Here is a 57,671-nt window from a genome sequence, read left to right as displayed (position 1 = left end):
CCGCGGTCACGCCCGAGCGGTCCGTCAGCTCGCGTAGGTCAAGGATGCACTCGTGGCCCACCAGCCCATGCTCGCCGGTGTAGAGCACCGGGAAGGAATCGTGCAGCTCGTGAGCCACGTAGTTCGCCGCCAGCACCGCATGCGCAGTTGCGGACGCCAACCCCTCCGCACCGCTCATCGCGATGTAGGACCACGCGATCTGCAGCACGCCCGCCGAGCCGAACTTCGCCGCGGCAACCGGCACGCCCTCGCCAACTGGGGCAGGGTCGGCCGCATGCGTTGGGTCGACGTTCGGGTCCGTCGGCAGGAACGGAATCAGGTGCTCCGCCACACCAATCGGGCCAACGCCCGGGCCGCCACCGCCGTGCGGAATCGTAAACGTCTTATGCAGGTTCAGGTGCGATACGTCGCCACCAAAGTCACCCGGGCGCGCAAGCCCAGTCAGCGCGTTCATGTTCGCGCCATCGATGTAGACCTGACCGCCCACCGCGTGCACCTTCTCCGCGACGGCCTGCACCGTGTCCTCATACACACCGTGCGTGGACGGGTAGGTGACCATAATCGCTGCGACGTGCTCGCCGTGCTGCTCAAGCTTCGCATCCAAATCAGCCAGGTCGATCGAGCCATCCTCCGCAGTCTTTACGACGACCACCCGAAGGTTCGCCAGCGTCGCCGACGCAGCGTTCGTACCGTGCGCCGACGCCGGGATCAAGCAGATGTCACGGCCATGGTCACCACGGGAAACGTGGTAGCGGCGAATCGCCAACAGGCCAGCCAGCTCGCCCGTCGCACCCGAGTTTGGCTGCATAGATACCTCGGCGTATCCGGTGATTTCGACAAGCCAGGCGCGGAGCTCGTCGATAAGCTCCCTCCAACCAGCCGTGAAGCGATCCGGTGTGTACGGGTGCACGTTCGCGAATGCTGGCCACGTGATGGTCTCTAGGCCCGCGGTCGGGTTCAGCTTCATCGTGCAGGAACCCAGCGGGATCATCGTGCGATCCAGCGCGAGGTCCTTGTCGCCGAGCTTGCGGATGTAGCGCATCATCTGCGTCTCAGAATGCACCGAGTTGAAATTGGGGTGCGTCATGAACTCCGTTGTGCGGCGCAGCGCCTCGGGCAGCGCGGACGGCGCCTCGTGAGCAACCGTGTCGACACCGAAGCCAGCGAGCAGCGCCGCGAGGTCGTCCTCCGACGTGTCCTCACCGAAGGAGACACCCACCGTGGTCGCGTCAATCGGGCTCACCAGGTAACCGGCATCCGCCAAGCGCTCGCACACTGCCTCGGAGCTGTCCACGACGACGGCCACCGTGTCGAAGAACGCGTCGTGCTTGACCTCGATACCCGCGTCACGCAGGGACTTGGCGAAGCGCGCCGCCCAGTCATGCACCTGAGCAGCGATAGCCTCAAGACCGCGTGGGCCGTGGTACACGGCGTACATCGACGCTGTCACCGCGAGCAACGCCTGCGCGGTACAGATGTTGGAGGTCGCGCGCTCGCGACGAATATGCTGCTCACGGGTCTGCAGCGCCAGGCGGTAGGCAGGAGTGCCCTCCGCGTCCTTCGACACACCCACCAGGCGGCCCGGCAGCTGGCGCTTCATCTTCTCCTTGACCGCCATGTACGCGGCGTGCGGGCCACCGTAGAACAGCGGAACGCCGAAGCGCTGCGTGGACCCGATCGCGATATCCGCGCCAAGCTCACCAGGGGACTCCAGCAGCGTCAGCGCAAGAATATCCGCATCCACCGCGACCAAGCCCCCGCGCTCGTGCACCGCCTCGACCACCGCGCGAGGATCAACCACGTCGCCCTCGGTGCCGGGGTAGGCCACGATGGCACCCACGAGGCCCTCTCCCACGACCCCCTCACGCAGGTCAACGACCTCCACCTCGAGGTCAAGCGTGCGAGCACGCTCCGACGCGACCCGCAACACCTGCGGGTGCAGGCGCGCATCCAGCAGCACCGTCCGACCCTTGCGCACTGCGCGAGCCATCAAGCCGACAGCCTCCGCAGCCGCCGAAGCCTCATCCAGCAGGGAAGCGTTCGCAATGTCCAGGCCGGTCAGGTCCTGCACCATAGTTTGGAAGTTCAGCAGTGCCTCAAGGCGACCCTGCGAAATCTCAGGCTGATACGGCGTATAGGCCGTGTACCACCCAGCATCCTCGACCACACCGCGCCGAATTACCGGCGGCGTCAACGTCGACGAGTACCCCTGACCGTAGAACGCCTTGAGTACCTCATTTTTCGACGCCAGCTCCCGCAACCGATCCTGCGCTTGGTATTCCGTGAGCGGGGCAGGAAGGTCGAGCGGCCGTTGAAGTAGCAGATCGGCGGGGATTGCGGCGGCGGTCAGCGCCTCGAGTGAGTCGTAGCCGACTTTCGCGAGCATCGCCTCCGTTTCCTGCGTGTCCGGACCGATATGGCGGGTGATGTAATCCAAGATCTACTCCTTTGGTAGTTCTGAACCTGATGTCGTGAATAGTCTACGGGGCAAAACTGGCCTGGGTCGGCCAGTCAGCTGAAAATATGCGGAGGTGAAAACAGCGGTGGCCCCAACACCGTATTGGTATTGGGGCCACCGCTAAGATTCCTCATCTTGACCTGTTTTAGAGGTCCAGGTCGTCTTCAAAGTCACCGGTTTCGATGCGGTCCTTGATCGTGGTGACGAAGCGGCCTGCATCTGCGCCGTCGATCAGCTGGTGATCGTAGGTGAATGGCAGGTAGCACATCTGGCGGATCGCGATCGAGTCACTACCTTCCTCCGTGACGATGACCGGGCGCTTCTCAATCGCCGCGGTACCCAGGATGCCTGCCTGCGGCGGGGTGAGCACCGGCGTATCCAGCAGTGCACCTTCGGAACCGATGTTGGTCACCGTGAACGTTGCACCAGACAGGTCGTCCGGGCGCAGCTTCTTGTTGCGTGCGCGGGTCGCCAGGTCGTTGATAGCTTGCGCGATCTGCGCCAGGTTCAGGTCCTGTGCACGCTTGATCACCGGCACGAGCAGGCCTTGTGGTGTATCCACTGCGACACCAATATTGACGTCCTCGTGGTAGGTGATCTCCTTCTTCTCCGCATCGTAGGACGCGTTGACGTTCGGGTGGGAGACCAGGGCCTCGGCCGTCGCCTTGATGAAGAACGCGAGGTAGGTGATGTTGGCGTCGTGCTTCTTGATGAACTCCGGCTTCACGCGCTTGCGCAGCTCTGCGATGCGGGTGACGTCGACTTCCTGAACGTGCGTCAGCTGAGCCGTGGTCTGCAGCGACTCGACCATCTTCGCAGCGGTGATCTCGCGGATGCGGTTGACCTTCTGGGTGGTGCCGATCAGTGACTGCTTCTCCGGATCCACGGACTTGGTGGACCAGTTGGAGCGTGCGCCCTTCTTTTCCTCGGACTTCGGAGCCGATGCCTCGGCCTTGTCGTCGGATCCACCCTTCGCTGCAGCGATCACGTCCTGCTTGCGGATTCGGCCACCAACGCCGGTGCCCTCAACCGTGGACAGGTCAACGCCGTGCTTTTCTGCCAGCTTGCGCACGAGCGGGGTGACGTACGGGAGGGAACCGTCGGACTTGTTCACCTTGGTCGAAGCCTGCTGTGCTGGCTTGTCTTCCTTCGGCTTCTCCTCCTTTGGCTCTTCAGCCTTCGGGGCTTCCTTCTTTTCTTCCTTGGGTTCTTCCTTTGGCTCTTCGGCCTTTGGAGCTTCCTTTTCAGCTGGCTTGGCGTCAGCGTCGCCGATGCGGGCGATGACTTCGCCGACCTCGACGGTGTCGTCTTCCTCAGCGAGAATCTCTACGAGCGTGCCTGCGACAGGGGAAGGAATCTCGGTATCGACCTTGTCGGTGGAGACCTCGAGCAGTGGCTCGTCGACCTCGACGGTGTCGCCGACTTCCTTCAGCCAGGTGGTGATGGTGCCTTCGGTGACGGATTCGCCGAGCTCAGGCATGGAGACGTCGGTAGCGTCGCCGGAGGCTGGCTTGTCAGCCTTCTCTTCCTCCGGAGCTTCCTTCTTTTCTTCCTTTGGCTCTTCGGCCTTTGGAGCTTCCTTTTCAGCTGGCTTGGCGTCAGCGTCGCCAATGCGGGCGATGACTTCGCCGACCTCGACGGTGTCGTCTTCCTCAGCGAGGATCTCTACGAGGGTGCCTGCGACAGGGGAAGGAATCTCGGTATCGACCTTGTCGGTGGAGACCTCGAGCAGTGGCTCGTCGACCTCGACGGTGTCGCCGACTTCCTTCAGCCAGGTGGTGATAGTGCCTTCCGTGACGGATTCGCCCAGCTCAGGCATGGAGACATCGGTGGCGTCGCCGGAGGAAGGCTTGTCAGCCTTCTCTTCCTCCGGAGCTTCCTTTGGCTCCTCTTCTTCCTGAGGCTCCTCGTCCTTTGCCGAGTCCGATGCCGGGGCTTCGCCTTCTTCGCCGATAATCACAATCACGTCACCGACATCAACGGTGTCGTCTTCCTCGGCCTTAATCTCGAGGATTACACCGGCGACAGGGGAAGGAATCTCCGTGTCGACCTTATCGGTGGAAACCTCCAGCAATGGTTCGTCGACCTCTACCTTGTCGCCGACTTCCTTCAGCCAGGTGGTGATAGTGCCTTCCGTGACGGATTCGCCCAGCTCAGGCATCTCGACAGAGTGCGCCATAATTTAGTCTCCTCGCAGATACATTTTCGTAGAAGCTATACAGGTCAATAGCGTACCTGTCACCGAAGACTTTCGTGCCTTTCGGGGGCAACTAATTTGTTGAAGGCCACCAAACGCAGAATTGGGGCGTCGAGAAATATCCGTATGATGAGAGAAGTGTTTAACCTGTTCGGCAAGCGGAAGAAGCAGACCACCTTCAAACCCCCACGCGCACCCGGCGAAACCATCCGGCCGGAAGACGCTGCCTACCTCCAGGAATGGGTTGCGAAGCGTGCCTTCGTTGAGGGGTTTGTTGAGCCGGAAACGATGGTCAACGAGATGTCCGTCGTGCTTGTCGATGAAGAGGGCAACTACACCCGCCGACGCATCGGAGGTCCCAAAGGTATCGACGCCGTCGCTACGCTGCTGAATATATCTCTTTATGACGTCGAAGAGACCGGATACCCGGACCGGATGCGTCGCAAAATGGAGCAAGAACGCATCCTGCGAAAGCGAGCGGAACAGAAAGAACGCCGCGCCAAGTTTGAGCGCGGCGAACATCCCTTTTCCTAAGTCCGGAGACTAGTTGGCCTCAGCGATGCTGCGAAGCGTTGCAACGATCGTGCGCAGCGGGGCGCCGGTCGCGCGCTTCGGCGTGTAGCCGCGTGGCGAGCCACCGTTCCACGCCGGGCCGGCGACGTCGATGTGCACCCACTCGGTGTCCTCGCCGACGAAGCGAGACAGGTACAGGCCAGCGAACAGCATGCCGCCGGTACGGGCATTGTGGACGTTGCGGATATCGGCGACGGGGGACTTCAGCTCTTCTTCCTGTTCCTCCAGCAGCGGCATCGCCCAGGCCTGCTCGCCGACCTCGCGGCCCAGCGCAGCGACGCGGTCGCGGAACTCATCAGAGCCCATGACGCCGGCAGTGCGGTTGCCGAGGGCGACGAGCTGAGCGCCGGTCAGCGTGGACGTCTCAATCATGAAGTCAGGGTTATCTTCAGCCGCGCGTGCCATCGCGTCCGCCAGCACGAGGCGGCCTTCAGCATCGGTGTTGAGTACCTCGCTGGTGATGCCGCCGTAGTGGCGAATCACGTCGCCCGGGCGGGTAGCGGTGCCGGACGGCATGTTCTCCGCGAGTGGCAGCCAGGCGTCGACCGCAACATCCAGGTTGAGGCGGGCAGCTGCAACAATTGCGCCGAACTGAGCAGCAGAGCCGCCCATGTCGGAAATCATGTCCTCCATCTTTGCACCCGGCTTGAGGGAGATGCCGCCGGTATCGAAGGTGATGCCCTTGCCAACCAACGCGACAGAGGACTTCGACGCGGAAGGCGTCCACTTCAGGTGCACCAGGCGCGGCGCGCGGGCGGAGCCTTTGCCGACCGCGAGGATGCCGCCGAAGCCCTGCTCCTCAAGCTGCTTCTCGTCGAACACCTCGACCTCGAGTCCAACCTGCTTGCCGACGTTCTCGATGAGCTCCGCGTACACAGCAGGGTAGAGGTGGTTCGACGGCGTGTTCACGAGATCGCGCGCCAGCATGACCGACTCGGCGAGGATCACTGCCTGGTCGAATGCTTCCTTTTCGTCTTCCTTGCCTACAACGGTGACGTCGGTAAGTCCGTGCTCGCCGTCGCAGCCACACTGGCACGGGGCTTTGAAGCCCTTGTACTTGTACGCGCCGAGCAGCAGGCCTTCCACGACGGGGGTGACACCGAACTCAGTCGAAATCACCGCAGACTCCGTGCCATACAGTGTGCGAGCCAGGGAACCGACAGCGCGACGGACAGTCTCGTCATCAATCTCATCGGCGTTGCCCAGGCCAAAGGCGATGACCAACTTCCCATCAACGACCACGCGGGTGATCTCGCCGGCGGTGCCCTTCGCGCCGACTGTCTCCAGCGCCTCGAGTGCACCCTTCGGTGCCAGTGAGGTCACTGGGACCTCAACCTTCGAGTCATCCGAGGTCACGGGTAGCAAGAGGGCAGCGGTGTCGCTCGGAGCGGACGTCGAAAAGTTGAGGGAGACGGAGTCGCCCCGGACCGGGAGCAGCGATTCAGGAACCGAAAAAGTCATGAGTACATGCGCCTTTCTTAAGATTATTGAACATCGCCAAGGGTACCTGGAATAAGGGACGCGTGGCGCGGGGCAAGCTATTTGTGCGTGGAAGAAAATATGGAATTCCGGTTCCAAAGAGTGGAATCGGGGAGTAGGGTGGTCTGCATGACTCAAGGCACACCATTTGAAACTATCCCGAATCCGAACAAGGCAACTGACGAAGAGCGCAATGCAGTGCTCGCAAACCCAGCCTTCGGGCAAGAGTTTACTGACCACATGGTCTCCATCGACTGGGACGAGGCCAACGGCTGGCATAACGCGCAGGTCCGCCCGTACGGGCCGATCTCGCTGGACCCGGCGACTAACGTCTTCCACTACGGGCAGGCGATCTTCGAAGGCCTGAAGGCATACCGCCACCACGACGGCTCGATCACGACGTTCCGCCCCGAGCAGAATGCGACGCGTTTTGCCCATTCCGCGCATCGCCTGGCAATGCCTGAGTTGCCGGAGGATCTGTTCATCGAGTCGCTGCAGCAGCTGGTGACGATTGATAAGGACTGGGTCCCCGAAGCTGGTGGGGAAGCGGCGCTGTACCTGCGTCCATTTATGATTGGCACCGAGAAGACGCTCGGGGTGAAGCCCTCGAGCACCTACACCTATTACCTCATTGCATCCCCAGCTGGCGCCTACTTCTCCGGCGGCGTCAAGCCCGTCAGCGTGTGGATCTCCGAGGAATACGTCCGCGCGGCGCCCGGCGGCACCGGTGACGCCAAGTTCGCTGGCAACTACGCGGGTTCCCTGCTCGCGCAGGCCGAGGCAGAAGAAAAGGGCTGCGACCAGGTTGTCTGGCTCGACGCCATTGAGCGCAAGTACATCGAAGAGATGGGCGGCATGAACCTCATGTTCGTCGAGGGCAGCGGGAAGGACGCGAAGTTGATCACCCCAGCACTGTCCGGTTCCCTCCTGGCTGGCATCACCCGCAAATCGCTGCTGCAGGTTGCGGAAGACCTCGGCTACAGCACCGAGGAGCGCAAGATCACGGTGGAGCAGTGGCACAAGGGCGCTGAAAACGGCACCATCAGTGAGACGCTTGCATGCGGTACCGCAGCGGTGATCACTCCGGTCGGGCGCGTGCTGAGCCGCCACGGTGAGTTCACCGTAAACAACAATGAGGCCGGCACCATCACCATGCAGCTGCGCGAGCGCCTGCGCGGTATCCAGGACGGCTCGGTCGAAGACGTCCACGGCTGGAACCACACGCTCGTCCCAGCCGAGAACTAGAGGGATTCAGGCCGGGGCGCCCTCTGGGGCCTCCGGCCCGAGCACTGTAGTAACGAGCTCAGAAGCCAGGTTGATTTGCGGCAGCGCTGCGAGCGCGCCCACTCCCTGGTTGAGCGACAAGTCCAGTGCCAGCACCGGAATGATATCGAGGGCCTGGAGCGCCAGCATCTGGGCGGGTTCCGGACTGAGCTGGCCCGCCATGATCCACTGCTTCGTGCCGGGTGCGAGGCGCTCGGCGGCGTAGGCGGCGACGGTGGCGTAGAGGCCGTCGAAAAGTACGGGGGTTCGACGAACCGCGGCCTGCGCGAACATACCGACAAGGAACGCGAAATCTGGCCCCGAAAGCTCGGCAAGGACGCGGGGGACGTCGTCACTAAAGGTGCGCACCCGGAACATGGCGTCCCGAATTGCCGCAACTTTCACTTTCCAGACGTTGTCGTCGATGCCCGAGCCGCGCCCGATGACCTTGACCGGCTCGGTGCGCGACAGTGCGCCATAGACGGCGGCGGCGACCGTCGAATTGCCGACGCCAATGTCTCCAGGAATGAACAGGTCAACTCCACTGTCTACGCCCTGGTCAACGACGCGAGCACCGTGCGCGACTGCCTGCTCGAACGCCTCGGGCGTCATGGCGGCTTGCCGGTCTATCGCGCCTGTCGGCAGCGTTAAGTAGTCATTAATCTGAATAATCGACGCGCCCGCGGCTTCCGCTGCAACACGAGCGACACCGCCACCTGCCGCAATCTGCTTTACGGCGGTCCAGGCGGCGTCGTGTGGTTGCGCGGAAATACCGCGTGCTGCGACACCGTGGTTACCGGCGACAAGCACGCACTGCGGCTGACGGAACGCAACCGGGCGCGTACGGTTTTGCACCGAGGCAGTCCACTCCGCAATCGTTCCCACGCGACCGAGACCGCGCCCCTCCGGGCTGCGCAGTAGTTCGCGGGCAAGCTCGCGGCGCAGGGTTTCGCTTGGATGCTCAATCGGGTCGAATGCAACAGCCATGAAACGTCCTTTACCCAGTTAGTTCACGGTCTCGCCGATGCGCACCTGTGGCTTCGGCGAGCGCCACTTCCGCGGCTGCGACGCGCGAGAGAACGCGTACATACCAAGGCCGAAGCCGGTATCAGCCGTACCAGGGAACTTCGCGCGCACAGCGTTGTTCGCACGCTTGCCGATCAGGAATGCCTCACCAAGAATCAGCACGATAAACACCATCGGCAAAATAGCGATGGCGCCGGCGATCTCCGGGTACCAGGAGCCGATGAAGAGAATGAGGAACAGCAGGATCGCCAGCGGCATCGCGTAGTTGTTCATGAAGCGGCGCGAATCTACCCAGTCGCGGACGAAGCGGCGGGTTTCGCCACGGTCGCGGTCCATGAGGTAGCGCTCGTCGCCGGCGTCCATCTTGGCTTGGACCTCACGGTTGTGCTTCTTCGCCTCTTCGCGCTGCTGCTTCTTATAGGCTTTCCACTCCTCCTTCGACATCGACTTCTTTAACTCTTTGTTCTTCTGGTACTGCTGAGCAGGAGTCGTCGCGTTGGGGTCGCGCACTACGCCGCGCTTGATCTCCTGATCGATGCGCTTCGGCGTCGGCCGCCCCTTTGGAGGGGTGTAGCCCTTCGGGTACTTTTTCGCGGGTTCCGCGTCGGTTTCGGGAGTCTCCGCTCGATTCGCTGCGGCAGCAGCGGCGGCTGGAGCCTCATCAGATTTCTGCCAAGGAAGTTTCACGCTATACAGGCTACAAGGCCGTCCCCGAAAGTGGGGAATAAGCGCCCGCTCCCATACGCTGTAGACGATGACGGTGTGATGCGAGTACGCTAGTGCCACACTCCGAAGCACGCATCTTGCGTGAAGATATTCGCTAAGCAAGGAGAAAGAATGACTGCACCTACCTCTGCCACGGGCGTGACCCTTACTGAAGCAGCGGCTGCAAAGGCGAAGGCTCTGCTCGACCAGGAAGGCCGCGACGACCTTTCGCTTCGCATTGCTGTTCAGCCAGGTGGCTGCGCTGGCCTGCGCTACCAGCTGTACTTTGACGACCGCGAGCTCGACGGCGACAAGGCTGACGTTGTCGGGGGTGTGCGCCTCGTCGTGGACAAGATGAGCGTGCCGTACCTCACCGGTGCAACGATCGATTTCGCTGACACCATCGAGCAGCAGGGCTTCACCATCGATAACCCGAACGCTGGCTCGGCCTGCGCGTGCGGCGATAGCTTCAACTAAGCAGTAGCTTTTCGACGCCAACACCCCGCGCCCACCTCATGATTGAGGGGAGCGCGGGGTGTTTCGTCTGCGCGGACTATTTACAGCCGTACTCGGTGTCGAGCCACTGCTTGGCCTCCTCGAACGGCACATCGGTTTCGACGTCGGGCTGCACCGGATCTTCGGCGAACTCCTCGCCAGTGCGTGCCTTGTCCTTCGCGATAGTCAGCATCAGCAGGCTGCCGTCCGGGAAGTCGTACACCATGTTTGCCGACGCGTAGCCCGCAGTAGGGGACCCGAAACTGCGGGAGTGCTCGAGCCCCCGGAACGACAGCATCGTGGCCTCGCCCGACGAAGCAGTGTCGCCATCGACTAAGACCGCCACCGGCGCATCCCACTTCCCGCCAGAAGTCGTGATCGGGGTGCCGCCGCCGGTCACCGAGTTCCCCTCAACCGTGACCTGGGTAGTGTTCGTCCGAGAGACGAATTCGAGCACCGCGCCATCCGGCAACAGTGAGGAGAGGCCTGAGACCATTGGACCCATGTCGCCTCCGTCGTTGCCACGCAGGTCAACGACCGCCCCGCATGCCCCGGCATCACGTGCGGAAGCCAGACCTGTTGCGAGCGTGTCTGCGTAGCCCTGCACATCATCGTGCTGATCGACGCCAGGCACGGTTGCCACCGCAACGCGGCCCTCAACGCTGACTGCGGCTTCCGACTTCTCTTCCATAGTCCAGCCGAGGTTAGGGTTACCAGGTTCAATCAGACGGGAGTGCTTCCCGCCAGCAGCTTTGACTGCGTCCTCGAGGGCGGGGTAAACGTCGTGAAGCGTATCAGCCTGCTTTGCGGCCTCCTTTGCGCGGGCCTTCGCCTCCTCGAACTCTGTCGAGTCGGCGTAGATGCCCTGCTCGGCGAGCGCGAGCACCGTCGCGCTATACCGCTTCGGCGTCTGTGTCCCCGCGAAACGAGCGGTGCCCGTCAGCATCGCGGTGAGCGTCGGACCGTAGACGAACGCCACGGCGCCAACTGCAAGCAGTAACGCGCTGAGCATCGCAACGATGGTGGTCAGTACTCGTTTCTTGGTCCACATGAGCAGGTCCTCCTTAAAGCTGAACCGGGTATTCCTTGTGCTCGATGCCCGGATCAATGCGATGCTCGACAAAAATGCCGTGCCAGATCATAAACGCAAGCACCGTCCAAAGGCGACGCGAATGATCGGAAACACCGTCACGGTGCTCCTTGAGCATCTCCAGCACCTGGTCCTTGGCGAAGATATGGTCGGTCTGCGAATCACGGATCGTGTCCTGCGCCCAACCAAAGAGCTCATCGCCGGCCAGCCAGTGGCGCATCGGAACAGGGAATCCCAGCTTCTTGCGGTGGAGAACATGCGGCGGAACGATCTGCTCCATCGCCTTACGCAACGCGTACTTGGTGGTGCCGTGCGCGATCTTCTGGTCGTACGGAATCGTCTGTGCGACCTCAAAGACCTCCTTATCCAGGAACGGCACGCGCAACTCCAGCGAGTTCGCCATGTTCATCTTGTCCGCCTTGACCAGATATCGCCGCGCATCCAGGTAAACAGGTCCAAGTTTTGCATCCGGGCAACTGGATCCATCTCTGTCGATGTGGCGTAAATCGGCGCGGTGACCTCGCGGTGGTCCCACTCATGCTTCGCCCAAGGCAGCACACGCTGTAGTTGCTCGAAGTTAAAGGAACGAGCGTTACCGTAGTAACGGTCCTCCATTGGGGTCGTACCGCGTTCGAGTAAGCTTTTGCCCTTCATGCCTTCCGGCAGCACACGGCTTAGCCTGTTCAGTCCCCGTAGAAGAGGCGTCGGCAACTTCTCGAACGGCGCGAGCGACAGCGGTTCCTTATAGATGGTGTACCCGCCAAACAGCTCGTCGGCACCCTCACCCGAGAGCACCACCTTGACGTGCTTGCGGGCCTCCTGTGCGACGAAGAACAGCGGGACAAGCGAAGGGTCCGCGACCGGATCATCGAGGTACCACATGATCTTCGGCACCGCGTCCGCGTACTCTTCAGGCGAGACAATCTTCACGATGTGCTCAACACCAATCGCCTCAGCGGACTCCGCAGCCACGTCTACCTCGGAGTAGCCCTCGCGCTCGAAGCCGGTGGTGAACGTCAGCAAGTTTGGATTGTGCCTCTTCGCCAGGGCCGCAATCGCTGTCGAATCAATGCCGCCCGAGAGGAAAGAACCGACGGTGACGTCCGCTCGCATATGCTTCTCGACGGAGTCTTCGAGCGCCTGAGCGATCCTGTCGTAAAGCTTCTGCTCTTGACCTTGTGGGATTTGCTGGGGCTTGAAGTGTGGTTTGAAGTAGCGCTCCGATGTGACTTCACCGCCAGGCGTCAGTGACACCGTGCAGCCAGACTCCACGCGTCGAATGCTCTCGTGCAACGTTTCTGGTTCGGGAACATACTGCAGGTCAACGTAGTGCTCGATAGCTCGCCGATCTAACTCGAGACCAATCTCCAGCTCTGGAGCCATTTCTAGGATGGACTTCTTCTCGGAGGCGAACACGGTACCGACCGGGGTAGTGGCGTAAAACAAGGGCTTAATGCCGAATTGATCACGTGCCGCGAACATACGCTGTGTCTCGGTATCCCAAATGACAAACGCGAACATGCCACGCAGGTGTTCGACAACCTTCTCTCCCCAGTGGTGGAAGCCAACAACGATTGGCTCACCGTCGCCCGAGGTATTGAAATCGTAGCCTGCCTCCTGCAGTTCCTCGCGAAGCTCGATGTAGTTATAAATCTCGCCGTTGAACGTCAGCGCGTAGCGCTCCGGATTCTCCTTCGGGCCCCAGCGTAGGGGTTGGTGAGAATGCTCGAGATCGATAATGGCAAGGCGGTTGAAACCAAAAACGGCGTGGTCGTCGTTCCAGGTGCCGGCGGCATCAGGGCCACGGTGATACATGCAGGGCAACGCACGTTCCGCGGCTTCCACGAAGCTTGCGGCATTGCTGTTTGTGGTGAGTAGAGCCAACAGGCCACACATAGACTTGAAAACCTCTCCTATATATAAGGTGTACGCAGCCGTGCGGAGTGCTGGGCCACGAAGCATTTCTTCCAATCAACAATAGGGTTTTCTGTAGGAGATGCGCGAACCAACGAAACCAGCGCCAAAATGCGGAAATTCTTCATCCTTTATTCGGTCCCCAAAAGGGGGCCAACTTATGGTTGAGCAATTTGAGTGAAAAATAAAGCTCTTACCAGGACGTTTGTACCGTTTTATGCAAAACCCGTTGAGTGCACGGCTTTTGCATACACGGTAAAAGACGTCAGCTGACTACGAATGCTTACCTCGACTCAAAATCTAAAGAATTCAGAGGCGCTGCGCCTTATCCACTATTCTGACGGAGTAACAATGCTTGGGCGCACCTGTTTGTGCGTCCTGCCGTAAACAGCGAGTGTGGACAGGAAGGCAGACACACGTGGAAAAGGTAAAGGACCGCAACTTCGCGAAGAAAATCGCAGTTGCCGGATCGCTCCTGCTGGGCGGTCTCGCGCTGACGGGCTGTGAGGTTGCACCGCCAGAGGCGCTCTCGAAGGTGCTGGATATGGGTTGGCCAGATCCTGTTACCCCTGAGGGTGAGCAGATGTACAACTTCTGGGTATGGACCTGGGTTGCAGCATGGATTATCGGCATCATCATGTGGGGCTTGTTCCTCACTGCGATCTTCAAGTGGAACGCGAAGAGCCAGGAGAAGCGCGGCAAGTCTGAGTTCCCGAAGCAGCTCCAGTACAACGTGCCGCTGGAACTTGTGCTGACGATCATTCCGATCGTCATTGTTATGGTGCTCTTCTTCTTCACCGTCCAGGCGCAGACGAAGACTACAGCCCTCGGCAAGGACCCGAAGGTGACGGTTGACGTAACCGCATACCAGTGGAACTGGAAGTTTGGCTACGCAAACGTTGACGGCGAGTTCACCTCTAACGGTCAGGCATATGACGGTGTTGACACCGAGCGTCAGGCCAAGGCCGAGGCAACGAAGTACGACGACGAGAATATTAAGAACCCGAACCCGATCCACGGCACTTCTACCGGTGACCTCTCGTACCTCAATTTCAATGAGATTGAGACTCTCGGTACTACCGAAGAGGTTCCGGTGCTCGTCCTGCCAACCGATCGTGCGATTGAGTTCCGCCTCGCGTCCGGTGACGTGAACCACGCATTCTGGGTTCCTGAATTCCTCTTCAAGCGTGATACCTACGCTCACCCAGAGGTGAACCAGCAGCAGCGTGCATTCCAGATTGAGAAGATCGATAAGACTGGCGCATTCGTTGGTCGCTGTGCCGAGATGTGCGGTACTTACCACTCGATGATGAACTTCGAGGTTCGTGCCGTGACCCCAGAAAAGTTTGCTCAGTACATTCAGTTCCGTATTGACAACCCTGAGGCGCCAAACTCCGATGCGCTCGCATCCATCGGCGAAGCGCCGTACGCCACCTCCACACGTCCGTTCGTGTCTGACCGCCACGGCACCCGCGACGGCAACAACACCAACGACCCTAACGCGACGGTATAGAAAGAGAAGGCAGAGAAATGGCAACTGGTTCAAAAGTTTTCTACGCAATCGGTACCTTCCTGGCGCTGATGGCAGTCTTCTACATGATCAGCACAGCGTGGATTGGCGAAGATGCTTACCTCTACGGGCTCGAATGGGTCGGTGGCGTTGGCTTAGTTCTCGCTACTGCGCTCTGCTTCATGCTCGCCGTCTACCTCGACATCACCGAGCGTCGCATGGACGTTGTTCCGGAAGACTGGGAAGAGGCAGAGGTTGAAGATGGCGCAGGCGTGCTCGGCTTCTTCTCGCCAAGCTCCATCTGGCCGTTCGCAATGTCTGGTGCGGTTATGTTCCTCGGACTCGGAATTGCATTCTGGCAGCTGTGGCTCGTCGTGTTTGGCGCAGTATTCCTCGTGTGGACCACTACGCAGCTGAATCTCCAGTACGGTATCCCGCGCGAGAAGCACTAAAGATTCGCTGACCTCCCCGCCTTCGGGAGGTGTCGGCGAAAACTGATCCCCTTCAGCTAAGGCTGAAGGGGATTTTTGCTTGCTATTTTCATCCTTTCGGTTGAACTCATTCGTAACACTTGGGGGTCATACGAAAGTAGGTCTGCAGTCGGAAACGGCAGCGGTGGAATGTGAGTCCCATCACTATTGGGAACTTTTGAAACACCGCAAAGAGTCGATGAAAAAGAATCCTGGATTGCCTAAAAATCAGCCGAAAGTGAGCTGAATGAAGTCGAGAAAGTTGTGACCTGCATTGATGTAGTCGGATGAGTGGCTAGAAAAGTTCCCGGTATCGCAGAAAGTTATTTCCTTCGAGCGCTATTAGGCCAGAAAAGGCAGGTTAGCGCGAAATCTGCCGAAAAGTTTGTGGGTGAAAGGAGATGACTTTGACCCAAAAACAGGGGATAATCACATGCGTGACGACCGCAATTTCTAACCAAGGTATGGCGACACCGCAGAATCGTGTCCCGGCGCTGAACCGACCAAACATGGTCAGCGTTGGCACGATCGCGTTCCTCGCCCAAGAGTTGATGTTCTTTGCCGGTTTGTTCGCGATGTATTTCACCTCGCGTGCAAACGGTATGACCGCAGGCGACTGGGATAACCAGACGGCACACCTGAACGTGATGTTCGGCTTGATCATCACGATCGTGCTTGTGTCTTCTTCCGTGACTTCTCAGTTCGGCGTATTTGCAGCAGAAAGGGGTGACGTTTTTGGGCTCCGCAAATGGTTCACGGTAACTATCGCGCTTGGCGTTGTCTTCCTCGGACTCGTGGCTTTCGAGTGGGGAGAAATGATCATGCACGGCGTGACCATTCAGGCGAGTGTCTTCGGGTCAGTGTTCTTCATCATCACTGGCTTCCACATGGCGCACGTGACCGCCGGCATTATTGCCTTCGTGGTTGTGCTGCTCCGCGTATCTAAGTCGAAGTTCACTCCGGCACAAGCTACTGCAGCAATGGTGACCTCTTACTACTGGCACTTTGTTGACGTAATTTGGGTCGGCGTCTTCATTACTCTGTATATCGTTCAATAGGTATCTGATACGTAGAGTCGCCGTCGAAATGACGGAAGGCCATTTATCTGTATTAGACACTGACGCTCAAAGGGAACAAGATGGAAAAATCACCTAAGAAAAAGCGCAGTCGGCGCAAGGCGCAGCGCACCTTTGCTGGTGCAGCAGCCTTGACGCTCGGCCTCACGGGTGCGGGTTTCCTCGCATCGGCGCTTGCCCCGAACGCGCAGGTCGCTACTGCGCAAAAAGATGACCAGGCAATGATTCAAGAAGGCAAGGACATTTACGACGTCGCTTGCATCACTTGCCATGGCGCAAACCTCCAGGGTGTTGAAGGCCGCGGCCCGTCCCTGATCGGCACCGGCGAAGGTGCTGTGTACTTCCAGGTCAACTCCGGACGTATGCCGATGATGTCGAATGACGCTCAGGCTGAACGCAAGCGTCCTCGTTACACCGAGTCTCAAGCACTGGCACTGGCTGCCTATGTTGCTGCCAACGGTGGGGGACCGGAGCTGGTGTACAACCCAGACGGATCACTCGCGAAAGAAGAGCTTCGCGGTAAGAACTACGATGGCCAGATTCAGGCTGGCGACGTCGCACGTGGCGGCGAGCTCTTCCGCTTGAACTGCGCGTCTTGCCACAACTTCACCGGCCGCGGTGGCGCACTGTCTTCTGGTAAGTACGCGCCGGAGTTGGACCCTGCGAATGAGCAGGAGATCTACCAGGCGATGCTGACCGGCCCGCAGAACATGCCAAAGTTCTCGGACCGCCAGCTCAGTGCCGACGAGAAGCGCGACATCATTGCGTTTATTAAGTCCTCGAAAGAAACCCCAAGCCCTGGCGGTTACGCCCTTGGTGGCCTTGGCCCAGTTTCTGAAGGTATGGCTATGTGGATGATCGGCGTAACGCTCGTTGCTGCCGCAGCTATCTGGATTGGATCGCGCTCATGAGTGAAGTAAACAAGAACTACACATCCCAAGATTTGGACCGCATGAATAATGCGGAGCTCGCTGCTCTGGGCACGGAACTCGACGACGTCACCGTTGCGTACCGCAAGGAGCGGTTCCCAGTTGATGGCGACCCACGCGAGAAGTCTTCCGAGCTCGGAATCAACATTTGGTTGATTATTTCGGTGCTCTGCGGAATCGCGTTCCTCGGTGTCTATCTCTTCTGGCCATGGGAGCCACGCTTCCATGGCGATGAAGGACTCTGGGTTTACACGCTTTACACGCCACTGCTCGGCCTTACCTCTGGTGTCGGTTTTGCCGCCCTGGGTATCGCGATCGTCCAGTACGTGAAGAAGTTCATCCCTGAGGAGATCTCCGTACAGCGTCGTCACGACGGCCGCTCTTCCGAATTGGACCGTCGCACGACGACCGCTCTTCTGAATGATGCCTGGGAGACTTCCACCCTTGGTCGTCGTAAGGCAATGAAGGGTCTGCTTGGCACCGCTGGTGTTCTCGCCGGCCTCATGGTCGTTGCACCCCTCGGTGGCATGATCAAAAACCCGTGGAAGAAGCGCCACGACCTTAACTACTTAGGTGATGGCACGCTTTGGACACACGGGTGGACCATGCAGGAGAAGGGCGTCAAGGTTTACCTCGGTCGCGACACTGGCGCGATCGCCGAGCTGCACGAAGGCGTAGCTGGCTCGCACTACTCCACGGCAGGTGTTTCCCGCCTGGTGCGTATGCGTCCAGAAGACCTCGCTGCTGCTTCCATGGAGACGGTATTCCCGCTCTACCCGGAGGATGTCAACGATGGTGACATTTACGACCCAGAGCGAGACGTATACGAACATCACATGCACTCGCTGCATGGCCCTCGTAATGCAGTTATGCTGATCCGCCTCCGCTCGGAAGACGCACGCCGCGTCGTTGAGCGTGAAGGTCAGGAAGATTTCCACTACGGGGATTACTACGCATACTCCAAGATTTGTACGCACATTGGTTGCCCGACCTCGCTTTACGAAGCGCAGACGAACCGCATCCTTTGTCCGTGCCACCAGTCGCAGTTCGACGCACTGCAGTACGGCAAACCGATCTTCGGACCGGCTGCCCGTGCTCTGCCTCAGCTTCCTGTGACTGTTGACGAAGACGGTTACCTCATCGCCAACGGAAACTTCATCGAGCCCGTCGGCCCGGCATTCTGGGAGCGTAAATCCTAATGAGTACTAAACTTGCACAAGCCGCGGATAACGTTGATTCGCGGTACACGGTAGCCGGTTTCCTCCGGCCACAGTTGAATAAGGTCTTCCCGAGCCACTGGTCTTTCATGCTCGGTGAGATGGCGCTGTACAGCTTCATTATCTTGCTGCTGACAGGTATTTACCTCGCGCTGTTCTTTGACCCTTCCATTACGAAGGTGATCTACGACGGCGGGTACCTACCGCTCAACGGCGTGGAAATGTCACGCGCGTACGCCACGGCTCTGAATATTTCATTCGAGGTCCGCGGTGGCCTGTTCGTTCGTCAGATGCACCACTGGGCTGCGCTGATGTTCATGATGGCGATGTTCGCCCACATGATGCGTATCTTCTTCACCGGTGCGTTCCGCCGCCCACGTGAGGCTAACTGGGTCATCGGCGTTACCCTGATTCTCATCGGCATGGCCGAAGGCTTCATGGGTTACTCCCTGCCAGACGACCTGCTCTCTGGTGTTGGCCTCCGTATTATGTCCGCCATCATTGTTGGTATCCCGATCATCGGCACCTGGATGCACTGGGCAATCTTCGGCGGCGACTTCCCGTCTGACCTGATGCTGGATCGCTTCTACATCCTGCACGTTCTGATCCTTCCGGGCGTGATCCTGGCTCTGATCGCAGCGCACCTGCTGCTCGTCTGGTTCCAGAAGCACACCCAGTTCCCAGGCCCTGGTCGTACGGAGAACAACGTTGTTGGCATCCGCATTATGCCGGTCTTCGCAGTCAAGGCGATCGGTTTCATGATGGTTGTCTTCGGTGCCCTCGCTGCTATGGCTGGTCTGACCACCATCAACGGCATTTGGAACATCGGCCCATACAACCCGTCGCAGGTCTCTGCCGGTTCGCAGCCTGACGTTTACATGCTGTGGACTGACGGCGCAGCTCGTGTCATGCCAGCGTGGGAGCTCTACCTCGGCCCGTACACCATTCCGGGTGCCTTCTGGGTTGCCCTCATGTGTGGCGTGATGGTCGTCCTGCTGATCAGCTACCCGTTCATCGAAGCGAAGGTGACCGGTGACACGGCGCACCACAACCTGCTGCAGCGCCCTCGTGACGTTCCAGTGCGTACCGGCCTCGGTGTGATGGCACTCGTGTTCTTCCTGTTGCTGACCGTTTCCGGTGGCAACGACCACGTTGCTCACTTCTTCCAGATCTCGCTGAATGCGATGACCTGGTTCGGTCGCATCGGTCTCATTGTCTTGCCGCCGTTCGCATACTGGCTGACCTACCGTATTTGTGTTGGTCTGCAGCGTTCCGACCGTGAGGTTCTGGAGCACGGTATCGAAACGGGCATCATCAAGAAGCTGCCTAACGGTGCGTTTGTGGAGATCCACCAGCCGCTTGGCCCAGTCGACGAGCATGGACACCCAGTGCCGCTCGATTACGCTGGTGCTCCGGTTCCGAAGCGCCTCAACCAGCTCGGCTTCGCTGACTCCGAGACCATCGGTAAATTCAAGCCTGCTGAGCTTGGCGTTTCCGAGCGCGTCCGGGCCGCGCAGCGCGAGAACCACCATGAGGAGATCGAGACGTTGCGCAAGCTCGAGGAAACCAAACACCTCGATGACCGCAATGCTTCTGAATAGGCTCTAACACACTAGCGGTCGCTCAAGGCGCCCTGGTTGGTTGTACGAGAGTACAGCTGGCCAGGGCGTTTTTGTATGTCTGGTCAGTTCACTTTTGGAACTCAGCACCTTTATCTCGCCCGTGCTATGACACGAGCCCACTTCTGACTTCGTTCTGTTACGGCACTTGGTATAAATGCGGAGCAATGGCTCACCGCTTCACGTCTGAAGGCGGAGGAATTTGAAGCCATTTCGAAGCGTTATGGAAGCGTTACACAGCGGAAGTGAGTAATGTCACATAAGAGTGATTTAGTGCATTCTTACCAAATTGGCGCTCTGGGCACAGGTGGGGAAGGCTGGTAAAAGTGCAGGTAGGAAGTCGTTTGTTTGGTTTGGTACGTTGTGGCGCTCTGCTTGTAGTTCTCAGGAAAATTCGCGCGGAATGAGGGAAGGGAAAAATAACGGAACGATAACGGCCGTGTCGTTGGACAAAGATGTTTCCGTTTCGTAACCTAATCGAGACATTGCAGCAACAGCCGTTGAAAGCAAACAGTAAGTACATATAGCGCCTAATTCCCTGAGCCTTAGTGGCTTCGGGAAGCCGGGGACCCAAGCAGGATTTTCCCTCTGGGGTGAATGCGAACGAGAGCGGAGTTTTCCGTGGAAGTCGTAAGGCTGGTTCTCTAGCCCAACCCGTCAGCTAACTCGGTCGGCAAAAGAGAAGATATGGAGTTTTACAATTATGGCTAAGCACCGTCGTCAGGCACACAGCACTGCACGTAACGTCGCGGTAGTGACCGCAGCAGCTGCAGGTGCCTCGCTGCTCTCGCCAATCTCTGCAGAGGCGGCTGAGGTTCGCGTCCCGAACTCGCCGGTAGCTGTTCAGGTTCCAGGTATTGAGAACGTGCCGGGCATCGCTGCGATTCCTGGCATCGAGGCTTGGATCCCATCCCTGGCAGGTCAGAAGTCCAATGCTGATGTCCCTACGGCAATTGCACAGGTTCGTGCGGTTCCTGGCGTTAACAACGTACCTTCGTTTGGTGCATGGCTGGCAAACGTCGAGGCTCAGTTCAAGGCGCCAGTCGCGAAGGCATACTCCGCAAACGTTGCTGCGCCGGCAGTTGCTCCAGCGCCGCAGGTCTCCGCAGGTCAGCGCCTGGTCGATATTGCACGTACAAAGATTGGTGCTGCATACGTATACGGCGCTGCAGGCCCGAACGTGTTCGACTGCTCCGGTTTCACCTCCTGGGTATATGCGCAGGCTGGTAAGTCCATCCCTCGTACCTCGCAGGCGCAGGCGGCTGCGGGTACTCCGGTTCCGCTTGATCAGCTTCAGCCTGGTGACATCGTGGCTTACTACGGTGGCGCTTCCCACGTTGGTATCTACACCGGCAACGGCACTATCATTGATGCACTGAACACCAACGCTCCGGTCGCTGAGCGTCCGCTGCACATGATGCCAGTGCACTCCGCTGTGCGCTTCTAAGCACGGTATTTATCGGCCGATCCAAACGATTGTGGTGGGGGTCGGCAGAAGAATTACAGGATTGTAACTTTAAGCCCCTCTCGCTATATTGGTGATAGTTTTTCTTGCCAGCGAAGGGGCTTTAAGTGGCTAAACACTCTTTACATGCGCGTCATGTTGCAAATGGGCGTTCCTGGGGGAAGCGCGTGGCGCTGGGTGCATCGCTCTCTGTCGTTGTGGGCAGTAGCGTTGCTGCTCCGTCCGCAGTAGCGGATGATGTCGAGGAACTGATTCATCAGGTTGATGAGCTTTCGCATGAGGTCACCGCAAAGGTAGAAGAGCTCAAGGGCGTTGAGGATGATATTGCCGCGAAGTCGGAGGAACTTGAGCGCCTGCAGTCTGAGGCGGCGGATGCACGTACCCAAGTCCAAGCTGCGAAAATCGCTCGTGATGATCTCCAAAGGGAAGTAGACCGCCTCGCTGCGTCCCGGTACCGCAACGTCCAGGCCGATGTGATCCTTACAACGCTGGACTCTGGTAGTCCCCAGACTGCTATTGACCGTGCTGCGTACCTGGATTCGCTGTCCCGCAAGCAGCAAAGTGTGCTCCGCGAGTACGAAGGCGCTGCCCAGGACGCGGCAACGAAGGCGAATGCTGCAAACGTAGCCCTTGCGGAAGCGCAGTATCTCCGCAATGACCTTGATTCAAAGCGTTCGAAGCTCGAGCGTGAGCGCGAGGCGCTGCAGGGACAGATTGAGGAGATTGAGGCGCGCGTCGATAATTTGTCGCCGGAGGCGCGTTCGTTGTGGGAGGGACGTCTGCACCCCGTTGATGCTGGCTCGTTGCCTCCGGTGGGGGATGGGGTTGTCGGTGCCGCGCTCGCGCAGGTTGGCAAGCCTTATGGCTGGGGCGCGACGGGGCCGTCGGCGTTCGACTGCTCTGGGCTCATGGTGTGGGCTTACGGGCAGAACGGTAAGGCGATCCCGCGTACCTCGCAGGCTCAGCTTGCTGGTGGCATGCCGGTGAGCATGGGGGACCTGCAGCCAGGTGACATTGTCGGTTATTACCCGGGAGTGACGCACGTTGGCATGTATATCGGCGACGGCATGGTTGTGCATGCCTCTGACTACGGTATTCCGGTTCAGGTTGTCCCGTTGAATTCGATGCCGGTCCAGGGCGCTGTCCGTTATTAGGCACCATGACTGTTTTATTGGTGACGAATGATTTCCCACCGACTGTCGGTGGGATTCAGTCGTACTTGCGGGACTATGTGCAGGAAGTCGTTCACCGTCGGGGGGCGCAGAGCATCATTGTGTTTGCCTCGATGCAGGATAAGGCGGCTGCTCTCGCATGGGATGCGGAACAGCCGTACACGATTATTCGCTGGCCCTTTCCAGTAATGTTGCCTACTCCTGCTGTCCGGAGGATGATGCAGCGAATTATCAGGGAACAGCACGTCGATACGGTGTGGTTTGGTGCTGCAGCTCCTCTTGGAGCGATGGGGGGTGCTGCGAAGCGTGCGGGTGCTTCGCGGGTTGTGGCGACGACGCATGGCCATGAGGTCGGGTGGTCAATGTTTCGCGTTGGTCGTCGACTGCTGCGAACGATTGGCGGTAGTGCCGATGTAATCACGTACATTTCGGAGTACACACTGGGGCGATTCAAGGAAGCATTTGGTCCGAATCCTCAGTTCGTTGCGCTTCCCTCAGGCGTATCGACGTCCCGCTACGCGCCCGCAACGCAGCAGGAGAAGTTGGAGACCAGAGCTTCGTTCCGAATCGGCGCGGAGTCTCCGCTGATTGTGTGTGCGTCGCGTCTGGTGAAACGCAAAGGGCAAGACCGGTTGATCCGCGTCCTGCCTAGGGTGCGCGAGCAGGTGCCGGGTGCACAATTGGTGATTGTTGGGGAGGGGCCGTATGCCCGTCGGCTTCACGCGATGGCGGAGGGCGTCGACGGTGTCAGGTTCACCGGGCGGGTCAGCGACGATGACCTGTGTCGAATCGTTGCGGCTGCAGACGTGTTCGCGATGCCGGTTCGTACCCGCGGCGGAGGCCTCGACGTTGAGGGTCTCGGGATTGTGTTTCTCGAGGCCCAGGCGTGTGAGGTGCCGGTGGTCGCTGGTGATTCGGGCGGTGCGCCGGAAACGGTGACGGACCACAGCGGAGTGGTCGTCGATAAGAATGATGATGCACTTGTCGCGGCGTTGGTGCGTCTGCTGCGTGATCCCCTGCTGCGGGAATCGATGGCGGAGGCGGGTCGACGCCATGTGCAGCGGGAGTTTTCGTGGCAGGTGTTGGGGGAGCGGTGTGAGAAATTATTATTTTCTCAGGCTCTCGGCGACTAGCATGGTCATGTATGTCTACTGAATCCAAGCTGACTGTCGGTTTTGATATTGGCGGGACGAATACTCGCGCAGCAGTGGTTGATGACTCTGGGCGCATCGTTGCATCGATATCTACTGGTACTCCGCAGACTGGTGATGAGCTTATCGACGTCATCGTCGATATGGTGCGGCAGCTGCAGCGGGAGTACGTGGTTGATGCTGTCGGCTTGGCTATCGCCGGTTTTCTTGACCCGGACTGCGAGATCGTGCGGTTCGCCCCGCATTTGCCGTGGCGCAACGACCAGCCGGTTCGGGCGCAGCTTGAGGAGGCTCTGGGGCTACCAGTCCGCCTTGAGCACGACGCGAACGCGGCAGCCTGGGGTGAATACCGATTTGGCGCAGCAAAGGATGCGGATATCTGGGTGTTCTTTGCCGTCGGTACCGGTATCGGCGCAACGCTGATGATTGATGGCAAGATTTACCGCGGATCGTTCGGCACTGCCCCCGAGTTCGGGCACTTGACTGTTGTGCCAGATGGGCGCGTGTGTTCCTGCGGTAAGCAGGGCTGCTTGGAGCGGTACGCCTCGGGCACGTCGTTGGTGGACTGTGCTTTGGAGGTCGCAGCGCACGGCGGTTTTAAGAAGTGCGGTTTGTACCGGAAAGTCGTCGATAAGCGGGCGACGGGCCATGACGTGATGGAGGCTGCACGCGAGGGCGATGAGCTTGGCGTGAAGGCGCTTGCGAGTTTTGCGGAGTGGCTGGGCCGTGGTTTGTCGATAGTGGCTGACGTTATGGATCCGGGCCTGGTGGTTCTTGGCGGTGGCGTGAGCGCCGACGCAGACCTCTTTATGGAAGATGCCAAGGATTCGTTGCGTCGTAACATGGTTGGCTCCGGGTACCGCCCTGTTCCGGAGATTCTATGCGCAGAGCTGGGCCCGCAGGCAGGTATGATCGGTGTCGCAGACTTGGCTCGTGAGGATCTAGCAGGGAGACACCGTGCATAACAAGTGGTATTCGGCGTTTAAAGCGTTGCTAGGTCCAGCGCTGCTCGTGTGGAACCGTCCCACGATTGAAGGCGCGGAGCATGTGCCGGACGAAGGCGGCGTCATTCTTGTCTCGAACCACCAAGCGGTGATGGATTCGTTCTATCTGCCGCTGATGCTGCGTCGGCAAATCACGTTTCCGGCGAAGAGCGAGTACTTTACGCAACCTGGCTTGAGGGGCAGGTTCAAGCGGTTTTTCTTTACCGCTGTTGGTCAGATCCCTGTGCATCGCGGTGATTCGAATGCGGGCGCGAACCTGCAGCAGGCTGCGCGCGAGGTGATTGTTGATCGCAACGACGTGTTCGGTATCTACCCGGAAGGCACGCGTTCACCGGATGGTCGCATCTACAAGGGGCGCACCGGTATGGCTCGTGTCGCGATGGACACGGGAGCGCCGGTGATCTTGGTGGCCATGATTGGCACCCGCGAGGCGAACCCGATCGGGTCGGTACTTCCGCGCCCGGCGAAGGTCCGCATCAAGCTCAGCGAACCTATTGACCCGCACGCTTGGGCGACGGAGCACGGATTTGATCCGCACTCGCGGGAGGTGATGCGTCCGTTTACGGACTTCGTGATGCATAAGATGTCTGCGTTGTCCGGGTACCCGTACGTGGATGTGTATGCTTCGGACGTCAAAAAGCATCTGGAAGAGACGGGGCGCTACCCTGAGGGCGCCGAGCCCGAAGAGGATTAAGTAAGGACGTTTGATGGACCGGGACCTCGTTACTCGTATTGTGCTCGTGTGCTGCGCGGTGGGAGCGTATCTCGTCACGAGTGATCTTGAGATAGCCAGGAATGTGATTTCGCCGCTACTCGTACTGTTCGTTGCAGCGGTGATGTTTTGGCCACGCAAACCTGAGGGCCCGGAGGGTGAGGCGAACTAGTGCGTTACTTTTACGACACAGAGTTCATCGAAGACGGCTCGACCATTGAGCTAGTCTCCATCGGCATCGTCGCGGAGGACGGCCGTGAATACTACGCGGTGTCCAATGAGTTTGACGCCGCGCGTGCGAACCAGTGGGTGCGCGACAATGTCTTGGATAAACTGCCCGGTGCTGGTCACCCCGCATGGAAGTCGCGGGAGCAGATCCGCAGTGAGGTCTACGAGTTCTTGACGACGCCCCGCTCCGCCCCGGAGCTTTGGGCATGGGTGGGGGCGTACGATCACGTTGTGCTGGCGCAGCTGTGGGGTGACATGACCGGGTTGCCGAAGAACCTTCCGCGCTTTACTCGAGAGCTGAAGCAGTACTGGGAAATGGCGGGGCGGCCGAGGCTGCCACAGGTGCCGCGCGGGAACCACGATGCATTGGTAGATGCGCGCCATAACTTGAAGAAGTACCGCGTATGCGCGGAGTATTTGCCGCTTGACCGGCTTGGCCGCGCGTCTAGATCGTGAGACGCGCGTTTCACACTTTGAGTCTGTGCAGGTATTCGCGCCGCAAAGTTGTGGTATTCGTCGCAGCTTCGTGCTAAACATTAAGTGTGAGTTGGACAGTAGATATCCCCAAAGAAGTTCTCCCCGATTTGCCACCGCTCCCGGGAGACCTCAATGCACAGTTCCAGGACGCGTTGTCGCGTGACGCGAAGCAGCAGCCGAGCTGGGACCGTCATGAGGCTGAGTATGTGCGGAAGATTCTCGAATCTGTACCGCCGGTAGTTCTTGCCCCAGAGGTTGAAGAACTCAAGCAGAAAATGGCGAAGGTCGCTAACAGTGAAGCGTTTTTGCTTCAGGGTGGTGACTGCGCGGAGACATTTGAGTCCAACACAGAGCCTCATATCCGCGCGAACGTGCGTACACTCCTGCAGATGGCGGCAGTGTTGACGTACGGCGCGTCGATGCCCGTAGTGAAGCTCGGGCGTATCGCCGGACAGTACGCAAAGCCACGTTCATCCGATCTCGACGGCAACGGCTTGCCGAATTACCGCGGTGACATCGTCAATGGCGTCGAACCGACTCCGGAGGCGCGTCGCCATGATCCCGCTCGCATGGTCCGCGCGTACGCAAATGCGTCTGCGGCTATGAACCTGGTTCGTGCACTTACTGCGTCCGGTACCGCGGACCTGCACAACATCAACACTTGGAACCGCGAGTTTGTGACCAACTCTCCGGCGGGTGCACGCTACGAGGCGCTCGGCCGTGAGATTTCGCGCTCGCTTGCGTTCATGGATGCTTGTGGCGTGAGCGACGAACACCTCCGGACCTCGGAGATTTACGCCTCCCACGAAGCTCTGCTTGTGGACTACGAGCGCGCAATGCTGCGCCTCGCCGAAGACGATCAGGGGGAGACGCGGCTGTATGACCTGTCCGCGCATCAGCTGTGGATCGGCGAGCGCACCCGCGATCTCGATGACTTCCATGTGAACTTCGCCGCGATGATCGATAACCCGATCGGCATCAAGTTGGGGCCGACGACCACTCCGGAAGAAGCCGTGGCGTACGCGGATAAGCTCGACCCGAATTTCGAGCCTGGCCGTTTGACGATGGTGATCCGGATGGGGCACGACAAGATTCGCGAAGTGTTGCCAGGCATCGTCAACGCCGTCGAGGCATCTCGCCATAAGGTGATTTGGCAAAGCGACCCGATGCACGGCAACACGTTTACGGCGTCAAATGGTTACAAGACCAGGCACTTTGACAAGATTCTGGATGAGGTCCAGGGCTTCTTCGAGGTGCACCGTCAGTTGGGCACGCACCCGGGTGGCATCCACATTGAGCTGACCGGCGAGGCGGTCACCGAGTGCCTCGGCGGTGCGCAGGACATCACTGACGTTGACCTGCCAGGCCGCTACGAATCTGCCTGCGACCCGCGCTTGAACACTGAGCAGGCACTCGAGTTGGCCTTCCTCGTAGCGGAGATGTTGCGCTACTAAGATTGCGCGCGGCGGTGGCGCCTTAGGGCATCGGTAGGAGGATCTGCGGAATCTCGCCGTACATGCCGGACCCGAGCCACCAGCCGCCCACCGCAACCAAGCCTGTGCAGATTGCGCTGAACACTAGGAAAACTGCCAGGCCGATTCCCGAGCGGTTGCTCACCGGCTTGCGAGGTCGCGCCGGGGAAAGCGGGGCTTGCGGTGGAGCCGGGGCTGGTACCTGTGGTGGTGGCGGTGCAGGCGCCGGGGGCTGGACTGTCGGCGCATCCACACGTGTTCTCGGGGAATCATCTGTTGAATTCGGCCGGAGGCGAAACTGCGTGGGGTGAGCTGCGGCACGATTCGCTGCGGAATGCCTTGGTACGGGTACCGCGTAGGGTGGTAGCTCAAGCGCGTCCGCTACGTCGTTGAGCGCAGCGAGGAACTCCGATGCGTCATGGAAGCGGTCGTGGGGGTCGGTCGCGGTGGCGGTGGCCACGAGTTCGTCGAAAAGCTTTGGTACGCCTCCGATCCGAGAGCTGGGCGCGGGCACCACATCATGTAGCCGTGCGAAGGCGTGCGCGATGGGGGTATCGCCGTTGAAGGGCTGCTGGCCGGTGAGTAGCTCAAAGAGCACGATGCCTGCGGAATAGACGTCGGAGGCCTGCGTGATCGGTGAACCGTCCACTTGCTCGGGGGAGAGGTAGGCGACCGTACCTACGATCTGGTCGGTGGAATGCGTGATGTCTGAGACCGCACGCACAAGGCCGAAGTCCGCAAGCTTGACACTGTGATCGCTGTTAATCAGGATATTGTCCGGTTTGATATCGCGGTGCACCATTCCTTTTTGGTGCGCGACCGCGAGGCCAGTGAGCACAGCCCGCATTACCTCGGCGGCGGCGTGCGGCGGCATGGGACCGCGCTCGGCGAGCAGCTCACGCAGTGTTCCACCGGTGATGAGCTCCATGATTAAAAATACTTGGTTCGTGGGTTCGCCTTGGGCAGCGAAGTCGTACACGTTGACCAGGTTGGGGTGGGAAAGCTGGGCCATCGCCCGAGCTTCTCGACGAAACCTCTCACGAAACACGCTGTCATGCACATAGGACTCGTGCATCACCTTGGCGGCAACTTCACGGCCTAAACGCGTATCGACGCAGCGGTACACCGTCGCCATGCCACCGCGTGCGATGGGGCGATCGATGATGTACCGGTTGTCCAGCGTGTCTCCTACTGCGAGCTGTGCCATGCACTCCAGTATGGCCCAAACGTGCTCTCGACGCGTAAACTGTCGGTCGTGAGTGCTCAACAGACTATTGATTCTTTGCTCGAACACGATGAACTGCTGACCTTCCCCGAAGTTGCGGAAACACTCGGCGTTCCAGTCACAAAAATCCACGACTATGTTCACGCCGACAAGCTCCTCGTTTACCGCAAGGACGGCGTGAATTACATTCCTGCGCTCCTGCTGGCGGACGGCGAAATGTCAAAGTTCATCAGCGGTGCAATCACCGTGCTTGCGGACGGCGGCTTTTCCCCCGAAGAGTCGCTCCAGTACCTATTCACCCCCGATGAATCACTGAGCGGCCGTCCAATCGACGCGCTGCACGGCCATGGTGCCCGCGAAGTTATTCGCCGAGCACAGGCGATGGCGTTTTAGCCTGCTTGAACGGCCACACCGCAAGCACTGCTGCAAAGGCCACGAACGGTGCCGCGACGAGGAACCAGGCATCGTAAAAGCGGTGGTTACCGCCGCCTGTAAACGCCAGCACGATGATCACGCTCGCACCCACGGCGACCTGTTGCACCCACCGCGGTGCCCGGAAAGTTCCCACGAGTGCCAAAATCGACGCGTAGTACCAGGGGAGCGTGACCGCATTCGTGATGAACGCGGCGACGTACGCGGCGGTCGTGCCCTGGACAGCGCGCACGTCGTTCGCTGCACCCGGTTTCGGGCGGAACCACCACCACACAACGGCTAACGCCACCAACATCAGGATGGAAGCGGCCGTGCGCACGACAACGAGCAGGCTGTTGTAGTAGAAGTGGTCGTCGAAAAGTTGGAACCCGGGAGTGAGTATCTCGGTGACCAGCGTGGGCCCTGCCAACGGGTTGATCACCTTCGAGTTGCCGGAGATCTCAGCCAGCCAGCCCCACGACGCTCCAGACGCCGCGGTGACAACATAAAGCACCCCGCCTGTCAGCGCGATAGACCAAGCCGTGGCAAGGATGAACACGCCGCACTTCTTAAGCACAGATGCTGATGCACCCGCGAAATGGGCAACCATCAGCCACACGATGAAAGGCATCGCCACGGCAGCCGTGGCCTTGAGCGAGACCGCAACAGCCACCACAGCGATGGCGCCACTAAAAGTGGCGAAGGTTGCTGGGCGGCGTAGTGCCCACACGATGCCGACGCTGACGAGCCCCACCATCACGGCCTCGTTGTGCATGCCGCCAACCATATGCAGCAGCATCAAGGGGTTCGTCGCGCCAATCCAGAGCGCAAATGCACTGTCGCCGCCGAGCTGCTGCGCAATTTTCGGGACCGTGATGATAATCAGCGCGAAACCCGCCAGCGCTAGGAGCCGATATGCAACGATGCCGGCGCCTACACTATCGCCAGTTACCAGTGTGATCAGCTTGCCTAACCCCAGGTGCAGCGGACCGTACGGGGTGGTGGTGTTGCGCCAGTCGTGCGAGACTTCCCACAGCAGCGGGCCGGGGTTGACGGCCGCACCTTCTGAGTATGGGTCGAAGCCGTCGCGAAGCATGGCGCCTTGCATCAGATAGGAGTACACGTCGCGCGAGAGCATCGGTGCGCTCAGCGCGAGTGGTGCGGTCCACAGCCAGGTGGTGCGCCGTACCGTATCGAAGGTGGGACGCGTACGCCACAGCCACAGCCAGGCAAGCAACAACAAAACGATGCCGACGCTCATCGTGATGTCCATGAGCGCACGCCCGTGCCCGTACGTCAAATTGTCGACGCCCAACATACGCATCACGCCGCCACGGTTGCGGGTGGCGCCGGCCCCAAAGGAGCCAAGGGCCACCAAGATACTTGCCAGCAGCCCTAGTCGTGTCGGCGAAAGAGACTTCATTGCTACATACGCCTAGCCGTGGCTTTGATAGCTAAGTCACGCATGAACTGCGCAACTGCATCATCAATCCCTGCGTCCGAAAGGTGCTGCAGGCCTGATTCAGTGAGGCGACCGATGCGCGCCTCTACTGCCTCGACGGCGCCACTTTCTTGAATAAGCCCTGCGAGTTCGGAAAGCTCCTCTGGCGATGATGCGACACCAATCCCGTCGCGAAGGCGTCGTGCTGCGGCAGGATCGGACGCATCCAAGTTTGCCAGCGCAGTGGCGAACAAGACGGTGCGCTTGCCCTCACGGATATCGTCGCCAGCCGGCTTGCCGGTCACCTCAGGTTCACCGAAGACCCCAAGGATGTCATCGCGGAGCTGGTACGCAATGCCAATATCACGTCCGTAACCACGGAACGCGGCGATCGTTGCATCCGGCGCGCCGGCAATCGCGGCGCCAAGGTGGAGCGGCCGTTCAATCGTGTACGCAGCGGTCTTGTACCGATTCACCTTGTCTGCGAGCTCAACAGATTCGCTGCCCTTAGCCTCTAACATGATGTCCAGCAGCTGGCCGCCGATCACCTCAGTGCGCATCCCCACCCACGGCTTCGCCGCGCGGTCGAGGGCATCATTCGTGAGCCCCGAGTATCGCCACATGTCTTCTGCCCACACCAGCGCAAGATCGCCAATCAAAATGGCCGAGTGCTCGCCGAACGACGCGGCGTCACCACGGTAGCCTTCGTTGCGGTGCGTAGCCTCAACCGCGCGGTGCACTGTTGGGTTGCCGCGCCGGGTGTCGGAGGCGTCGATAATGTCGTCGTGGATGAGCGCACATGCCTGAATGAACTCGAGCGAGCTCACTGCGCGCAGCACTGCGTCGGGGTTCTCCTGGCTGTGGTCGAGCCCTCCTGCGCCGATGAAGCCAGCCCAGCCGTAGAGTGGCCGTATCCGCTTGCCTCCACCGAGGACAAACTTGCGCAGGTAAGACACTGCGTCCTCCACCGGGGCACCAATTTCCGCGACTACCGATTCCTGGCCGTCGAAGAACACGCGAAGCTGCTCCTCAACAAGTGCGGGGATGGCCTCGAGCGTTGGCCCTTGTGAGGATACTTCAGACACGTTGTGCTCCATTCCAGAATCTGTCGTAGACGTATGCACCTAGAGACTACCGAGTTACCACGACAAACCTACAACATTGGTGAGGCGCTGAGTGGCAGCGATCGCCCAAAAATCGCAAATGGCCGCGGATCAGCGGGGTAGAGGTAGTTACGTGCGACGTCGGAGAACCCAAATTTGCGGTAGAGCTTGAACGCGCCGTTGTCCTCGTGCTCGACCTCAGGGGTACACAGTAGGGCAAATTTTGCCGGCGCAAGGCGCAGGAGCTCCCGGAGCAACCTCGCGCCGATACCTCTCCCTTGATAGCTAGGGAGCACATGGATTTCAGCGACCTCAAAGTAGCTTTGGAGTAACTCCTTTTCGCTTTTCGACGGCCCCCCTTGCATGGCAAGCGCCCGCCTGAGCTGCTGATCCCACCATCGTTCACGCTGTCCCAACATTCCGTATGCAATGCCGATGATCGTGTCGTCAGCAACTGCCGCGATTGCAGTGAAGCCTGGGGAGAGAGCCTCTTGGCGCCAGGAGGAGATGCGTTGTGCCCGAACATTGACCGGGTAGTCCATGGCCTCTATATAGAGGTCGACGAGTGTGGGCGTTGCAAGAAGGTACTCGGCCGATGTGAGTCGGCGGATTTCGGTCTTCATGCCTTTATCGAACCATGAGTCCGGGAAGTTTCGCCATATTCGAACAAATGAGCGAAGTTCTGGGGGATTTGTCGGACCCATTTTCTATACTCATCTCAAATGCGAAAAGGGAAATGAAGGAGAAATCAACATGAACAGCGTTATCTCTGCGACAACGAACGAAGTTTACGGTGCTCGCGTCCGTCAATCGAAGCGTGACCAGTTTCTTGAAACCGCCGATGGCTGCCTCACGTATGCCTATGAGCGATTTGAGGAGGGGGCGTACGACGAGGCTATGGAATATGCCTACCGTGCAGCGCTGCGGACTGCGGGTGCGGTGTGTTCCGATAGTCCGGTAATCCAGAAGCGAAAGCGGCTGCCAAGTAGCGCGTGGAAAAAGCTTGCACTCACGGGGAAGGGTGGTGAGCGGTGGGCGAATGTGTTTGAGTCGTTCTCGCGGGAACGCGGCCGCGTTGCCTCGGGGATTGAGCATATGCCGCCAGCTGACAGGGTTGCGCAGTTGCTTGAGCAGGCGGAACAGTTCTACCTCGAGGCACTTCCTGCCGGAAATGGTGTTGCGGCTTAGCCTGGGCAATCTTGCCCTCGTCTCCCGGGGAACAAAGGCGCTAGGATGGCCGTTGTATGGATAGCAACGTCCGCTTTGGAGCTTGGGAGTAGAGCAGTGTCACTTTCTGAACAGGAGCAGCAAGCACTCCGCGCAATTGAGCAGTCGCTCATGGCAGATGACCCTTCATTTGTGCAAAGCGTCGGCCGAAACGCCGACTATGCGGCTCCTTCGTCCACCGGCCGGATTACGATGCGCAGCGTTGCGTTACTGGTACTTGGAGTGGTGTTGTTGCTCGGCGGTGTTGCGCTTGCCTCGCTTTCCATTTGGACAGTAATCATTAGCGTTATCGGGTTCGGCGTCATGATGGCTGGTGGAATCATGGCGTTGCGCACCCCAGCGCATGGCCCATCTGTATCGCAGTTGCGGAATGTTTCCCGGAACCAGCAGAAGTCTCCTCGAGTGAGCTCGATGGAGCAGAACTTTAAACGCCGGTTCGAGGATCGGCCTTAATGTAAAGAAGGACCACGCCCCCTTTACTGGGGGCGTTTTTATTGCCTGGGCGAAACGCCCCACTTTCACCCACAGTCTCCACTTTTGCCCACACATGTATGCGGAGATGGACTTTTGTGGGTATTTCTTTGCGTATCTAGTCGACTAGTGGGGTGATTGTGGCTATTGTGAAGCGCGAAAGGGGGAGGGAGCCCCACCGTTTTCTTGCTCGTTGACCTGCGGTTATGTTGAAGTCGGTAATCTTTTTTGTGTGTGGTGTGGCATTTGTGGGGCACAGTGGGTTAAAGTGGGGCGTAGCGGAAGGCGCGGTGGTGTGCTGACTACACACCTTTGTCGCACGAAGCAGAGAAAACTACATACATCACGTGTCTGACGGCGTAGAGGAAGGTGGGTCGCCCGATGTTTCTGGGAACCTACACTCCCAAGCTTGATGACAAAGGACGCTTGACGCTGCCTGCGAAGTTCCGAGAGGACCTCGCGGACGGGCTGATGGTGACCAAGGGGCAAGATCACTCTTTGGCGGTCTACCCCCGTGCGGAGTTCGCAGCGCGAGCCAAAAAGGCTGCTGCAGCATCCCGCACGAACCCGAAGGCTCGTGCGTTCATTCGTAATCTGGCTGCCAGTGCGGATGAGCAAACGCTTGACGGTTCTGGTCGTATCACGTTGTCGGCGTCGCACCGAGAATACGCAAACCTTTCAAAGGAGTGCGTGGTTATCGGTTCTGTAGATTTTCTCGAGATCTGGGATGCACAATCCTGGGCTCAATATCAAGAAGAGACTGAAGCTGCCTTCTCGGCGGCGGATGACGACGACATACTCTCCGGTCTGCTGTAAGGCTGACTACCTGACAGCGGACATCGACTACTGACGGAGAGCGTGTACGGACTCTATCCCGGGCGTGAAGCGTTCTGGTGTACTTCCCCGACATCAGAGCAGCCGCCCGGGGTAGGGCTCTATACGCTCCCCAAACATGGGTGTAGGTAATTTTCAGAACAACGCAGTGAAGGGAGTGTGCCCGACAATGGTAGAAGTCGCGATGGACTTTGATCCGGTGGCAAACCGTGGCCACGTTCCCGTGATGCGTAACCGGATGGCGGAATTGCTCGCACCAGCAGTTGAGCAATTCGGCGATCACGCAGTCATTATCGACGGCACCCTCGGCGCAGGCGGCCACACTGAGTACTTTCTTTCTACATTTCCAAACGCGTACGTTATTGGAATCGACCGCGACCCAAACGCGTTAGCTGCGGCAACGGAGCGTCTGGCTCCATTCGGCGACCGTTTTGTTCCGGTGCAAGCCCGTTTTGACGCAATTGGCGAAGTTGCTGCTTCTGACGAGCGAGTGCCTTTCGGAATCGTTCGCGAAAATGGAGTTGCCGGGGCGCTGTTTGACCTTGGCGTTTCCTCGATGCAACTCGATCAGGAAGAACGCGGTTTCGCGTACAAGGTCGATGCCCCGCTAGATATGCGGATGGATACGACGCAATCGCTCACTGCCGCTGACGTGCTGAATACCTACTCGCACGGTGACTTGGCACGCATATTGAAGACGTACGGAGACGAGCGTTTTGCGGGAAAGATTGCTCGGGCGATTGTTCAGCAGCGTGAACAGGAGCCATTCACAACGAGTGCGCGTCTGGTGGAGCTGCTGTACGACACGATTCCGGCAGCCACACGTAGGTCGGGCGGGCACCCGGCAAAGCGAACGTTCCAGGCGCTGAGGGTTGAAGTGAACCGCGAGCTCGAAGCGGTCGAGCAAGTCCTCCCCGTCATTACTGACCTCCTCGGAGTTGGTGGACGTGCGGTCTTCATGAGCTATCAATCGCTGGAAGACAAAATCGTCAAGGCGGCGTTTCGGGAACTCACGGAGTCGAAAACCCCACCGGGGCTCCCGATGGACTTACCCGGTACGCAGCCGCTGTTTCGATCCATCACAAATGGGTCGGAGAAGGCGTCGAAAACTGAAATTGAACATAACCCTAGAGCGGCGTCCGTACGGGTACGTGGTGTCGAGAAACTAGCACAAGGCAACTAAGGAACTGATCAATCATGGCAGCACGAGAGCACAGCGGATCGAACATGACGCTGACGCGCGGTGATCAGGCGCGCCCGCAGACGCGGCGCTCCGGCCAGCAGCGTAGCGCGAACACTCGGCTGCTCAACCCGGGAATTCGGCCACACGTCCCACACCCGCGTACTCACGGGCGGTTGGGGTCGAAGCAGATTGTGTCCTACCGCGGCAGGAGGATTGCGCAGCCGGCTGTCGCTAAGAAACAGTTGTCGCTGACGTTCACAGTGACGGTGGTACTGCTGGTATTCGGGGTTGTTGCTGCGATGGGGCTCAGCGCTTTGTCGACGACGCAAACGTTTACCATTCAGCGCCTTCAGGCGCAGGAACGAGAGCTGACCAACCGTGTCGAATCGCTGACCCGCGACCTTGAGGACCGCAAATCATCCGCAGAGATTGCACAACGTGCAGGTGACGCAGGCCTGTTGGTTCCATCGGCTCCAGGGATCGTTGCGGTGCATGAAGATGGCAGTGTGCATGAGCAGCGTCCGTTCGACCCGAACGCAACTGTCGGTGTGGTGGACGTGAATGAGTCTCACGCACGATCTGGGCGCGCGTCGAGTGACCAGCAAGCAACTCGCGAAATCGGTGATTCTTTGACGCAGCTTCCTGGCAATAACGTGCTTGGCAGCACTTCTCGTTTGGACAACGTGGCGCCGTATGCGCCGAATGTCCCACCTACGCTCTAAGCTCTAAGGGCACGAATCGTTTCTTACCCGTTGAATGCAATTGAGTGAGGTGAATATAGGGCAGTGGTCGAATCGCACCCGGACCGGAGAAAACGAACTGCTCGGCCACGTGCCCTGCAAGCACCTCAAGCGCCTAAGACACGGCGAAGTGTGTTGCACCAGCGGTCCCAATGGGCAGTAATTCTGTTTCTTGTAGTCAGCGTATTTTTGGTCGGCAGGCTGTTTCTTGTGCAGGTGGTGTGGGGCCCACAGCTGCGCGAGCAGGCGCAGTTGCAGCGCGCCAGGATTTACACTGACCCCGCGCGGCGCGGTGAGATCGTGGACCGCGAAGGTAACCACCTGGCGTACACGATGCAGGCGCGGTCGTTGACTGTGTCGCCGGTGACGCTTCGTAAGGAATTGCGTGAGCAGGTCATGCTCAATGAAAACATTCCGAATCTCGACGATGACGCGACGCGAGCCATGGTTGACGCGAGAGTCGAGGATATTCTGCGCACGATGGCCAACGAGATTCCCGTCATGATTGGCGAGGCAATGGGCGAAGAGGACGTCGATAGGCGACGAGACAATGACGATATGCGCAGTGTGGGCAAGGTTGACGCACGCGACATCCTCGAGAAGCTGCACGCGGATTCGAACTACGAGGTACTTGTCCGGAACGTGGACCCTGATGTGGCGTCGAACATTGCTGCTGAGTTCCACGGCGTGGCCTCGGACCACCAGGACATCCGGCAGTACCCGAACGGGGCGATTGCTGAAAACATCCTCGGCAAGGTGTCGATGGACGGGCAGGGACAGTTTGGGCTTGAAGCATCGAGTGATGCGGTGCTCACCGGGATCAACGGGCGCAAGACAGAGGACGTGTCGAACGACGGGCAGTCCATCCCCGGTACGCTGCGCGATGTTGTACCCGCGGTGGATGGCGCGAAGATCACCTTGACGATCGACCTGGACCTGCAGTCGTTTGTGCAGCAGACTCTGGAGAACGCGAAACGGAACTCGTTGGCAAAGGACGCCGAGGCAGTAGTGCTCGATGCCCGCAGTGGTGAAGTGCTAGCAATGGCGAATACCTCTACTATTGACCCGAACGGGGACATCGAACGGCAGCTGCGCGAAGGGAAGGACTTCAGCAATAACGCGATCTCGCACCCGTTTGAGCCGGGTTCCGTGGCGAAGATTATCGCAGCGACTGCGGCAATTGAGGAGAAGGTGACTACTCCGGAAGAAGTACACCAAGTGCCGGGCTCTATCGACATGGCTGGTATTACTGTGCGCGACGCGTGGGAGCATGGCGTGATGCCGTACACCACAGCGGGCATCTTCGGGAAGTCCTCGAATGTGGGCACCTTGCAGATTGCGCAGAAGCTGGGCGAGGAGCGCTATTGGGATTACCTGCAGCGCTTCGGAATCGGAAACACAACCGGCATTGAGCTGCCCAACGAGTCCGCCGGTCTGTTGCCAGTGCTAGAGCAGTGGTCCGGAGGAACGTTTGCGAACCTACCAATTGGGCAGGGAATGAGCTGGACAGCGCTTCAGATGGCCAGCGTCTATCAAACGCTTGCCAACGGTGGCGAGCGGATTACGCCTCGCATTATCCGCAGCATTGAAAGTGCAGAGGGCACACCGCTGGAACAGCCCGAACCTGAGCGGCATCGTGTGGTGTCGGAGGCGACGGCACGCACAGTCGTGGACATGTTCCGTTCCACGTTCCAAAACGACCCGGCGGGGATCAACAACGGTACCGCCCAGAACAGCCAACTTCCTGGCTATCAGCTTTCGGGCAAGACTGGTACCGCGCAAAAGGTGAATCCTGAGACTGGCGCCTACTCGCAAAACCAGTTCTGGATTACGTTTGCTGGCATCGCGCCTGCGAACGATCCGCGATTTGTCGTGGCCGTCATGCTTGATGAGCCGCAGCGAGGTACACGAGAAGGCGGAGCCGGTGGACAGTCGGCAGGTCCGGTGTTTACTGAAATCGCCAGCTGGCTGATCAATAGGGAGAACTTGCCGCCTAGCCCAGAAGCGGACCAGTACGTTTTGCAAGCCCAGTAGGGAAGTTTCACAATGAATGACATGACGCAGACAACACCGAACGCGCCTACCCTGGAGGCGCTCGCAGCGCTGTCCGGTGGGACGCTCCACAACGCCCCAGATCAGCCGCTGCACATTGAAGAGATTGCACTCGATTCGTCGAAGATTGCCCCAGGCGGACTGTTCGCAGCTTTGCCCGGCACCCGCGTGCATGGTGCAACGTTTGCAAAGCAGTGCCCAGCGGGCGCCATCTTTACTGACAATGCAGGCGCGAAGATCCTCGAGGGCCAAGGGGAAACGCGGCCGGTGCTGGTCGTCGAAGACGTTCGCGAAGTTCTCGGCGATGTGTCAGCCGAGGTGTATGGTCACCCATCCGAGCACATGACGCTGCTCGGGGTTACCGGCACCTCTGGCAAGACTACCGTGACGTACATGCTGGAGAAGGGGCTTGAGGCAGCAGGAGCGAAGGTTGGTCTGATTGGCACCACCGGCACGAAGATTCTCGGCGAATACGTTCCAACGTCCCTGACTACCCCGGAAGCTCCGACGCTGCAGGCTCTGTTCCGCCGCATGCTGCAGGCTGGAGTGACGCACGTAGTGATGGAGGTTTCTTCCCACGCGCTCATGCTTGGCAGGGTGAGTGGCACGTCTTTCGATGTCGCTGGGTTTACAAACCTGAGCCAGGATCACCTGGACTTCCATAAAACAATGGAGGAGTACTTTGAGGCGAAGGCGCTCTTCTTTGACCCGACGTCGCGCAGTGCCGCGAAACGCGCGGTAGTTTGCGTCGATGACGAGTGGGGCGAGCGCATGGCTGACCGGGCACAGCACCCGGTTCGCGTTGGCACCCACGGCCAAGTTGGGGTCGACGTGAGCGCGAAGCAGCTGTCCGCAGACAAGACTGGCGCGCAAGAGATTTCCTTATCGACGCCCACTTCGACCCACACGTTGACGCTGCAAATGCCGGGCGCGTTCAACGTGGCTAACGCTGCCTTGGCAACCGCTATGGCGTACACCGCCGACGTTGATGTAGATGCATTCATGAAGGGCCTATCAAAAGCGCAGGTCCCTGGACGTATGGAACGCATCGACTGCGGGCAACCGTTTGTTGCAGTCGTGGACTACGCGCATAAGCCTGCGGCCATCGCAGCCGTGCTGGATACGCTCCGAAAGCAAGTGGCTGGACGCGTCGGCATTGCTGTTGGCGCCGGCGGGGACAGGGATGCGTCGAAACGCGTCATCATGGGCCGCGAATCTGCGCAGCGTGCTGACTTCGTAGTGGTGACTGATGATAACCCGCGTACAGAGGCCCCAGCATCGATCCGCGCGGAGGTGCTGCGTGGTGCATTGGAACTCGCGGATGCTCCCCACCACCCGGAGGTGCGTGAAATCGGCGACCGCGCTGCGGCGATTGACGCTCTGGTGCAGTGGGCACAGCCGGGAGATGCGGTCATTGTCGTTGGCAAGGGGCATGAAGTCGGCCAGATTGTTGGCACTACGACGCACCACTTCGATGATCGGGAAGAGATGCGTCGCGCCCTAGAAACTTTCGCGAGGTAACAGTAGATAATGATTGCATGTTCGTTGGGTGAGATCGCCGAGATCGTCGGGGGAACGCTGTCGAAGGAGGCGGACCCCGAGGCGAAAGTATCGGGTGGCGTCGAGTTTGATTCGCGGAAGGTGTCTGAGGGTGACCTTTTCCTTGCGCTGAAAGGCGCGCGGGTTGATGGACACGACTTCGTCGGCACGGCATTGGAGCAGGGCGCGGTAGCCGCCATAACCACGCGCGACGTGGGTGCTCCTGCGGTGATCGTTCCGTGCGCCGAGGTTCGGCCAGATGACAACTCTGACTTGGCTGCGAGCGACCCAACGGGCAGTGCACTCGGTGTTGTCGCGGGCCTTTCGAAGCTCGCAGCGCACGTGGCTCGCCGCCTAGTTCGCGAACACGGACTCACGATTGTCGGCGTGACAGGATCGGCGGGGAAGACCTCGACGAAAGACCTGATCGCTGCGGTGCTTCGCCACAAAGGCGAGACCGTGGCTCCTCCGGGATCCTTTAATAACGAGATCGGTCACCCGTACACGGTGCTGCGCTGCACACAGGAGACGGCGTTTTTGGTGGCGGAGATGTCCGCGAGGGGCATTGGGCACATCGCGCATCTTGCAAAGATTGCCCCGCCATCAATCGGCGTGGTGCTGAACGTCGGCTCCGCACACCTTGGGGAGTTTGGCTCGCGCGAGGCGATTGCTCAGGCGAAGGGCGAGTTAGTCGAATCACTCCCTGATGCGGATCACGGTGGAATCGCCATCTTGAACGCCGATGACCCATTTGTTGCAGGTATGCGCCCCCGCACAACTGCGAAGGTGTGGATGTTTTCGGCTGAGGGATCGCCCGAAGCAGACTTTTTTGCTACGGACATCTCATTGGACGAGGTTGCCCGAGCATCGTTTGTGATGCACACGCCAGACGGGCAACAGCACAGAGTTCACCTGGGCGTGCACGGCGCCCACCAGGTTGGCAATGCGCTAGCTGCGGCGGCAGTTGGTTTCGGCGCAGGCATGCAGCCTGAAGCGATCGCGGCAGCGCTGAGCCAGGCACGGACCGTATCCGTGAATCGCATGGATGTGCGCACCCGCGAGGATGGCGTGACTGTCATTAACGACGCGTACAACGCAAACCCTGAATCGATGCGTGCCGGTATCGCAGCGCTTGCGTCGACGGCTGCCGCACACCCGGGGGCGCGCTCGATAGCGGTGCTCGGTGAGATGGGCGAGCTCGGCGAGGAGTCCGCGTCAGCCCACGCCGAGCTCGCCGCAGAACTGGTAAAGCACAACATCACGGACCTCGTAGCAGTGGGGCAAAGTGACGCGATGGAATCGCTGGCGCAAGCGGCACAGCAGCAGGGCATCGCCACACAGTCTGTTGCCGATAGTGCCGAGGCAAGCAACGCTGTCGAAGCTACGATTGCCACTGCCACACCCCCGCCAGCAGTGGTGCTGGTCAAAGCGTCGAACGCCCAAAAGTTGTGGGTGGTGGCTGAACAACTCATGCGCACCCGTACGCTTGACAGTCAAAGTAAGTCAACCAATGAGAATGAAGCAAGGTAGCAGTCTCACATGATTCAAGTAATTGTCGCAGGAGTTATTAGCTTCCTCGTTTCCATTTTTGTCACACCTTTGTTGATTCGGTATTTCCACCGCCGCGAGATCGGCCAGGAAATTCGGGAGGACGGGCCGCAGTCGCACGCGCGGAAGCGCGGCACCCCAACGATGGGTGGCATCGCTATTTTGCTCGCGATCACGCTGGGCTACTTGGCTAGCTCGATTGTCGCGCTGGCCACTAACCACGCGGCGTTTACCGCGAGCGGCGTCATCGTGCTGGGCTTGACATTGGCGCTTGGCCTGGTCGGGCTTGCCGACGACGGTATTAAACTCTTCATGAAGCGCAATCTCGGTTTGAACAAGACCGCGAAGCTTGTGTCCCAGTTTGCAATTGCCATTGTTTTCGGCCTGCTGATCACGCGATTCCCTGACGAGAACGGCTTGACGCCAGGCTCGACCCTGCTCAGTTTTGTGCGCGATATCGAAACGATTGACATCGCGGTCGGCGGCGGAATCCTTGGCGCAATCCTGTTCCTGATCTTTATTTACATTCTGCTGGCTGCTTGGTCGAACGCGGTAAACCTCACCGACGGGCTCGACGGGTTGGCCGCTGGTACGACTGCTCTGGTGATGGCCGCGTACACCATGATCACGTTCTGGCAGTTCCGGAATTCTTGCGAGGCAGCGCTGGCAGCGGGTTGCTACAACGTCCGCGACCCGCTTGACTTGGCGGTGCTTGCGGCTGCAGGCTTCGGTGCCTGCGTTGGATTCCTGTGGTGGAACGCGTCCCCGGCTAAGATTTTCATGGGTGATACGGGTTCGCTGGCGCTCGGTGGCCTCGTAGCGGGCCTGTCAGTGGCTTCCAAGACCGAGCTTCTGATGATCATCATTGGCGCACTCTTCGTGCTCGAGGCAGCCTCGGTGGTCATCCAGGTGGCATCGTTTAAGTCCACCGGCAAGCGCGTGTTCCGGATGGCGCCGTTCCACCACCACTTTGAGCAAGGAGGCTGGGCGGAGACAACCGTGGTTGTGCGTTTCTGGCTCATCGCTGCGATGGCGGTCGCGCTCGGCACCGCAATTTTCTACGGTGAATGGCTCACACAGAACGGAGTGACGCTGTCATGATCGATACGAGTGTGATCCCCGCAGAGATTTCCCGTGGCGTGCTGCTGGCTGGAGCGGGCGTTTCGGGCCGAGGGGTGCTCGGTATGCTCCAGCAGGTCGGCGTTCCATGCATCGTCGCGGACGACAGCGAGGAAAACCGCGAGTTCGCTGAGCGCACGTGGGGAGTGCGGGCCGTCGATACGCAGCTGGCACACGAGTACTTCTGTGAGGTCGGGGTAGTAGTGACGTCTCCAGGGTGGAGGCCCGACACGCCGCTGCTTGTCGACGCCGCCTCGGCCCAACTCGATGTCATCGGTGATGTCGAGCTGTGCTACCGGTTGGATCGCGCGGGCGTGTTCGGGCCACCGCGCGAGTGGCTCGTTGTGACAGGCACGAACGGTAAAACCACCACCACTGGCATGCTCGCAGCCATGATGCAGGAGGCATCTGCCCGCACTGGTAAGCGTGCGCTGGCGTGCGGCAACATCGGTACCGCCGTGGCTGACGCGGTGGTGGATCCCCAGCGTGTCGATGTGCTCGTGGCCGAGCTGTCCAGTTTCCAGTTGCATTGGTCGAGCCAGCTCGTTCCCAACGCGGCAGTTCTACTCAACCTTGCGGACGACCACATTGACTGGCACGGCTCATTCGAGGCGTATGCGGCTGCGAAGGCGAAGGTGCTCAAAGCCCCGAACGCCGTGGTCGGCACCGATGACGAGCACGTGCAAGCGATCGTGGCACAGAATGACCGCAAGCAATTCTTCGGTTTTACGCTCGGCCAGCCCGAAGAGGGCCAGGTCGGTGTTATCGACGGCAAGCTCGTTGCGCGCCGCGACGGGGTGGTCCTTGAACTGGCAGATACGAATGGCATTGAACCCGCGGGTGCTGCAGGCGTGCTGGACGCAGGCGCCGCCGCTGCCGTGGCGTTGCTGTGTGGTGCGACATCCTCTGAGATTCGTGAAGCACTCGCAGGCTTCCACGTTGCGGGGCATCGCGGAGCCGTGGTCCACGAGGCGAACGGCGTTCGGTGGATCGACAACTCGAAGGCGACGAACCCGCACGCGGCTGATTCGGCGTTGACCGGGGCGGGCACCGTCGTGTGGGTTGCAGGTGGTCAGCTGAAGGGCGCTGCGATTGATGAGGTCGTCGAAAAACATGTGGGGCACATGCGTGCCGTAGCGCTGCTTGGGGTCGACCGCATGGAAATTTACGACGCCGTCAAGCGGCTGGCACCTGACCTGCCTATCTTTGCGACAGACTCGACTGACCCTGAGGCGGCAATGGATGCCGTGGTTCGCTTTGCTGGAGAGCACGCGCAGCCTGGCGATAGCGTTGTGCTGGCACCGGCTGCCGCGAGCCTGGACATGTATCCGGGTATGTCTGCGCGTGGCGACGCGTTTCGTGCGGCCGCCAAGCGACACTTTTCACTACAGTAACTTGAGACACAGCAGTGTTCGAAGCGAAGGGTAATGAGGTGCCATGAAGCGAAATCGTCGACAGCAACCGCCGGCGCGTGCGCCAAAGACTGGCACCCGCGACGTGCCTCAAAGCGCACTGGGCAGGGCACATACGTCGTTCATTGCGGCGCTTGAGCAGCGGCCCCTCATTGACTACACCGTGATTCGGACCGTGGTGCTGGTGCTGGCTGCGTTGGGCGTCGTGATGGTGATGAGCTCGTCGATGGCGTCATCGTTCGCTGCTTCGAGCAGTGTGTGGTCGACTGCGCTTCGGCAATCCCTGATGGTGCTGGCGGGCCTTGTCTTGTTTTGGGTTTCGCTGTTGGTCCCGCCCGAGCGCATCCGGAAGCTGGCCACGCCACTATTCCTATTCGCGGTGTTCCTGCTGGTACTGGTGCTGCTAATCGGTACCGGACGTGAGGAAGTCGGTTCGCAATCGTGGCTGATGTTCGGCTCGTTGACGATGCAGCCTTCTGAGTTCGCCCGTGTGGCTATTGCAATTTGGGGTGCTGCGGTGCTGTCGAAGAAGCAGCCGCCAGCATCGGCGCCTGCGTGGCAGTCGCCGACCGCACAGTTCTTGCTTGGAGCGGGCGTGTGCATCCTCCTGATTGCGAAGCAGGGTGACGCCGGCATGACCATGTCGTTTGCCGCCATCGTGATCTTTGTGCTGTGGTTCGCAGGCTTCCCGCTCAAGGCCATCGGCATCCTCTGCGGGCTCATCGGTGCTGCAGCGGTCATGTTGTTCCTGCTTGGCGGCTTCCGCTCGCAACGCTTCCACGTCTACTTCGAGGCGCTGTTCGGAAACTTCAGCGATACTCGCGGTGCTGCGTTCCAGACGCACCAAGGATTCCTTTCTCTTGCCGACGGCTCCCTCTTCGGCGTCGGCCTCGGACAGTCCCGCGCGAAGTGGTTCTACCTCCCAGAGGCTCGAAACGACTTCATCTTCGCCGTCATCGGCGAAGAGCTTGGTATGTGGGGCGGCATTATGGTGATCGCCCTGTTTGCTGCCCTTGGCTACTTCGGTTTGCGCACTGCGCAACGCGCACAGACATCGTTCCAGGGACTCGCCGCTGCCTCGTTAACAGCAGGCGTAGTTTCGCAGGCGTTCATTAACATCGGGTACGTCGTCGGCCTTGTGCCGGTGACGGGTATTCAGCTGCCGATGTTGTCCGCCGGTGGTACCTCGGCAGTGATTACCTTGTGGTCGATGGGCATGCTGGCCTCCATTGCCCGCCACGAGCCCGACGCAGTCTCGGCCATGCAGAACTACGGGCGCCCACGCTTCGACAGAATGCTGTTCGTCCCGGAGCCGAAGGCGACGGCACAGCTGCGCGCGACTCGCGCGGAGCGAACTCGTACACATGAGCAGTCACGCCGAGAGCAACGGTACGGAGTGCCTGTTGCTCACCGAGTTGCCCCAGACGACCGTGCTCAGCGGCACTCGCCCCGGCCCACCAGGAATGTCGAGGTAACGCAACGGAGACCACGACCGAACCAATCAGAGCGACGCCGGTACCGTTAGGTGGCCGTCGAAAAGGAAAGGACGGGATCCATTATGGACAAGACCCAGCACACAGTGGTGCTCGCAGGGGGAGGCACCGCGGGCCATATTGAACCGGCACTCGCGGTAGGCGAGGTGCTTCGCGAACAGTACGGCGCAAATGTGGTTGCGCTCGGAACTGAGCGTGGCCTGGAAACCACTATCGTCCCCGCGCGCGGCTTTAACCTTCAACTCATTGACCCTGTGCCGATCCCGCGCAAGAAGCCATGGAAGCTTCTTGGCGTACCGTTCAAACTTGCGCGTTCCGTGCACCAAACACGGAAGGTGATGAAGGATTCAAAGGCTGAGGCAGTCTTTGGTACGGGTGGCTATGTGTCGGCGTCTGCGTACCTTGCCGCGGCATCGTTGCGCCTACCATTTTTCGTCTTGGAAACGAACGCGTTGGCGGGCATGGCCAATAAGCTTGGCGTCAAGCTAGGTGGTGTCGGGATTAACGCCGTGGCGAACTCGGGGATGCCGGGTGATGTCGTGGGGATCCCGGTGCGTCCGGGAGTGGGCGTCGATACGGATGGAGCGAAAGCGCTGCGTGGGTACAAGATGTGGGACCTTGATCCGGACAAGCCGGTGGTTCTGATTACCGGTGGGTCCCAGGGTGCGGTGAGCATCAACCGGGCTGTTGCCGGGGCCATCGAGGACATCACGGCGCGCGGGTACCAGGTGCTGCACGCCTACGGCAGAAAGAACGACGCCCCGAAGCCACACGAAGGCTACACGGCGGTGCCGTACATCGACGACATGGAAGCTGCGTATGCCGTGGCGGACATGGTTGTGTGCCGCTCCGGCGCCATGACCGTGGCGGAAAACTCAGCCGCTGGCCTGCCAGCCGTTTACATCCCACTGCCGCACGGCAACGGCGAACAGGGGCTCAATTCGGCGCACCTGGTAGCTACCGGGGCGGCAGTGCGCATCGACGATGCCGAGCTCACCCCAGACGCGCTTGCCCGCAGCGTCAACGAGATTTTGGGTCGGCCAGAGCAAATGCAGCGCATGCGAGAAGCGCTCGAGCACTCTGGCGCGGGTAGTGTGGCAGAAGATCTCGCTGCACGGATCATTGCGACTATCACAAAGGAGTAACACCGTCATGTCTTCCGAACACACCACCGCGCCTGGTTCTGTGGATCTTTCCCGCGTACATCTGGTTGGTATCGGTGGCGCTGGCATGAGCGGTGTCGCCCACATCCTGCTTGACCGCGGGGCAGTAGTGACCGGGTCCGATGTGAAAGACTCCCGTCCAGTGCGTGCGTTGCGCTCGCAAGGTGCACAGGTCGCAGTCGGACACGACGCCGCGAACCTCGAGCTGACGGGGCAACTTCCGACCGTCGTGGTCACCAGCTTTGCTGCGATTCCGAAAGATAATCCGGAGTTGGTGCGTGCGAAGGAGGAGGGAATTCCTGTGATTCGCCGCTCAGATCTGCTCGGCGAGTTGATGGACGGTTACACGCAGCTCCTGCTAGCAGGCACGCATGGCAAGACGTCCACGACGTCCATGACCGTGGTGGCGTTGCAGGCTGCTGGGGAGGACCCTTCCTTTGCAATTGGCGGCCAGCTCAACAAGGCCGGCACCAATGCCCACCACGGTGCGGGCGATATTTTCGTGGCGGAGGCGGACGAGTCCGATGCTTCGTTGCTTCGCTACAAACCAAATATCGCCGTTATCACCAACATTGAGCCTGACCACCTGGACTACTTCGGCACGCGCGAGGCATACTTCAAGGTGTTCGACGACTTCGCCGATCGCGTGCAGCCCGGCGGTTTCCTCGTCGTTTGTATGGATGACGAGCACGCTGCAAGCTGTGGTGAGCGCGCATTGCAGCGCGGCATCAACGTCGTCGGCTACGGCACTGAAGCAGCGGCTGCAGCGCACCCAGACATTCCGGCAGGTGCAGTAGTTATAGAAGAGCGTATCGACGGCTCCTACGTCGACGTGCGTGCTCGACTCAACACCGGCGGCGCATCTGCTGAGTACTCCTACCGCCTGTCGATCCCCGGCCGGCACATGGTGCTCAACTCCCTGGCCGCGCTGTTGTCCTCGACGCTGGCGGGTGCGGAACCTGAACGGATTGCAGCGGGGCTGAGCGGGTTCTCCGGTGTCCGGCGCCGCTTCGAGTTTAAGGGCCTCGTAGAGGACGGGCCGTTCGCAGGTACCCGTGTCTACGACGACTACGCGCACCACCCAACCGAGGTCACCGCTGTGTTGACGGCGGCGCGGGAGAAAGTCGAGTCTGAGGGCAAGGGTGCGCGCGTCGTGGTGTGCTTCCAACCGCACCTGTACTCGCGCACACAGAACTTTGCCCAAGAGTTTGCTGACGCCCTCTCACTCGCGGATGTCGTCATGGTGCTGGACATCTTCGGCGCACGCGAAGCGCCCGTTGAAGATGTGACCAGCAGGCTCATTACTGACAAGATGGATAGCTCGGTGCCGGTAGTGCTTGAGCCCAATTTCCTCGCAGTACCGGTGACACTGGCATCAATGGTTCGTCCTGGGGACGTCATCCTAACGATGGGCGCTGGGTCGGTGACAATGCTCGCCGATGAGATCCTCGCGCAACTTCGGCAGACGGAGGTTTAGCGTGACAGAGCAGACAGAGCAGGAAGCCTTCGAGTCGGACCACCTCGACGAGTTTGGTGATGAGGACGCTCAAACGCGCAGCAAGAGCAAGCGCAAGCGTCGCTTCGCTATCGCGGGAGCTGTCATCGCTGGTCTCGCTGTGTGCGGAATTGCGTTGCCGTTTACACCGTTGATGCCGGTGAAGGGTGTGGTTGTTGATGGCAACGACGTGCTCACGCCCGAGGCGGTGCAAGCCCAGTCCGACATTGAGCTGGGCACGCCTATGGGGCTGGTCAAGGTGCGCCGTGCTGCTGAGAACATCGTGCAGGACCCGTGGGTGGACGTTGTCACGGTGCACCGCGACTGGCCAAGCACTGTGAGAGTTGACCTCAAAGAGCGTGTCGCAGTGGCGTACTTGCAGCAGCCGGACGGGGCGCATCTGATCGATACTGAGGGCAAGGATTTTCTGATCGCTGAACCGCCGGTTGGGGCGATGGAGCTCGTGGGGGTCGACGTCGAGAACAAGGAGCAGATGCGGGACGCTGTGGCGATCGCGGCGTCGATAAGCAGTGGTGCGCGTGCGCAAGTTGCCGCTTTGGAGGCGAATGGCCGGTACTCATTCGTGCTGCGGTTACACGACAACCGCCGCGTGGTGTGGGGCGCCTCAGAAGACAATGCGAATAAATCACTGGCCTTTGAAACCGTTTTGCAACGCGAGGGCGCCGAGTTCAATATTTCTAATCCGGAGCTGATTACCGCGCGGTAGCGGTGTAAAACCCCAGGTCAAAACCCTAAAGTAAAGGTTTAGGGTCGAGACACGCCGAGGGAAACAATAAATTTTTTCGTGTTTTCGCCCATGATGGGATGCGTTACCGCAATTGTTGAAGTTCTAAGAAGTTTTGAAAGGCGAGACACTACCCATGACCTCTCCCGCAAACTACCTCGCCATGATCCGCGTCGTCGGTGTCGGTGGCGGTGGCGTTAACGCTGTCAACCGCATGATCGAAGAGGGCCTGAAAGGTGTGGAGTTCGTTGCGATCAACACGGACTCGCAGGCACTGCTCTTTACGGATGCAGACACCAAGCTCGACATCGGGCGTGAGGCGACTCGCGGACTTGGCGCCGGAGCAAACCCTGAGGTTGGCCGGACCTCTGCTGAGGACCACAAGCAGGAAATCGAAGAGTCGCTGAAGGGCTCGGACATGGTCTTCGTGACCGCTGGCGAGGGCGGCGGTACGGGTACTGGTGCTGCACCAGTTGTCGCGGGTATCGCGAAGAAGATGGGTGCGCTGACCATTGGCGTTGTCACCCGTCCGTTCACGTTCGAGGGCAAGCGGCGCACCCGTCAGGCGCTCGAGGGCATCGCGAACCTGAAGGAAGTGTGCGACACCGTCATTGTCATTCCGAACGACCGACTGTTGCAGCTGGGTGATTCGGACCTGTCCATGATGGATGCATTCCGCGCTGCGGATGAGGTGCTTTACAACGGTGTTCAGGGTATTACGAACCTGATCACCATTCCGGGCATGATTAACGTCGACTTCGCAGACGTGCGCTCGGTGATGGCCAACGCCGGCTCCGCCCTGATGGGCGTCGGCTCCTCCCGCGGTGAAAACCGCGTGATGAATGCGATGGAGCAGGCGATCAACTCGCCACTGCTGGAAACCACGATGGAGGGCGCGAAGGGCGTGCTCATTTCCGTTGCTGGTGGTTCCGATCTCGGCCTGAACGAGACGAGTGCCGCAGCGTCCATCGTCGAAGAGAAGGCAGACGACGACGCGAACATCATCTTCGGCACGATCATCGACGACAACCTCGGTGACGAGGTGCGCGTCACGATTATCGCAACTGGCTTCGACGAGAAGGCCAACGCTCGCCCGGATGCCCAGCAGCCGGTCGATGCTGCAGCCGCATCGGCGGAAGAAGGCGCGGCGCCGTCTCCATCGCGTGGTTCACTGTTTGAGGATCGAGCTCCGGAGACGGAACGCGACGACTCCTACCAGGCGCGTCACCGCTACGAGCCGCACCGCTCGGGCCTCTTCACCGGCGGGGAGTCCGAATCCTCCTATGAGCGTCGTGGACGCGAGGAGCGCGGCGGCGATGATTTTGACGTCGATGTCCCTGATTTCTTGCGTTAGTCTGGGAGCATGACTGACTCTCTTCTCGACGTAGAACAACGCCCCGTCCGCATGGTGTTTACAAGCCGTGCGGGCGGGGCGTCGTCGTCCCCATATGACTCTTTTAATCTTGCGCTGCACGTCGGGGATGACCCGGAGGCTGTACGCGCAAACCGCGCGCGGCTTGCATCGCTGCTCGGGGTTGATGCGGGGCGCTTCGTGTGGATGGAGCAGCTCCACACGCCGAACGTGACGGTGGTGGACGGGCCGCAGTCTGAGCCTGTCGAGGCTACTGACGCCATCGTAACCACGACCCCGAACCTCGCCCTGTGCGTGCTGGTCGCTGACTGTACGCCGGTGCTGTTGGCAGACCCCGTCGCTGGAGTGATTGCCGCGGTGCACGCTGGGCGTCTTGGGGCGCGAAACGGCATCGTGAAGAAGACCGTTGAAACAATGCGTGACCTGGGTGCTCAGCCTACACAGATGCAGGCGCTGCTCGGCCCTGCAGCTGCGGGCGCGTCCTATGAAGTGCCCGCTGATATGGCAGCGGATGTTGAGCGCAAGCTGCCAGGCTCCCGGACCACTACGCATGCAGGGACCACTGGGCTTGGCATCCGTGCCGGTATCCGGCGCCAGCTCACGGAGCTCGGCGTGCAGCGAATTGACGTAGATCCGCGCGATACCATCGCGGACGAGGACTTCTTCTCGTACCGGAGAGAATCCACAACTGGGCGCCAGGCAGGCGTTATTTGGCTAACTGGAGTGAAATAAATGAGCACAACTGATATTGCAAGCAACCTTGCCAAGGTGCAGGAACGTATCCGCTCCGCGGAGCATGCCGCGGGGCGCGAGCCGGGAAGCGTGGAATTGCTGCCAGTGACGAAGTTTCACCCGTGCTCGTCGATTGAGGTGCTTGCCGCGGAAGGTATTCGCTTGGTGGGGGAGAACCGAGAGCAGGAAGCGAGCGCCAAGGTTGCGACTCTGCGCGAGCACGGGGTCGACTGTGGTATCGCGATGATCGGGCAGATCCAGTCGAAGAAGGCGAACGCAGTGGCACGATGGGCGAGTGAGGTCCACTCGGTGGATTCCTTGAAGTTGGCGAAGGGACTCGAGCGTGGCATGGCGCTCGCCCTTGAGCGGGGTGATCGGACGTCCGAAATCCTGCCGTGTCTTGTTCAGGTTTCTGCCGACGGCGACGAAAGCCGTGGCGGTGTCGCGGTGGAGAAGATCGCCGAGTTGGTTGAAGCGCTCGAGGGGGCTGAGCACCTCCAGTTCGACGGGTTTATGGTTGTGCCACCGCTAGATGCAAACGCCAGCGAGGTATTCGACCAGGTCCGCGAGCTGCGAGACACCTACGCGGCCAAGCTTGGGCGGCCCCTGCGTTTCTCGGCGGGGATGTCCGCGGACTTTGAAGAAGCCATCGCGCATGGCTCGGATGTCGTGCGTGTCGGAACGGCGGTGATGGGGCCGAGGCCCGTAGTCTAAAAACCTAATCCGGAATTACATAGAGGTAATTTCTGCCCCGTCAGCACAGGCAACAAACGAGGAGCACCCAGATGTCTATTATCGGCAGCGCGAAAGAATTTTTCGGTCTTGGCCCGTTCAACGAAGATGACCCCTACTTCGATGAAGTGCAGTACGACGAGCGCGAGAACACTCGCGAGGAATCGACGAGACCTTCGCGCACATCTGAGTACGGCAGCGAGGACCGCTACCGCTCCTCAGCTACCCGTGACTACGCGGATCGCGCACCGAAGTCCTACACTCCCCAGGTCGTGTCCACTGCTCCGCGCAATTACAACGATGCGAAGGATATCGGCGAGCCGTTCCGTGATGGCGATGCCGTGATTATGGAGCTGACGGATCTCGACCCCCACGATGCAAAGCGCATCGTCGACTTTGCCGCTGGTCTGTGCTTCGCACTTCGTGGCAACATGTACAACCTGAGCAGGGGCGTTGAGACCCGCCGACGAGTCTTCGCGATCGTTCCGGAAAACGCCCGTTTGACCGAAGTTGAGCTGCAGCACACAGCGCGTCTTCGCTAATCGGCGTCCAGCTCTGCGAAACATCAAGAAGAACAGGTAGTGTGTGACCCGTGTCTTTATTAGGAGCAATTCTTTACGCCGCGCTTGGGTTGTACTCCCTGATTGTGGTCATCCGCATCATTGTCGAGATGGTGCAATCCTTCTCGAAGCAGTTTGATCCACCAAGTTGGTTTATGGTCGTTGCGGAAGGCATGTTCGTGGTCACGGACCCGCCTGTGAAGTTCTTCCGCAAACTCATTCCGCCCATGCGTATGAGTGGCGGCGTTGGGATAGACGTCAGTGTGATCGTACTGTTCGTGGCGATTATGCTGCTCCAGATGCTGGTACGGGTCACCATGTTGTAATAGTGAGCTTGGATTGAGGCACCTACATTGGTAGGTGCCTTTTTTGCTTAATTTTCCCGTAATTTATGCCCGGATCGACATCAATTATTGGGCATCGGGGGCAGAAAAGGGGTATAACTGGCGGTGATGCCTGGTGCGTGTGAACCTATGCGTTACTATGGATCGATAAAAGAATGACGAACTATTAGATTTTAGGGTTCGCTTCCCGTAGCGTGGGAGGCAATCTGTGTTCGCGACATTGCGGACACAATATCGACATCGAAGGGAACGCCAATGCCGCTGACACCAGCAGACGTGCACAATGTCGCTTTCAGCAAACCACCAATTGGTAAGCGGGGCTACAACGAGGACGAGGTTGACCAGTTCCTGGACCTCGTGGAAGACACGCTTGCGCAACTGCAAGATGAGAACGATGACCTTCGGGCCCGTGTCGAAGAGCTCGGTGCTGGTGGGTCTGCTGCCCCGGTTGCTCCTGCGGCCGCGTCCAGCGATGTCGACGAAGCTGAGATTGAAAAGCGAGTTGAGAAGAAGGTTCGTGCTGAGTACGAGCAGAAGCTCCGTGCTGCGCAGGAGGCAAAGGTAGCGGCTGAGAAGGATGCTCAGGCTGCGAAGCAGGAAGCGGCAAAGGCTCGCCAGGACGCGGAGCAGGCTGCAAAGCAGGCTAAGCAGGCGCCAAAGGCTGCCGCCGCACCGCAGCAGGCTGCGGCTGTCGACCAGAATGCAGCATCCGCCGATACGCACATGCAGGCGGCGAAGGTGCTTGGGCTCGCGCAGGAGATGGCAGACCGCCTCACCAACGACGCGCAGGCAGAGGCCCGCTCGATGCTCGACGAGGCCCGTGGTTCCGCAGAGCGTCAGCTGGCAGATGCCGAGGCACGCTCGAAGAAGCAGCTGTCTGAGGCAGAGACGCATTCCCGCGAGCAGATCCAGGCGGCTGAGCGTAAGGCTGCTGAGACGAAGCAGTCGGCTGAGGCTCGTGCACAGCAGCTCGTTGCAGACGCCGAGAAGAAGGCTGAGGAAACCACCAACGAAGCTAACTCGCGCGCTGAGGCGCAGATTCGCCAGGCTGAGGAGCAGGCAACGAAGCTGCGCACCGAGGCTGAGCGTAAGCACACCGAGATCATGAACACGGTGAAGCAGCAGCAGACCGCCCTCGAGAACCGCATCGCTGAGCTGCGCACCTTCGAGCGCGAGTACCGCACTCGCCTGCGCACACTGCTCGAGTCCCAGCTGGAGGAGCTTGAGACCCGTGGCACGTCCGCTCCGAGCGGCGACGCTGGCAATAAGTAGTTTCTTTCAAACATCAGCCACCATTCACTGCGGTGAGTGGTGGTTGTTGCCATTTCTGGGGGACAAAGGGCTAGAATGAGACAAGCTACGTGCTTCACCACCTGGTGGTGCGGTAGCGCGTGATGATCCGACCATCATCGGGGAGCGTTTCCGGAAGAACAGCTGTTGCGCTACAGTGCGCTATCGCTTAGTAGAACCGGACGTAATTAGGAAGCGTTATTTCTTTCACCGCAAATGAAGCGGAAGTTCGTCTCACGGCGGACTTCAAGCAGGGTGGTACCGCGTGGCGTTGTTCGCTGCGTCCCTGTGACAAGGTAAGCATTGTGCGTGAAGGAGAGACGGAGATGAGCAAGGTCGGAAGTGTCTACCCAAAGGTAGATCTGACCGGGGGAAGTACCGCGTTTCCAAAAATGGAGGAGCAGGTACTGAAGTACTGGAACGAGGATGATACGTTCCAGGCATCGCTGAAGCAGCGCGAAGACTGCGAAGAATATGTGTTTAACGACGGCCCTCCGTTCGCCAACGGTTTGCCGCACTACGGCCACTTGCTGACGGGCTACGTCAAGGACATCGTGCCACGCTACCGCACGATGGCTGGTTACTACGTTCCGCGCGTGTTTGGTTGGGACTGCCACGGCCTTCCCGCGGAGCTCGAGGCTGAGAAGCAGCTCGGCATCAAGGATAAGGCCGAGATCGAAAACATGGGTCTGGCACAGTTCAACGAGTACTGCGCCAAGTCCGTGATGCACTACGCCGATGAGTGGAAAGAGTATGTGACTCGCCAGGCTCGTTGGGTGGACTTCGATAACGGCTACAAGACGATGGAACTGCCGTACATGGAGTCCGTCATGTGGGCGTTTAAGACCCTGTATGACAAGGGGCTGATTTACCAGGGGTTCCGCGTGCTGCCGTACTCGTGGGCGGAGCATACGCCGCTGTCGAACCAGGAGACGCGTCTGGATGATTCTTACCGCAATCGGCAGGATCCGACCGTAACCGTAACGATGCCGTTTACGGGTGGGCGTGAAGGATTTGCTGCTGCGGAGACCTGGAAGCAGCACCCTGAGCTGCACGACGCAGCTGCGATCGCCTGGACCACTACGCCGTGGACGCTGCCGTCGAACTTGGCGCTTGCGGTCCATCCGGACGTTGAGTATTCGCTGGTCCGTGTTGGTGCGGACGGTGAAGAGGTGGTCGTCGGCAAGAAGCTGCTGCTGGCGACGGAGCTCATCGGCGCGTACGCGAAGGAGCTCGGCGAGGAGCGCGAGGTTGTCGCCACCTTCAAGGGTTCCGAGCTCGAGGGCTTGGAGTACGAGCCGGTCTTCGACTATTTCCGTGACCAGGAAAAGGCGTTCATGGTGTTGAACGCGGACTACGTCACCACCGAGGACGGCACGGGCGTTGTTCACCAGGCGCCTGCGTTCGGTGAAGACGATATGTACACCTGCCAGGAGTACGGCATCGATTTGGTGATTCCGGTTGATGCTGATGGTAAGTTCACCTCGCTGGTGCCGGAGTACGCAGGCAAGCTGGTTTTTGATGCGAACCGTGACATCATCCGTGACCTTCGTGCGAAGCAGCGCGTGGTCCGTGACCAGACGATTGAACACTCCTACCCGCACTCGTGGCGTTCAGGCGAGCCGCTGATCTACATGGCGCTTCCGGCGTGGTTTGTGAAGGTCACTGAGTTCCGCGACCGCATGGTGGAGCTGAACCAGGAGATCGACTGGATCCCATCGCACATTCGCGACGGCCAGTTCGGAAAATGGCTGGAGGGCGCGCGTGACTGGAACATTTCGCGTACCCGCTACTGGGGCTCACCGGTGCCGGCGTGGGTGTCGGATAACCCGGAGTACCCGCGTGTGGACGTCTATGGCTCGCTCGAAGAGCTGGAGAAGGACTTCGGCGTTCGCCCGAAGTCGCTGCACCGCCCAGACATTGATGAACTGGTCCGCCCGAACCCGGACGATCCGACTGGCAAATCGATGATGCGTCGCGTGCCGGATGTGTTGGACTGCTGGTTTGATTCTGGCTCGATGCCGTTTGCGCAGTACCACTACCCGTTTGAAAATGTTGAGGAGCACGATGCTCGCCAGCCTGCGGACTTCATCGTGGAGTACTCGGGCCAGTCGCGTGGTTGGTTCTATGTGCAACACGTCTTAGCGACGGCACTCTTCGATCGCCCGGCGTACAAGAAGGTCGTTGCGCACGGCATCGTGCTGGGCAATGACGGTCTGAAGATGTCGAAGTCGAAGGGCAACTACCCGAACGTCAACGAGGTCTTCGACCGCGATGGTTCCGACGCGATGCGTTGGTTCCTCATGTCTTCGCCAATTCTTCGTGGCGGCAACCTCATCGTGACGGAGCAGGGCATTCGCGAGGGCGTGCGCCATGCGTTGCTGCCGATCTGGAACGCGTACACCTTCCTGCAGTTGTACTCCTCCGAGGAGGCGAAGTTCAGCGTCGACTCGCAGGATGTGCTGGACCGCTACATCTTGGCGAAGACGCATGACCTCGTGGCTGCGGTGAAGGAGGCGCTCGACGACACTCGCATCGCGGACGCATGTGACGAGGTCCGTCGCTTCGCTGACTCGCTGACGAACTGGTACGTGCGCCGGTCACGCGACCGTTTCTGGGCGGGTCAGGAGGAGCATCCTGAGGCGTTTGACACGCTGTACACGGTCCTGGAGATCCTGACCCGTGTGACGGCGCCGTTGCTGCCGTACGTCAGTGAGGTCATCTGGCGTGGTCTGACCGGTGGTCGCTCGGTGCACTTGGCGGACTTCCCGTCTGCGGATGCAATCCCGGCGGACCCTGCACTGGTCAGCGCGATGGATGCAACGCGCGCGGTGTGCTCTGCTGCTTCGTCGGTGCGTAAGTCGAAGAAGCTGCGCAACCGCTTGCCACTGCCGAAGCTCACGGTGGCGCTGGCGGGCTCGGACCAGCTGCAGGACTTCGCGTCCGTGATCAAGGATGAGGTCAACGTGAAAGAAGTCGTGCTGACTGATGACGTCGACTCGGTTGGTTCCTTCGAGGTTGTCGTGAACGCGAAAGTCGCAGGTCCGACCCTGGGCCGTGACGTGCAGCGCGCTATCAAGAACGTCAAGGCTGGCAACTACGTCCGTGAAGGCGAAAACGTTGTTGTCGACGGCGACATCGTGCTCACCCCGGAGCTCTACACCGAGCGCCTAGTGGCTGAGGACCCGACGAGCACCGCTCGGGTTGACGCTACCGATGACGTCGTTGGCCTGGTCGTGCTCGATACGGAGCTGACCGAGGAGCTCGAGGCCGAGGGCTGGGCAGCAGACGTGATTCGTGGTCTGCAGGATGCTCGTAAGCAGGAAGGCTACGAGGTCTCTGACCGCATCTCGGTACAGCTGTGCGTACCTTCCGACAAGGTCGAGTGGGCGCAGCGCCACGCTGAGCACATCGCGCATGAGACGCTCGCGACGTCCTTCGAGATCGTCGAGACGCTCAACGGCGAGGCGCACACGATTCACGAAGGTGTGAGTGCAGCGATTGCTAAGCAGTAATTTGCTATGAAACGTTGGGTCCTGCACATCGACATGGATGCGTTCTACGCATCCTGCGAGCAGCTCACACGCCCAACGTTACGCGGACGCCCCGTCCTCGTTGCTGGTGTCAACGGGCGGGGCGTTGTCGCGGGCGCAAGCTATGAAGCCCGCAAGTATGGGGCGCGTTCCGCAATGCCGACCCACCAAGCTGCGAAACTGGTGGGTCCGCGAGCGGTGCTCG

49 protein-coding genes, 2 pseudogenes and 1 riboswitch (2 of these 52 cut by a window edge) are annotated in these 57,671 nt (G+C 59.7%); of the genes and pseudogenes, 40 read left to right on the top strand and 11 right to left on the bottom strand.

The annotated features are described in order from the left end of the window. On the bottom strand, positions 1-2,437 hold the 5' portion of the coding sequence (gene gcvP, locus R0V12_RS02500) for an aminomethyl-transferring glycine dehydrogenase (protein WP_320072752.1). Its footprint begins 422 nt before the window's first position; 2,437 of the gene's 2,859 nt are visible here — the first part of the coding sequence; it begins with the start codon at positions 2,435-2,437; its stop codon lies beyond the left edge, outside the window. Between the two features lie 166 nt (positions 2,438-2,603). Further along, a complete protein-coding gene (gene sucB, locus R0V12_RS02495) occupies positions 2,604-4,637 on the bottom strand; it encodes a 2-oxoglutarate dehydrogenase, E2 component, dihydrolipoamide succinyltransferase (protein WP_320072751.1) in 2,034 nt (677 codons plus the stop codon). Between the two features lie 156 nt (positions 4,638-4,793). On the opposite strand from sucB, the gene R0V12_RS02490 reads away from it, so the two are divergent. Continuing rightward, positions 4,794-5,189, top strand: coding sequence for an oxidoreductase (locus R0V12_RS02490; RefSeq protein ID WP_070478965.1), 396 nt, complete (start codon positions 4,794-4,796; stop codon positions 5,187-5,189). A 9-nt stretch (positions 5,190-5,198) separates the two neighbouring features. Here R0V12_RS02490 and R0V12_RS02485 read toward each other — a convergent pair whose 3' ends face one another. Further along, positions 5,199-6,689, bottom strand: a complete 1,491-nt coding sequence (locus tag R0V12_RS02485) for a leucyl aminopeptidase (protein ID WP_320072750.1) — start codon at positions 6,687-6,689, stop codon at positions 5,199-5,201. Positions 6,690-6,836: 147 nt separating this feature from the next. On the opposite strand from R0V12_RS02485, the gene R0V12_RS02480 reads away from it, so the two are divergent. Then, positions 6,837-7,952, top strand: coding sequence for a branched-chain amino acid aminotransferase (locus tag R0V12_RS02480; RefSeq protein WP_320072749.1), 1,116 nt, complete (start codon positions 6,837-6,839; stop codon positions 7,950-7,952). A gap of 6 nt (positions 7,953-7,958) precedes the next feature. Here the strand turns inward: R0V12_RS02480 and R0V12_RS02475 are convergent, their stop codons facing one another. Both R0V12_RS02475 and R0V12_RS02470 read right to left on the bottom strand, forming a co-directional pair. After that, on the bottom strand, positions 7,959-8,957 hold the full coding sequence (locus R0V12_RS02475; RefSeq protein ID WP_320072748.1) for a nicotinate-nucleotide--dimethylbenzimidazole phosphoribosyltransferase: 999 nt from the start codon (positions 8,955-8,957) through the stop codon (positions 7,959-7,961). An 18-nt stretch (positions 8,958-8,975) separates the two neighbouring features. Continuing rightward, complete coding sequence (locus R0V12_RS02470; RefSeq protein ID WP_083433138.1) at positions 8,976-9,683, bottom strand: DUF3043 domain-containing protein; 708 nt, start codon at positions 9,681-9,683, stop codon at positions 8,976-8,978. A 150-nt stretch (positions 9,684-9,833) separates the two neighbouring features. Here R0V12_RS02470 and R0V12_RS02465 point away from each other — a divergent pair, with 150 nt between their 5' ends. Next, a complete protein-coding gene (locus R0V12_RS02465; RefSeq protein WP_070362187.1) occupies positions 9,834-10,178 on the top strand; it encodes a HesB/IscA family protein in 345 nt (114 codons plus the stop codon). A gap of 76 nt (positions 10,179-10,254) precedes the next feature. On the opposite strand, the gene R0V12_RS02460 is transcribed toward R0V12_RS02465, so the two are convergent. Together R0V12_RS02460 and asnB are read right to left on the bottom strand one after the other, a co-directional pair. Beyond that, positions 10,255-11,247 carry a S41 family peptidase gene (locus tag R0V12_RS02460; protein ID WP_071572448.1) on the bottom strand — a complete coding sequence of 331 codons (993 nt, stop codon included), beginning with the start codon at positions 11,245-11,247 and terminating at the stop codon, positions 10,255-10,257. A gap of 13 nt (positions 11,248-11,260) precedes the next feature. Next, positions 11,261-13,182 (bottom strand): annotated as a pseudogene (gene asnB, locus R0V12_RS02455) (asparagine synthase (glutamine-hydrolyzing)). A gap of 436 nt (positions 13,183-13,618) precedes the next feature. Between asnB and ctaC the strand changes: the two are divergent. The 14 genes from ctaC to R0V12_RS02385 all read left to right on the top strand — a co-directional run bounded on the left by ctaC (position 13,619) and on the right by R0V12_RS02385 (position 27,684). Further along, positions 13,619-14,713 (top strand): aa3-type cytochrome oxidase subunit II, encoded by a 1,095-nt coding sequence (ctaC, locus tag R0V12_RS02450; RefSeq protein WP_070362189.1) that lies wholly within the window; start codon positions 13,619-13,621, stop codon positions 14,711-14,713. A 17-nt stretch (positions 14,714-14,730) separates the two neighbouring features. Then, entirely contained in the window at positions 14,731-15,162 is a 432-nt protein-coding gene (gene ctaF, locus R0V12_RS02445) for an aa3-type cytochrome oxidase subunit IV (protein WP_070362190.1), read from the top strand. Positions 15,163-15,617: 455 nt separating this feature from the next. Beyond that, complete coding sequence (gene ctaE / locus R0V12_RS02440) at positions 15,618-16,238, top strand: aa3-type cytochrome oxidase subunit III (protein ID WP_176754846.1); 621 nt, start codon at positions 15,618-15,620, stop codon at positions 16,236-16,238. An 80-nt stretch (positions 16,239-16,318) separates the two neighbouring features. After that, positions 16,319-17,167 (top strand): cytochrome bc1 complex diheme cytochrome c subunit, encoded by an 849-nt coding sequence (gene qcrC / locus R0V12_RS02435; RefSeq protein ID WP_070362191.1) that lies wholly within the window; start codon positions 16,319-16,321, stop codon positions 17,165-17,167. Further along, entirely contained in the window at positions 17,164-18,384 is a 1,221-nt protein-coding gene (gene qcrA / locus R0V12_RS02430; protein WP_070362192.1) for a cytochrome bc1 complex Rieske iron-sulfur subunit, read from the top strand. Before qcrC ends, qcrA begins: the two co-directional genes overlap by 4 nt. Next, positions 18,384-20,003: a cytochrome bc1 complex cytochrome b subunit gene (gene qcrB, locus R0V12_RS02425; protein ID WP_320072747.1), complete on the top strand. Its 1,620-nt coding sequence runs from the start codon at positions 18,384-18,386 to the stop codon at positions 20,001-20,003. Before qcrA ends, qcrB begins: the two co-directional genes overlap by 1 nt. 535 nt (positions 20,004-20,538) lie before the next feature. Next, positions 20,539-20,712, top strand: a riboswitch (cyclic di-AMP (ydaO/yuaA leader). A 12-nt stretch (positions 20,713-20,724) separates the two neighbouring features. Further along, positions 20,725-21,468 (top strand): C40 family peptidase, encoded by a 744-nt coding sequence (locus tag R0V12_RS02420; RefSeq protein WP_070362194.1) that lies wholly within the window; start codon positions 20,725-20,727, stop codon positions 21,466-21,468. A 125-nt stretch (positions 21,469-21,593) separates the two neighbouring features. Beyond that, on the top strand, positions 21,594-22,640 hold the full coding sequence (locus R0V12_RS02415) for a C40 family peptidase (RefSeq protein ID WP_083290912.1): 1,047 nt from the start codon (positions 21,594-21,596) through the stop codon (positions 22,638-22,640). A 5-nt stretch (positions 22,641-22,645) separates the two neighbouring features. Beyond that, positions 22,646-23,791: a glycosyltransferase family 4 protein gene (locus R0V12_RS02410; RefSeq protein WP_320072746.1), complete on the top strand. Its 1,146-nt coding sequence runs from the start codon at positions 22,646-22,648 to the stop codon at positions 23,789-23,791. A gap of 11 nt (positions 23,792-23,802) precedes the next feature. Next, positions 23,803-24,774, top strand: a complete 972-nt coding sequence (locus tag R0V12_RS02405; RefSeq protein ID WP_070362197.1) for an ROK family protein — start codon at positions 23,803-23,805, stop codon at positions 24,772-24,774. Then, complete coding sequence (locus tag R0V12_RS02400; RefSeq protein ID WP_070362198.1) at positions 24,767-25,507, top strand: lysophospholipid acyltransferase family protein; 741 nt, start codon at positions 24,767-24,769, stop codon at positions 25,505-25,507. The genes R0V12_RS02405 and R0V12_RS02400 overlap by 8 nt, the downstream gene beginning before the upstream one ends. Before the next feature lie 13 nt (positions 25,508-25,520). Continuing rightward, the gene (locus R0V12_RS02395) at positions 25,521-25,697 is read left to right on the top strand and encodes a hypothetical protein (RefSeq protein ID WP_168156176.1); all 177 of its coding nucleotides are present in this window, start codon (positions 25,521-25,523) and stop codon (positions 25,695-25,697) included. Then, positions 25,697-26,209 carry a polyadenylate-specific 3'-exoribonuclease AS gene (locus tag R0V12_RS02390; RefSeq protein WP_070478769.1) on the top strand — a complete coding sequence of 171 codons (513 nt, stop codon included), beginning with the start codon at positions 25,697-25,699 and terminating at the stop codon, positions 26,207-26,209. The genes R0V12_RS02395 and R0V12_RS02390 overlap by 1 nt, the downstream gene beginning before the upstream one ends. An 86-nt stretch (positions 26,210-26,295) precedes the next feature. Next, positions 26,296-27,684 (top strand): class II 3-deoxy-7-phosphoheptulonate synthase, encoded by a 1,389-nt coding sequence (locus tag R0V12_RS02385; protein ID WP_070478771.1) that lies wholly within the window; start codon positions 26,296-26,298, stop codon positions 27,682-27,684. Positions 27,685-27,721: 37 nt separating this feature from the next. Here the strand turns inward: R0V12_RS02385 and R0V12_RS02380 are convergent. After that, positions 27,722-28,909: pseudogene (locus R0V12_RS02380) on the bottom strand (protein kinase domain-containing protein); the annotation flags it as partial. Between the two features lie 48 nt (positions 28,910-28,957). On the opposite strand from R0V12_RS02380, the gene R0V12_RS02375 reads away from it, so the two are divergent. Next, positions 28,958-29,320 carry an Rv2175c family DNA-binding protein gene (locus tag R0V12_RS02375; protein WP_240492798.1) on the top strand — a complete coding sequence of 121 codons (363 nt, stop codon included), beginning with the start codon at positions 28,958-28,960 and terminating at the stop codon, positions 29,318-29,320. Here the strand turns inward: R0V12_RS02375 and R0V12_RS02370 are convergent. Genes R0V12_RS02370 through R0V12_RS02360 form a run of 3 tightly spaced genes read right to left on the bottom strand, consistent with a single transcriptional unit; the run spans position 29,289 to position 32,505 of the window. Further along, positions 29,289-30,761 carry an alpha-(1->6)-mannopyranosyltransferase A gene (locus tag R0V12_RS02370; protein ID WP_070478774.1) on the bottom strand — a complete coding sequence of 491 codons (1,473 nt, stop codon included), beginning with the start codon at positions 30,759-30,761 and terminating at the stop codon, positions 29,289-29,291. The genes R0V12_RS02375 and R0V12_RS02370 overlap by 32 nt on opposite strands. Before the next feature lie 2 nt (positions 30,762-30,763). After that, positions 30,764-31,876, bottom strand: a complete 1,113-nt coding sequence (locus R0V12_RS02365; RefSeq protein WP_413774868.1) for a polyprenyl synthetase family protein — start codon at positions 31,874-31,876, stop codon at positions 30,764-30,766. 56 nt (positions 31,877-31,932) lie between these two features. Beyond that, on the bottom strand, positions 31,933-32,505 hold the full coding sequence (locus tag R0V12_RS02360; protein ID WP_320072745.1) for a GNAT family N-acetyltransferase: 573 nt from the start codon (positions 32,503-32,505) through the stop codon (positions 31,933-31,935). Between the two features lie 130 nt (positions 32,506-32,635). On the opposite strand from R0V12_RS02360, the gene R0V12_RS02355 reads away from it, so the two are divergent. The 22 genes from R0V12_RS02355 to R0V12_RS02250 all read left to right on the top strand — a co-directional run. Next, on the top strand, positions 32,636-33,070 hold the full coding sequence (locus R0V12_RS02355; protein ID WP_256005194.1) for an SAV_6107 family HEPN domain-containing protein: 435 nt from the start codon (positions 32,636-32,638) through the stop codon (positions 33,068-33,070). 96 nt (positions 33,071-33,166) lie between these two features. Beyond that, positions 33,167-33,562, top strand: a complete 396-nt coding sequence (locus tag R0V12_RS02350; protein ID WP_320072744.1) for a DUF3040 domain-containing protein — start codon at positions 33,167-33,169, stop codon at positions 33,560-33,562. A gap of 399 nt (positions 33,563-33,961) precedes the next feature. Then, on the top strand, positions 33,962-34,396 hold the full coding sequence (mraZ, locus tag R0V12_RS02345) for a division/cell wall cluster transcriptional repressor MraZ (RefSeq protein ID WP_070362207.1): 435 nt from the start codon (positions 33,962-33,964) through the stop codon (positions 34,394-34,396). Positions 34,397-34,598: 202 nt separating this feature from the next. Continuing rightward, positions 34,599-35,597, top strand: a complete 999-nt coding sequence (rsmH, locus tag R0V12_RS02340) for a 16S rRNA (cytosine(1402)-N(4))-methyltransferase RsmH (RefSeq protein WP_320073005.1) — start codon at positions 34,599-34,601, stop codon at positions 35,595-35,597. 14 nt (positions 35,598-35,611) lie between these two features. After that, positions 35,612-36,319 (top strand): cell division protein FtsL, encoded by a 708-nt coding sequence (ftsL, locus tag R0V12_RS02335; protein WP_070362209.1) that lies wholly within the window; start codon positions 35,612-35,614, stop codon positions 36,317-36,319. Between the two features lie 150 nt (positions 36,320-36,469). Then, positions 36,470-38,371 carry a peptidoglycan D,D-transpeptidase FtsI family protein gene (locus tag R0V12_RS02330; RefSeq protein ID WP_320072743.1) on the top strand — a complete coding sequence of 634 codons (1,902 nt, stop codon included), beginning with the start codon at positions 36,470-36,472 and terminating at the stop codon, positions 38,369-38,371. A gap of 21 nt (positions 38,372-38,392) precedes the next feature. Further along, positions 38,393-39,910, top strand: coding sequence for a UDP-N-acetylmuramoyl-L-alanyl-D-glutamate--2,6-diaminopimelate ligase (locus tag R0V12_RS02325; RefSeq protein WP_320072742.1), 1,518 nt, complete (start codon positions 38,393-38,395; stop codon positions 39,908-39,910). A gap of 9 nt (positions 39,911-39,919) precedes the next feature. Beyond that, positions 39,920-41,458 carry a UDP-N-acetylmuramoyl-tripeptide--D-alanyl-D-alanine ligase gene (locus R0V12_RS02320; RefSeq protein WP_320072741.1) on the top strand — a complete coding sequence of 513 codons (1,539 nt, stop codon included), beginning with the start codon at positions 39,920-39,922 and terminating at the stop codon, positions 41,456-41,458. Between the two features lie 9 nt (positions 41,459-41,467). Beyond that, complete coding sequence (gene mraY / locus R0V12_RS02315; RefSeq protein WP_070478780.1) at positions 41,468-42,577, top strand: phospho-N-acetylmuramoyl-pentapeptide-transferase; 1,110 nt, start codon at positions 41,468-41,470, stop codon at positions 42,575-42,577. Further along, complete coding sequence (gene murD, locus R0V12_RS02310; protein WP_320072740.1) at positions 42,574-43,989, top strand: UDP-N-acetylmuramoyl-L-alanine--D-glutamate ligase; 1,416 nt, start codon at positions 42,574-42,576, stop codon at positions 43,987-43,989. The genes mraY and murD overlap by 4 nt, the downstream gene beginning before the upstream one ends. 43 nt (positions 43,990-44,032) lie before the next feature. Next, positions 44,033-45,532 carry an FtsW/RodA/SpoVE family cell cycle protein gene (locus R0V12_RS02305; RefSeq protein ID WP_320072739.1) on the top strand — a complete coding sequence of 500 codons (1,500 nt, stop codon included), beginning with the start codon at positions 44,033-44,035 and terminating at the stop codon, positions 45,530-45,532. A gap of 33 nt (positions 45,533-45,565) precedes the next feature. Next, positions 45,566-46,645: an undecaprenyldiphospho-muramoylpentapeptide beta-N-acetylglucosaminyltransferase gene (gene murG / locus R0V12_RS02300; protein WP_320072738.1), complete on the top strand. Its 1,080-nt coding sequence runs from the start codon at positions 45,566-45,568 to the stop codon at positions 46,643-46,645. Positions 46,646-46,652: 7 nt separating this feature from the next. Beyond that, positions 46,653-48,140, top strand: coding sequence for a UDP-N-acetylmuramate--L-alanine ligase (gene murC, locus R0V12_RS02295; RefSeq protein WP_070478786.1), 1,488 nt, complete (start codon positions 46,653-46,655; stop codon positions 48,138-48,140). Position 48,141: 1 nt separating this feature from the next. Further along, positions 48,142-48,885: a cell division protein FtsQ/DivIB gene (locus R0V12_RS02290; protein WP_168156177.1), complete on the top strand. Its 744-nt coding sequence runs from the start codon at positions 48,142-48,144 to the stop codon at positions 48,883-48,885. Between the two features lie 154 nt (positions 48,886-49,039). Further along, positions 49,040-50,257 (top strand): cell division protein FtsZ, encoded by a 1,218-nt coding sequence (gene ftsZ, locus R0V12_RS02285; protein ID WP_320072737.1) that lies wholly within the window; start codon positions 49,040-49,042, stop codon positions 50,255-50,257. A 9-nt stretch (positions 50,258-50,266) separates the two neighbouring features. Further along, positions 50,267-51,007 carry a peptidoglycan editing factor PgeF gene (gene pgeF / locus R0V12_RS02280; RefSeq protein ID WP_311474962.1) on the top strand — a complete coding sequence of 247 codons (741 nt, stop codon included), beginning with the start codon at positions 50,267-50,269 and terminating at the stop codon, positions 51,005-51,007. After that, positions 51,008-51,721 carry a YggS family pyridoxal phosphate-dependent enzyme gene (locus R0V12_RS02275; RefSeq protein ID WP_071572463.1) on the top strand — a complete coding sequence of 238 codons (714 nt, stop codon included), beginning with the start codon at positions 51,008-51,010 and terminating at the stop codon, positions 51,719-51,721. It abuts the gene before it with no gap. Between the two features lie 71 nt (positions 51,722-51,792). Continuing rightward, entirely contained in the window at positions 51,793-52,281 is a 489-nt protein-coding gene (locus R0V12_RS02270) for a cell division protein SepF (RefSeq protein ID WP_070362220.1), read from the top strand. Positions 52,282-52,331: 50 nt separating this feature from the next. Continuing rightward, positions 52,332-52,625, top strand: coding sequence for a YggT family protein (locus tag R0V12_RS02265; RefSeq protein WP_070362221.1), 294 nt, complete (start codon positions 52,332-52,334; stop codon positions 52,623-52,625). Between the two features lie 273 nt (positions 52,626-52,898). After that, on the top strand, positions 52,899-53,915 hold the full coding sequence (locus tag R0V12_RS02260) for a DivIVA domain-containing protein (protein ID WP_070478792.1): 1,017 nt from the start codon (positions 52,899-52,901) through the stop codon (positions 53,913-53,915). Positions 53,916-54,259: 344 nt separating this feature from the next. Further along, positions 54,260-57,448: an isoleucine--tRNA ligase gene (ileS, locus tag R0V12_RS02255; RefSeq protein WP_311475072.1), complete on the top strand. Its 3,189-nt coding sequence runs from the start codon at positions 54,260-54,262 to the stop codon at positions 57,446-57,448. Between the two features lie 6 nt (positions 57,449-57,454). Then, positions 57,455-57,671 carry the start of a DNA polymerase IV gene (locus R0V12_RS02250; protein WP_071572466.1) on the top strand. Its footprint extends 1,169 nt past the window's final position, so the window shows 217 of its 1,386 coding nt (coding positions 1-217); the start codon lies at positions 57,455-57,457; its stop codon lies off the right edge, out of view.

The sequence above is a fragment of the Corynebacterium sp. UMB2355A genome, from assembly GCF_033877495.1.
Lineage (GTDB): Bacteria > Actinomycetota > Actinomycetes > Mycobacteriales > Mycobacteriaceae > Corynebacterium > Corynebacterium pseudogenitalium.
The sequence above is the reverse complement of the archived record's forward strand: the minus strand, read 5'-3'. Positions and strand labels throughout refer to the sequence as shown.

Coding starts and splice junctions, on each gene's coding strand:
- sucB (WP_320072751.1), bottom strand. CDS start 4,637: ATGGCGCACTCTGTCGAGATGCCTGAGCTGGGCGAATCCGTCACGGAA.
- R0V12_RS02485 (WP_320072750.1), bottom strand. CDS start 6,689: ATGACTTTTTCGGTTCCTGAATCGCTGCTCCCGGTCCGGGGCGACTCC.
- R0V12_RS02480 (WP_320072749.1), top strand. CDS start 6,837: ATGACTCAAGGCACACCATTTGAAACTATCCCGAATCCGAACAAGGCA.
- R0V12_RS02475 (WP_320072748.1), bottom strand. CDS start 8,957: ATGGCTGTTGCATTCGACCCGATTGAGCATCCAAGCGAAACCCTGCGC.
- R0V12_RS02465 (WP_070362187.1), top strand. CDS start 9,834: ATGACTGCACCTACCTCTGCCACGGGCGTGACCCTTACTGAAGCAGCG.
- R0V12_RS02460 (WP_071572448.1), bottom strand. CDS start 11,247: ATGTGGACCAAGAAACGAGTACTGACCACCATCGTTGCGATGCTCAGC.
- ctaF (WP_070362190.1), top strand. CDS start 14,731: ATGGCAACTGGTTCAAAAGTTTTCTACGCAATCGGTACCTTCCTGGCG.
- qcrC (WP_070362191.1), top strand. CDS start 16,319: ATGGAAAAATCACCTAAGAAAAAGCGCAGTCGGCGCAAGGCGCAGCGC.
- qcrA (WP_070362192.1), top strand. CDS start 17,164: ATGAGTGAAGTAAACAAGAACTACACATCCCAAGATTTGGACCGCATG.
- qcrB (WP_320072747.1), top strand. CDS start 18,384: ATGAGTACTAAACTTGCACAAGCCGCGGATAACGTTGATTCGCGGTAC.
- R0V12_RS02420 (WP_070362194.1), top strand. CDS start 20,725: ATGGCTAAGCACCGTCGTCAGGCACACAGCACTGCACGTAACGTCGCG.
- R0V12_RS02410 (WP_320072746.1), top strand. CDS start 22,646: ATGACTGTTTTATTGGTGACGAATGATTTCCCACCGACTGTCGGTGGG.
- R0V12_RS02405 (WP_070362197.1), top strand. CDS start 23,803: ATGTCTACTGAATCCAAGCTGACTGTCGGTTTTGATATTGGCGGGACG.
- R0V12_RS02395 (WP_168156176.1), top strand. CDS start 25,521: ATGGACCGGGACCTCGTTACTCGTATTGTGCTCGTGTGCTGCGCGGTG.
- R0V12_RS02370 (WP_070478774.1), bottom strand. CDS start 30,761: ATGAAGTCTCTTTCGCCGACACGACTAGGGCTGCTGGCAAGTATCTTG.
- R0V12_RS02365 (WP_413774868.1), bottom strand. CDS start 31,876: ATGGAGCACAACGTGTCTGAAGTATCCTCACAAGGGCCAACGCTCGAG.
- R0V12_RS02360 (WP_320072745.1), bottom strand. CDS start 32,505: ATGAAGACCGAAATCCGCCGACTCACATCGGCCGAGTACCTTCTTGCA.
- R0V12_RS02355 (WP_256005194.1), top strand. CDS start 32,636: ATGAACAGCGTTATCTCTGCGACAACGAACGAAGTTTACGGTGCTCGC.
- mraZ (WP_070362207.1), top strand. CDS start 33,962: ATGTTTCTGGGAACCTACACTCCCAAGCTTGATGACAAAGGACGCTTG.
- rsmH (WP_320073005.1), top strand. CDS start 34,599: ATGGACTTTGATCCGGTGGCAAACCGTGGCCACGTTCCCGTGATGCGT.
- ftsL (WP_070362209.1), top strand. CDS start 35,612: ATGGCAGCACGAGAGCACAGCGGATCGAACATGACGCTGACGCGCGGT.
- R0V12_RS02325 (WP_320072742.1), top strand. CDS start 38,393: ATGACGCAGACAACACCGAACGCGCCTACCCTGGAGGCGCTCGCAGCG.
- R0V12_RS02320 (WP_320072741.1), top strand. CDS start 39,920: ATGATTGCATGTTCGTTGGGTGAGATCGCCGAGATCGTCGGGGGAACG.
- mraY (WP_070478780.1), top strand. CDS start 41,468: ATGATTCAAGTAATTGTCGCAGGAGTTATTAGCTTCCTCGTTTCCATT.
- murD (WP_320072740.1), top strand. CDS start 42,574: ATGATCGATACGAGTGTGATCCCCGCAGAGATTTCCCGTGGCGTGCTG.
- R0V12_RS02305 (WP_320072739.1), top strand. CDS start 44,033: ATGAAGCGAAATCGTCGACAGCAACCGCCGGCGCGTGCGCCAAAGACT.
- murG (WP_320072738.1), top strand. CDS start 45,566: ATGGACAAGACCCAGCACACAGTGGTGCTCGCAGGGGGAGGCACCGCG.
- murC (WP_070478786.1), top strand. CDS start 46,653: ATGTCTTCCGAACACACCACCGCGCCTGGTTCTGTGGATCTTTCCCGC.
- ftsZ (WP_320072737.1), top strand. CDS start 49,040: ATGACCTCTCCCGCAAACTACCTCGCCATGATCCGCGTCGTCGGTGTC.
- pgeF (WP_311474962.1), top strand. CDS start 50,267: ATGACTGACTCTCTTCTCGACGTAGAACAACGCCCCGTCCGCATGGTG.
- R0V12_RS02275 (WP_071572463.1), top strand. CDS start 51,008: ATGAGCACAACTGATATTGCAAGCAACCTTGCCAAGGTGCAGGAACGT.
- R0V12_RS02270 (WP_070362220.1), top strand. CDS start 51,793: ATGTCTATTATCGGCAGCGCGAAAGAATTTTTCGGTCTTGGCCCGTTC.
- R0V12_RS02260 (WP_070478792.1), top strand. CDS start 52,899: ATGCCGCTGACACCAGCAGACGTGCACAATGTCGCTTTCAGCAAACCA.
- ileS (WP_311475072.1), top strand. CDS start 54,260: ATGAGCAAGGTCGGAAGTGTCTACCCAAAGGTAGATCTGACCGGGGGA.